This is a genomic window from Paraburkholderia sp. RCC_158 (assembly GCF_041355255.1).
Classification (GTDB): domain Bacteria; phylum Pseudomonadota; class Gammaproteobacteria; order Burkholderiales; family Burkholderiaceae; genus Paraburkholderia; species Paraburkholderia graminis.
On the sequence record NZ_JBFUPM010000007.1, the window covers coordinates 1 to 56,583 of the forward strand.

50 protein-coding genes and 1 tRNA gene (1 of these 51 only partly in view) are annotated in these 56,583 nt (G+C 62.9%); 22 read left to right on the forward strand and 29 right to left on the reverse strand.

Annotated elements, in window-relative coordinates; genetic code table 11:
- Positions 1–101: 101 nt before the first annotated feature.
- The 5 genes from AB6809_RS15485 to trxB form a co-directional block, all read right to left on the reverse strand.
- Complete coding sequence (locus tag AB6809_RS15485; RefSeq protein ID WP_029971881.1) at positions 102–1,019, reverse strand: LysR family transcriptional regulator; 918 nt, start codon at positions 1,017–1,019, stop codon at positions 102–104.
- Positions 1,020–1,159: 140 nt separating this feature from the next.
- A complete protein-coding gene (locus AB6809_RS15490; RefSeq protein ID WP_029971882.1) occupies positions 1,160–1,819 on the reverse strand; it encodes a glutathione S-transferase family protein in 660 nt (219 codons plus the stop codon).
- A 128-nt stretch (positions 1,820–1,947) separates the two neighbouring features.
- On the reverse strand, positions 1,948–2,568 hold the full coding sequence (locus tag AB6809_RS15495) for a trimeric intracellular cation channel family protein (protein WP_029971883.1): 621 nt from the start codon (positions 2,566–2,568) through the stop codon (positions 1,948–1,950).
- Positions 2,568–3,344, reverse strand: a complete 777-nt coding sequence (locus AB6809_RS15500) for a Smr/MutS family protein (protein WP_029971884.1) — start codon at positions 3,342–3,344, stop codon at positions 2,568–2,570. Before AB6809_RS15500 ends, AB6809_RS15495 begins: the two co-directional genes overlap by 1 nt.
- A gap of 171 nt (positions 3,345–3,515) precedes the next feature.
- Positions 3,516–4,517 (reverse strand): thioredoxin-disulfide reductase, encoded by a 1,002-nt coding sequence (gene trxB, locus AB6809_RS15505; protein ID WP_006048502.1) that lies wholly within the window; start codon positions 4,515–4,517, stop codon positions 3,516–3,518.
- Between the two features lie 375 nt (positions 4,518–4,892).
- On the opposite strand from trxB, the gene AB6809_RS15510 reads away from it, so the two are divergent.
- A complete protein-coding gene (locus AB6809_RS15510; protein WP_029971885.1) occupies positions 4,893–7,208 on the forward strand; it encodes a DNA translocase FtsK in 2,316 nt (771 codons plus the stop codon).
- A gap of 263 nt (positions 7,209–7,471) precedes the next feature.
- Complete coding sequence (lolA, locus tag AB6809_RS15515) at positions 7,472–8,212, forward strand: outer membrane lipoprotein chaperone LolA (RefSeq protein WP_029971886.1); 741 nt, start codon at positions 7,472–7,474, stop codon at positions 8,210–8,212.
- Positions 8,213–8,308: 96 nt separating this feature from the next.
- Here the strand turns inward: lolA and AB6809_RS15520 are convergent, their stop codons facing one another.
- Positions 8,309–9,220 (reverse strand): LysR family transcriptional regulator, encoded by a 912-nt coding sequence (locus AB6809_RS15520; protein WP_006048498.1) that lies wholly within the window; start codon positions 9,218–9,220, stop codon positions 8,309–8,311.
- A gap of 182 nt (positions 9,221–9,402) precedes the next feature.
- Here AB6809_RS15520 and speB point away from each other — a divergent pair, with 182 nt between their 5' ends.
- Positions 9,403–10,395, forward strand: a complete 993-nt coding sequence (gene speB, locus AB6809_RS15525) for an agmatinase (RefSeq protein WP_029971887.1) — start codon at positions 9,403–9,405, stop codon at positions 10,393–10,395.
- A 93-nt stretch (positions 10,396–10,488) separates the two neighbouring features.
- Here speB and cytX read toward each other — a convergent pair whose 3' ends face one another.
- A complete protein-coding gene (gene cytX / locus AB6809_RS15530; protein WP_029971888.1) occupies positions 10,489–11,805 on the reverse strand; it encodes a putative hydroxymethylpyrimidine transporter CytX in 1,317 nt (438 codons plus the stop codon).
- Positions 11,806–12,047: 242 nt separating this feature from the next.
- On the opposite strand from cytX, the gene AB6809_RS15535 reads away from it, so the two are divergent.
- The 9 genes from AB6809_RS15535 to minE all read left to right on the forward strand — a co-directional run bounded on the left by AB6809_RS15535 (position 12,048) and on the right by minE (position 19,362).
- A complete protein-coding gene (locus AB6809_RS15535) occupies positions 12,048–13,361 on the forward strand; it encodes a replication-associated recombination protein A (RefSeq protein WP_029971889.1) in 1,314 nt (437 codons plus the stop codon).
- 68 nt (positions 13,362–13,429) lie between these two features.
- Positions 13,430–14,725 (forward strand): serine--tRNA ligase, encoded by a 1,296-nt coding sequence (serS, locus tag AB6809_RS15540; RefSeq protein ID WP_029971890.1) that lies wholly within the window; start codon positions 13,430–13,432, stop codon positions 14,723–14,725.
- 161 nt (positions 14,726–14,886) lie between these two features.
- Positions 14,887–14,976: transfer RNA gene (locus AB6809_RS15545), tRNA-Ser, on the forward strand.
- A 79-nt stretch (positions 14,977–15,055) separates the two neighbouring features.
- On the forward strand, positions 15,056–15,235 hold the full coding sequence (locus tag AB6809_RS15550) for a hypothetical protein (protein WP_029971891.1): 180 nt from the start codon (positions 15,056–15,058) through the stop codon (positions 15,233–15,235).
- Positions 15,236–15,534: 299 nt separating this feature from the next.
- A complete protein-coding gene (gene map / locus AB6809_RS15555; protein WP_371026863.1) occupies positions 15,535–16,320 on the forward strand; it encodes a type I methionyl aminopeptidase in 786 nt (261 codons plus the stop codon).
- A 184-nt stretch (positions 16,321–16,504) separates the two neighbouring features.
- Entirely contained in the window at positions 16,505–17,038 is a 534-nt protein-coding gene (locus tag AB6809_RS15560) for a GNAT family N-acetyltransferase (protein WP_029971893.1), read from the forward strand.
- Between the two features lie 271 nt (positions 17,039–17,309).
- Entirely contained in the window at positions 17,310–18,164 is an 855-nt protein-coding gene (minC, locus tag AB6809_RS15565) for a septum site-determining protein MinC (RefSeq protein WP_006048491.1), read from the forward strand.
- Between the two features lie 113 nt (positions 18,165–18,277).
- On the forward strand, positions 18,278–19,093 hold the full coding sequence (gene minD / locus AB6809_RS15570) for a septum site-determining protein MinD (protein WP_006048490.1): 816 nt from the start codon (positions 18,278–18,280) through the stop codon (positions 19,091–19,093).
- 14 nt (positions 19,094–19,107) lie between these two features.
- Positions 19,108–19,362, forward strand: a complete 255-nt coding sequence (minE, locus tag AB6809_RS15575) for a cell division topological specificity factor MinE (RefSeq protein WP_006048489.1) — start codon at positions 19,108–19,110, stop codon at positions 19,360–19,362.
- Positions 19,363–19,430: 68 nt separating this feature from the next.
- Here minE and AB6809_RS15580 read toward each other — a convergent pair whose 3' ends face one another.
- The 6 genes from AB6809_RS15580 to AB6809_RS15605 form a co-directional block, all read right to left on the reverse strand.
- Entirely contained in the window at positions 19,431–19,967 is a 537-nt protein-coding gene (locus tag AB6809_RS15580; protein WP_310034691.1) for a fimbrial protein, read from the reverse strand.
- A 158-nt stretch (positions 19,968–20,125) separates the two neighbouring features.
- The gene (locus AB6809_RS15585; protein WP_207909681.1) at positions 20,126–21,157 is read right to left on the reverse strand and encodes a fimbrial protein; all 1,032 of its coding nucleotides are present in this window, start codon (positions 21,155–21,157) and stop codon (positions 20,126–20,128) included.
- A gap of 144 nt (positions 21,158–21,301) precedes the next feature.
- Positions 21,302–24,088: a fimbria/pilus outer membrane usher protein gene (locus tag AB6809_RS15590; protein ID WP_310034688.1), complete on the reverse strand. Its 2,787-nt coding sequence runs from the start codon at positions 24,086–24,088 to the stop codon at positions 21,302–21,304.
- A gap of 266 nt (positions 24,089–24,354) precedes the next feature.
- Positions 24,355–25,095 carry a fimbria/pilus periplasmic chaperone gene (locus tag AB6809_RS15595; protein WP_029971897.1) on the reverse strand — a complete coding sequence of 247 codons (741 nt, stop codon included), beginning with the start codon at positions 25,093–25,095 and terminating at the stop codon, positions 24,355–24,357.
- Positions 25,096–25,323: 228 nt separating this feature from the next.
- On the reverse strand, positions 25,324–25,872 hold the full coding sequence (locus AB6809_RS15600; protein WP_029971898.1) for a fimbrial protein: 549 nt from the start codon (positions 25,870–25,872) through the stop codon (positions 25,324–25,326).
- A gap of 532 nt (positions 25,873–26,404) precedes the next feature.
- Positions 26,405–27,877 (reverse strand): chloride channel protein, encoded by a 1,473-nt coding sequence (locus AB6809_RS15605; protein WP_029971899.1) that lies wholly within the window; start codon positions 27,875–27,877, stop codon positions 26,405–26,407.
- Between the two features lie 778 nt (positions 27,878–28,655).
- On the opposite strand from AB6809_RS15605, the gene AB6809_RS15610 reads away from it, so the two are divergent.
- Positions 28,656–28,805, forward strand: coding sequence for a hypothetical protein (locus tag AB6809_RS15610; protein WP_165919805.1), 150 nt, complete (start codon positions 28,656–28,658; stop codon positions 28,803–28,805).
- 66 nt (positions 28,806–28,871) lie between these two features.
- Here AB6809_RS15610 and AB6809_RS15615 read toward each other — a convergent pair whose 3' ends face one another.
- The 5 genes from AB6809_RS15615 to AB6809_RS15635 form a co-directional block, all read right to left on the reverse strand.
- Positions 28,872–29,051, reverse strand: coding sequence for a hypothetical protein (locus AB6809_RS15615; protein ID WP_006048481.1), 180 nt, complete (start codon positions 29,049–29,051; stop codon positions 28,872–28,874).
- A 162-nt stretch (positions 29,052–29,213) separates the two neighbouring features.
- Positions 29,214–30,521, reverse strand: a complete 1,308-nt coding sequence (locus AB6809_RS15620) for an MFS transporter (RefSeq protein WP_029971900.1) — start codon at positions 30,519–30,521, stop codon at positions 29,214–29,216.
- 365 nt (positions 30,522–30,886) lie between these two features.
- Positions 30,887–31,423, reverse strand: a complete 537-nt coding sequence (locus AB6809_RS15625; RefSeq protein WP_006048479.1) for an energy transducer TonB — start codon at positions 31,421–31,423, stop codon at positions 30,887–30,889.
- 177 nt (positions 31,424–31,600) lie between these two features.
- On the reverse strand, positions 31,601–33,007 hold the full coding sequence (gene argH, locus AB6809_RS15630) for an argininosuccinate lyase (RefSeq protein WP_006048478.1): 1,407 nt from the start codon (positions 33,005–33,007) through the stop codon (positions 31,601–31,603).
- Positions 33,008–33,251: 244 nt separating this feature from the next.
- Positions 33,252–34,064, reverse strand: a complete 813-nt coding sequence (locus tag AB6809_RS15635; protein WP_029971901.1) for a helix-turn-helix transcriptional regulator — start codon at positions 34,062–34,064, stop codon at positions 33,252–33,254.
- A 190-nt stretch (positions 34,065–34,254) separates the two neighbouring features.
- Here AB6809_RS15635 and AB6809_RS15640 point away from each other — a divergent pair, with 190 nt between their 5' ends.
- Positions 34,255–35,007: a class I SAM-dependent methyltransferase gene (locus AB6809_RS15640; protein ID WP_029971902.1), complete on the forward strand. Its 753-nt coding sequence runs from the start codon at positions 34,255–34,257 to the stop codon at positions 35,005–35,007.
- A gap of 121 nt (positions 35,008–35,128) precedes the next feature.
- Here AB6809_RS15640 and ppc read toward each other — a convergent pair whose 3' ends face one another.
- On the reverse strand, positions 35,129–38,356 hold the full coding sequence (ppc, locus tag AB6809_RS15645; protein WP_029971903.1) for a phosphoenolpyruvate carboxylase: 3,228 nt from the start codon (positions 38,354–38,356) through the stop codon (positions 35,129–35,131).
- A gap of 471 nt (positions 38,357–38,827) precedes the next feature.
- On the opposite strand from ppc, the gene hemC reads away from it, so the two are divergent.
- Genes hemC through AB6809_RS15660 form a run of 3 tightly spaced genes read left to right on the forward strand, consistent with a single transcriptional unit; the run spans position 38,828 to position 43,079 of the window.
- The gene (hemC, locus tag AB6809_RS15650; protein WP_029971904.1) at positions 38,828–39,853 is read left to right on the forward strand and encodes a hydroxymethylbilane synthase; all 1,026 of its coding nucleotides are present in this window, start codon (positions 38,828–38,830) and stop codon (positions 39,851–39,853) included.
- Entirely contained in the window at positions 39,853–41,886 is a 2,034-nt protein-coding gene (gene hemDX / locus AB6809_RS15655) for a fused uroporphyrinogen-III synthase HemD/membrane protein HemX (protein WP_029971905.1), read from the forward strand. Before hemC ends, hemDX begins: the two co-directional genes overlap by 1 nt.
- A gap of 2 nt (positions 41,887–41,888) precedes the next feature.
- The gene (locus tag AB6809_RS15660) at positions 41,889–43,079 is read left to right on the forward strand and encodes a heme biosynthesis protein HemY (protein ID WP_371026864.1); all 1,191 of its coding nucleotides are present in this window, start codon (positions 41,889–41,891) and stop codon (positions 43,077–43,079) included.
- Between the two features lie 118 nt (positions 43,080–43,197).
- Here the strand turns inward: AB6809_RS15660 and AB6809_RS15665 are convergent, their stop codons facing one another.
- Positions 43,198–43,668: a hypothetical protein gene (locus AB6809_RS15665; protein WP_029971906.1), complete on the reverse strand. Its 471-nt coding sequence runs from the start codon at positions 43,666–43,668 to the stop codon at positions 43,198–43,200.
- An 867-nt stretch (positions 43,669–44,535) separates the two neighbouring features.
- On the opposite strand from AB6809_RS15665, the gene AB6809_RS15670 reads away from it, so the two are divergent.
- Positions 44,536–45,411, forward strand: a complete 876-nt coding sequence (locus AB6809_RS15670) for a hypothetical protein (RefSeq protein WP_029971907.1) — start codon at positions 44,536–44,538, stop codon at positions 45,409–45,411.
- 361 nt (positions 45,412–45,772) lie between these two features.
- Here the strand turns inward: AB6809_RS15670 and AB6809_RS15675 are convergent, their stop codons facing one another.
- The 4 genes from AB6809_RS15675 to AB6809_RS15690 form a co-directional block, all read right to left on the reverse strand.
- On the reverse strand, positions 45,773–46,516 hold the full coding sequence (locus tag AB6809_RS15675) for a hypothetical protein (RefSeq protein ID WP_029971909.1): 744 nt from the start codon (positions 46,514–46,516) through the stop codon (positions 45,773–45,775).
- Positions 46,517–46,681: 165 nt separating this feature from the next.
- Entirely contained in the window at positions 46,682–48,043 is a 1,362-nt protein-coding gene (locus AB6809_RS15680; protein WP_029971910.1) for an adenylate/guanylate cyclase domain-containing protein, read from the reverse strand.
- Positions 48,044–48,068: 25 nt separating this feature from the next.
- Entirely contained in the window at positions 48,069–48,623 is a 555-nt protein-coding gene (locus tag AB6809_RS15685) for a Pycsar system effector family protein (protein WP_310034674.1), read from the reverse strand.
- Positions 48,624–48,699: 76 nt separating this feature from the next.
- Positions 48,700–49,692 (reverse strand): hypothetical protein, encoded by a 993-nt coding sequence (locus tag AB6809_RS15690; protein WP_029971911.1) that lies wholly within the window; start codon positions 49,690–49,692, stop codon positions 48,700–48,702.
- A gap of 114 nt (positions 49,693–49,806) precedes the next feature.
- On the opposite strand from AB6809_RS15690, the gene AB6809_RS15695 reads away from it, so the two are divergent.
- The 3 genes from AB6809_RS15695 to AB6809_RS15705 are packed head-to-tail and all read left to right on the forward strand — an operon-like array spanning position 49,807 to position 51,619.
- On the forward strand, positions 49,807–50,397 hold the full coding sequence (locus AB6809_RS15695) for a hypothetical protein (protein WP_029971912.1): 591 nt from the start codon (positions 49,807–49,809) through the stop codon (positions 50,395–50,397).
- Entirely contained in the window at positions 50,394–50,789 is a 396-nt protein-coding gene (locus AB6809_RS15700) for a hypothetical protein (protein ID WP_029971913.1), read from the forward strand. Before AB6809_RS15695 ends, AB6809_RS15700 begins: the two co-directional genes overlap by 4 nt.
- Complete coding sequence (locus tag AB6809_RS15705; RefSeq protein WP_029971914.1) at positions 50,786–51,619, forward strand: ImmA/IrrE family metallo-endopeptidase; 834 nt, start codon at positions 50,786–50,788, stop codon at positions 51,617–51,619. Before AB6809_RS15700 ends, AB6809_RS15705 begins: the two co-directional genes overlap by 4 nt.
- Before the next feature lie 303 nt (positions 51,620–51,922).
- On the opposite strand, the gene AB6809_RS15710 is transcribed toward AB6809_RS15705, so the two are convergent.
- From AB6809_RS15710 to AB6809_RS15730, 5 genes are all read right to left on the reverse strand, one after another.
- Positions 51,923–52,069, reverse strand: coding sequence for a hypothetical protein (locus AB6809_RS15710; protein WP_371026865.1), 147 nt, complete (start codon positions 52,067–52,069; stop codon positions 51,923–51,925).
- 141 nt (positions 52,070–52,210) lie between these two features.
- The gene (locus AB6809_RS15715; protein ID WP_310034669.1) at positions 52,211–52,894 is read right to left on the reverse strand and encodes a hypothetical protein; all 684 of its coding nucleotides are present in this window, start codon (positions 52,892–52,894) and stop codon (positions 52,211–52,213) included.
- Entirely contained in the window at positions 52,894–53,376 is a 483-nt protein-coding gene (locus tag AB6809_RS15720) for a glycoside hydrolase family 108 protein (RefSeq protein WP_029970061.1), read from the reverse strand. Before AB6809_RS15720 ends, AB6809_RS15715 begins: the two co-directional genes overlap by 1 nt.
- Positions 53,377–53,427: 51 nt before the next feature.
- Positions 53,428–54,828, reverse strand: coding sequence for a tetratricopeptide repeat protein (locus AB6809_RS15725; protein WP_029970060.1), 1,401 nt, complete (start codon positions 54,826–54,828; stop codon positions 53,428–53,430).
- Between the two features lie 416 nt (positions 54,829–55,244).
- The gene (locus AB6809_RS15730) at positions 55,245–55,529 is read right to left on the reverse strand and encodes a DUF3303 domain-containing protein (protein ID WP_006048460.1); all 285 of its coding nucleotides are present in this window, start codon (positions 55,527–55,529) and stop codon (positions 55,245–55,247) included.
- A 182-nt stretch (positions 55,530–55,711) separates the two neighbouring features.
- Here AB6809_RS15730 and AB6809_RS15735 point away from each other — a divergent pair, with 182 nt between their 5' ends.
- Positions 55,712–56,583, forward strand: the 5' portion of a protein-coding gene (locus AB6809_RS15735) for an efflux RND transporter periplasmic adaptor subunit (protein WP_244230966.1). 493 nt of this gene lie beyond the right edge of the window; 872 of the gene's 1,365 nt are visible here — the first part of the coding sequence; the start codon lies at positions 55,712–55,714; the stop codon falls past the right edge of the window.

The following is a 56,583-nucleotide window of genomic DNA, read 5'->3' on the forward strand; positions in this document are numbered from 1 at the left end:
CCGAACCGCCCGGTGCGGACCCGCATGCCGGGTGGTGTGGCAGGGGTACGGCCTCATGGCCGTCCCCTATGCCGATTCTTCGCCTGGCCCGGCGGCGCCAGTCAGGCTTCCGGAATGCGCAGGTCCGGATTGTTGCGTACGACTTCCGTTACCCACTCGGTGAACGCGCGCAGCCGCGAGCTCAGATTGCGGCGATGCGCGTACAGGATCGACAGCGGCGTGCCGGGGCTCGTGTAGTCAGTGAGAATTTCCTTCAGCACGCCGCGCTCGATCAGATGCGCGACCATGAAGCGCGACGGCTGAATGATGCCGTGGCCGAGTTCGCCCGCGCGAATGTAGACCGAGCCGTCGTTGACCGCGAGCACGCTTTTCATCGCGACTTTCACGGTCTCGCCGTTGACTTCGTATTCGAACGGAAAGGTCTTGCCCGTACGCGCCGACACGTAGTTGACCGCGCGGTGCTCGCTCAATTGATCGAGCGTGCTCGGCGTGCCGTACTTCTCCAAATATGCGGGCGAAGCGCAGGTGACGATACGCGCATGGCCGATGCGCCTTGCGACGAGGCTCGATTCTTCCGGCGTGCCCATGCGGATCACGCAATCCACGGCGTCCTGAATCAGGTCGATGTTGCGGTCGGCGAGACCCAGACGCACGTCGATTTCAGGGTAGCGCCGGTAGAAGTCGTCGAGCGCGGGCAGCAGCAGCGCGCGAGCGAGCGTGCCCGACGTGTCGACGCGGATCGTGCCCACCGGATTCTCACGCTTGTTCGACAGCGACGATTCCGCGTCGGCGACTTCCGCGAGGATGCGCACGCAGCGATCGTAAAAGAGCGCGCCGTCTTCGGTGACGCTGACCTGGCGCGTCGAGCGGTTCAGGAGGCGCACGCCGACATGCTCTTCCAGCGCCTGAATCGTGCGGCTCACTTTCGCGCGCGGCAAGTCGAGCGATTCGGATACTTTCGTGAAGCTGTTCGCCTCGACCACACGCGTAAAGATCTCCATCGCTTCAAAACGGTCCATGTTTGGCCTTCTTATGTGTAATGAGCGGAAATTGGTTTCGACGTGAAGTGTATAGGCTCGGAATAATGTTGTCGCAAGGGGTTGGCGCGCGACTCCGCTGATCCGGCTCAGTCTCCGCTCGTTCCGCGCTCAGCCGTCGCTCAGTCCCGATCCGGTGCGCCGAGCGGGAACAGCGGGCGGTAGGGCCGCGCTTCGTGGACTGCGCGAGCGAAAGACGGACGCGCCAGCAAGCGCTCGCGGTAAGCTCGCACATGGGCGAACGCCGGGTCGATCGCGTGGCTCCAGTCGGCGTAGAAAAGCGCCGGCGCCGCCGCGCAATCGGCGAGGCTGAAGGTGTCGCCCGCGGCCCATTCGCGCGCCGCCATTGTTTTGTCGAGCCACGCGTAGGCCGTATCGAGCATCGCGCGCGCTTCCGTCACGCCGCGCACGTCGCGCTCGGCGTCAGGACGCAGGCTGTCGAACACGATCTTCTGTTGCGGCGTCGAAATATAGTTGTCGAAGAAGCGGTCCATGCTGCGCACGTCGAGCGCCGCGCGGGCGTCGGCGGGCACGAGCGCCACCGGCCCCGGATAGTGCAGGCCGAGATATTCGATGATGATGCTCGCCTCCGTCACCGTGCGCTCGCCGTCGACCAGCACGGGAAATCGCCTGATCGGCCACAGTTCGGCGAATTCGGCCATGATTTGCGGGTCGTCGTGCGCGAGCAGGCGGAATTCGAACGGCGTGCTGTTCTCGTACAGCGCGATGAGCGCCTTCTGGCAGTACGAGGAGAAAGGGTGTGCGTAGAGCTTGAGCTTCATCGTGATCACCTTCGACGGTTGGACGGCTGCCGCGGCCGGGCAAGGCCGTTCACATCACGACGAGCGAGCGCGGCGCAAATCGACAAACGGCCCCCGTTCCAGTCGTGCCGACGCCGCGCCAGAAACCGCTAATGCGGCAGGCGCACGTTGAAGCGGAACGTCGCGAGCCGCGCCAGCAGAATGAACCCCGTGGCGAACAGCACGCTATACACGGTGTCGAAATTCACGTAGTCCAGCAGCACATACAGCCAGCAGCCGACGAAAGCGCACGTCGCGTAAGGCCGCGAATCGCGCAGGATCAGCGGCACCTCGTTGCAGAGCACGTCGCGGATCACGCCGCCGAACACGCCCGTCGCCACGCCCATCATCACGGACGTGAACCAGGGCATTTGCGCGTCGTGCGCAATCGAGGTCCCCGCGATGCTGAAGAGGCCAAGGCCGATCGCATCGGCGACCAGCAGCACGCGCTCGGACAGCAGGCGCGAGGTCATTTTCAGCAAGGTCGGCGCGAACAGCGACATCACGAAGATCGCGATCAGATAGCCCTGATGCTCGACCCAGTAGAACGGCCGGCGCTCGAGCAGCACGTCGCGCAACGTGCCGCCGCCGAAGGCCGTGGCAATGGCGACGAGGAACGTGCCGACCGCGTCGAGCCGGCGCGTCCTCGCCTCGATAAAACCGGAAATCGCGTACGCAAAGATGGCCAGCGCCTCCATGAGGGAGAGCGCGAGTGTGAGTCTCGGATGGATCACTGCGGCTCCGTCAGCGGCCTGGCGTGAGCCGGCGCGGCGCCCGGCTGAAGCAGCACGACGACCGCGCCCGCGCCGCCGTCGTGCGGCCGCGCCTGGCAGAACGCGATCACTTCGTTCTTCTGCACGAGCCATGCGCGCACTTTGCCCTTGAGCACCGGTTCCTTGCCGATCGATCCCAGGCCTTTGCCGTGAATCACGCGCAGGCAGCGCAAGCCGCGCTTGACCGACTCGCGGATGAACTCAGCCAGCGCCTCGCGGGCTTCCTCGCGCCGCATGCCGTGCAGATCGATTTGCGCCTGCACGATCCAGTCGCCGCGCCGCAGTTTTCGCACGACTTCCTGGCTCACGCCGGGGCGGCAATAGGAGAGCGTCTCGTCGGTTTCGAGCAGCACCTCGGGATCGAATTCGTCGGAGATTGCTTCGTGCAGCACGGCTTCTTCATCGAGCAGGGTTTGCACGGGCAGCGGCGGCGGAGGATTGCGCGGCAACGATGCGCGCGGCGGCACGGCAAGCGGCGCGACTTCGCCGATCTCGCGGCGAAACAGATCGGCGTCCGCCGAGGCTTCGCGCCGTGCAGCCGTCGCGGCGGCGCGTTCGCGCTCGCGCTTTTGCGCGTCGACCTTCAACGCGTCGCGCAATGCGCCGAGGCCGGCGAGGCCCGCGGCCGGTTCGATCTTCGGCGTCGCGGCGGGCGCAGCCGGTTCGCGCGCGGGCGTTGCAGCCGGGGCGCGGACGCGCTTCGGCTCGTTCGGATGAGGGTGGTTCTTCGGCATGGCGGTAGTAGACGCGGATAACGATTCGGTCGCGCGGCGCCTCGCGCGATCCTGGTGCGGCTTCGAATAAAAAAGGCCGCCGGCTCATGAGCCGCGGCCTTTGATCCAGCGAGCGGCCGGGCAACGCCCAGCCGCTATTTTACCGTTGCGTTCGCACGAAGGCGCTGCCGATCAACGCTCGGCTTCCTGGCTCATCGCGTGCTCGCCGGCCATCTCGTTGATGGTTTCCAGATAGCGCTGCGCGTCGAGCGCGGCCATACAGCCGGTGCCTGCGCTCGTGATTGCCTGACGGTACACGTGGTCCTGCACGTCGCCGGCCGCGAACACGCCCGGCACGCTGGTGGCGGTGGCAAAGCCGTTCAGGCCGCCCTTCGTGATGATGTAGCCGTTCTTCATCTCCAGTTGGCCTTCGAAGATGTCCGTGTTCGGCTTGTGACCGATCGCGACGAACAGGCCCTGCAGCGCGATGTCCGTCGTCTCGCCGGTTTGCGTGTGCTTGATGCGCACGCCGGTCACGCCGGACTGGTCTCCCGTCACTTCGTCGAGCGTATGGTTCCACTTGATCTCGACCACGCCTTCCTTCTCTTTCGCGAGCAGGCGGTCGATCAGGATCGGCTCGGCGCGGAACTTGTCGCGGCGATGGATCACCGTGACCTTCTTCGCGATGCCCGACAGATAGAGCGCTTCTTCGACCGCGGTATTGCCGCCGCCGACCACGGCCACATGCTGCTGCTTGTAGAAGAAGCCGTCGCAGGTTGCGCAGGCCGACACGCCCTTGCCCATGAACGCTTCTTCCGACGGCAGGCCGAGATATTGCGCCGACGCGCCCGTCGAGATGATCAGCGAATCGCACGTGTATTCGCCCGAATCGCCGATCAGGCGGATCGGCTTTTCGTCGAGCTTCGCCGTGTGAATGTGGTCGAAGATGATTTCGGTGTTGAAGCGCTCAGCGTGCTCCAGGAAGCGCGCCATCAGTTCCGGGCCTTGCACGCCGTTGGCGTCGGCGGGCCAGTTTTCGACGTCGGTCGTGGTCATCAACTGGCCGCCTTGCGCGAGGCCCGTGACGAGCACCGGCGCGAGGTTGGCGCGCGCCGCGTAGACCGCTGCCGTGTAGCCGGCAGGGCCGGAACCGAGAATCAGAACCTTGGCGTGTTTCGTGGAAGTTGCGGGCATGATCGAATCCTTTTACGGCGCGCTGCCCGCCCATGCGGGCAACGCGACTTGGCTGAAACTGTAGATGGGTATCAGTCGGGCATTATAAAGGGCGGGGCCGCGGCCTGCTCCATGAAGCTTTCCGATCGCGGCGATAGCCCGGCGCGGGGCCTAAGCGATCAGCGCGCGTGGCCGATCGGCCAGGTTACCGTCATTTACAGCCTCATGCGGGGCACTGCGTTTACAATAGGCCGGATCGAAGTTTCGGGTCTTTCGGGTCGACGGCGCCGGGCTCTCTGCCGCGGCGAACGGCTTCACCCGAGGCCCGGCAATAGAATTGGCAACACGCATCGGCCACGCATCGGCGACGCATCGGCCACACAAGCAACAGGATCAATGGCAAAAGCTCCTTATTCCGCGAGCGCGCAGGCATTACCGCACCGCATGTCGCGCCTCTTCACCGAAATCCGCTGGATTCTGCAGGTCGCGCTCGGCGTGTTCCTGCTGATGGCGCTCGTCAGCTACAGCCGCCGCGATCCGAGCTGGACGCACGCCGCGCAGGTCGATCACATCGCCAACTGGGCGGGCCGCGTGGGCGCGTGGACTTCGGACATTCTGCTGCTGCTGTTCGGCCTCTCCGCGTACTGGTGGATCGTGCTGCTCGGCCGGCACATTTCCGCGAACTACAAGCGCATTACCCGTCAGGACGAACCGGACGAAGACGCGCCGCGCGACACGACCTGGCTCGCGGACGCCTTCGCGTTCATGCTCGTGCTGCTCGCCTGCGACGGCATCGAGGCGCTGCGCATGTGGTCGCTCAAGGTTCAACTGCCGCGCGCGCCGGGCGGCGTGATCGGCGAGGCGGTCGCGCGCGGTGTGTCGCACGCGCTGGGCTTCACGGGCGGCACGCTCGCGCTGCTGATCGTGCTGGGCATCGGCTTGTCGCTGTATTTCCGTTTCTCGTGGCTGTCGGTGTCGGAGAAAGTCGGCGAGTCGATCATCTCCGCCGTGACCTTTGCGAAGCTGCGCCGCGAGGCCGGGCGGGACCGCAAACTCGGCGAAGCCGCCGCGGTCAAGCGCGAGGGCAAGGTCGAGAAGGGGCGCGTGCGCATCGAGGAACATGAGCCGGTCGTGATCGTGCCGCCGGTCGTCACGCCGGCCAAGTCGGAGCGCGTCGAGAAGGAACGGCAGGTGCCGCTTTTCACCGATCTGCCGGGCGATTCCACGTTGCCGCCCATTTCGCTGCTCGATCCCGCGCCCGCCGCGCAGGAAACCATTTCGGCCGATACGCTCGAATTCACTTCGCGTCTGATCGAGAAAAAGCTCAAGGACTTCGGCGTTGAAGTGAGCGTGGTCGCCGCCTATCCGGGCCCGGTCGTCACGCGTTACGAGATCGAGCCGGCCACCGGCGTGAAGGGCAGCCAGATCGTGAATCTGGCGAAAGACCTCGCGCGTTCGCTGTCGCTCGTGTCAATTCGCGTCGTCGAAACGATTCCGGGCAAGAATTTCATGGCGCTCGAGTTGCCGAATCAACGCCGCCAGACCGTGAGCCTCTCTGAGATTCTCGGCTCGGCGGTTTATGCGGATGCCGCGTCGCCGCTCACCATGGGTCTCGGCAAGGACATCGGCGGCAAGCCCGTTTGCGCGGACCTCGCGAAAATGCCGCACTTGCTGGTGGCCGGCACGACCGGTTCGGGCAAGTCGGTCGGTATCAACGCGATGATTTTGTCGCTGCTCTACAAGGCGAGCGCCGACCAGGTCCGCATGATCCTGATCGATCCGAAGATGCTCGAAATGAGCGTCTACGAAGGCATTCCGCATCTGCTGTGTCCGGTCGTGACGGACATGCGCCAGGCCGGCCACGCGCTCAACTGGGCGGTCGCCGAAATGGAGCGGCGCTACAAGCTGATGAGCAAGCTCGGCGTGCGCAATCTCGCCGGCTACAACAACAAGATCGACGAAGCGGCGAAGCGTGACGAGAAGCTGCCGAACCCGTTCAGCCTCACGCCGGACGAGCCGGAACCGCTCACGCGTCTGCCCAACATCGTCGTCGTGATCGACGAACTCGCGGACCTGATGATGGTGGTCGGCAAGAAGGTCGAGGAGCTGATCGCGCGAATCGCGCAGAAGGCGCGCGCGGCCGGCATCCATCTGATTCTCGCCACGCAGCGTCCGTCGGTCGACGTGATCACCGGCCTGATCAAGGCCAACGTGCCGACGCGCATGGCGTTCCAGGTGTCGTCGAAAATCGACTCGCGCACGATTCTCGACCAGCAGGGCGCGGAATCGCTGCTCGGCATGGGCGACATGCTTTATCTGCCGCCCGGCAGCGGCTTGCCGGTACGGGTGCACGGCGCGTTCGTGTCGGACGAGGAAGTCCATCGCGTTGTCGACAAGCTCAAGGAGCAGGGCGAGCCGAACTATATCGAGGGCATTCTCGAAGGCGGCGTGACGGGCGAGGGCGACGAAGGCTCGGCGGGCGCCGGAGGAAGCGGATCGGGCGACGGCGAGTCGGACCCGCTTTACGATCAGGCGGTGGACGTCGTGCTGAAGAACAAGCGCGCGTCGATCTCGCTGGTGCAGCGGCATTTGCGCATCGGCTATAACCGCGCGGCGCGCCTGCTCGAGCAGATGGAAAACTCCGGCGTGGTGTCGGCGATGTCGTCGAACGGCAATCGCGAGATTCTCGCGCCGGCGCGCGAGGCGGAGTGAGGCCAAGTGAAGCTGATTAAGGCATGCTGCGGTGAGGCGTTGGGTTTTTGTCGGCTGCCTTTACCGCTCTGTCTTTTTCGCTTTCTTCGCCGCTTGTTCACCGCTTGTAACGTTCGTTTCCAAAGGTTCGCTCCTAAGACTCGCTTAAGGCTGCCTGCCTAAGCTTCGCGCAAAACCGCAGTCTTGCGCGGCAACACCGCTCATGACGATGCGCCGCCAACATCGCGGCCGCTCAACGAATTCAGATCAAGGGAGAAAAACATATGCAGCTATTCGCACAGCAGCATGCACAATCCGGCCGCGTCGGCCGCTTTGCGCATTTGGCTCGCGCGCTTGCGCGCACTGCGGGCACGGTGGCGATCGGCGCATCCGTGCTGGTCGCTTCGCAGGCGTTCGCGAGCGGCACCGAACAGTTGAAGACGTTCGTCTCGCAAGTTCACTCGGCGCGCGGCACCTTCGTCCAGCAGGAAGTGCGCGCGCCGGGCAAGGCGCAAGGGGCGAGCGGCGCAAGCGGCGTGCTCTCCACCACGGGCGGCAGCAAGAACAGCACGTCGAGTGGAACATTCACGTTCGCGCGTCCGGGCAAGTTCATCTGGCAATACGAAAAGCCCTACGCACAACTGCTGCAAGCGGACGGCGACAAGCTTTACGTCTACGACAAAGACCTGAACCAGGTGACAGTGCGGAGCCTGGGCGGCGCGCTCGGCGCGAGCCCGGCGGCGATCCTGTTCGGCAGCAACGATCTCGACAAGAACTTCACGCTGCGCGATGCGGGCGTGAAGGCCGGCATCGACTGGCTCGAACTCACGCCGAAAGCGAAGGACACGCAATTCCAGCGCGTGGGCATCGGCTTCAAGGACGGCAATCTGCAAGCCATGGAATTGCACGACGTGTTCGGCAACGTGACCTTGCTGACGTTCTCGAACATCCAGAAGAATCCGCCGCTGCCTGCTGACGCGTTCAAGTTCACCGTGCCGAAGGGCGCGGACGTGATCAACGGCTAAATTGCCGCTGCACGTTCAAGCTGCACGTTCAATGTTGACGAAGAAAGCCGCGCTGAATGCGCGGTTTTTTTTATCGCCGATGCAAAACGGGCCGCGCTATTTTTCGGCTTCGATTGCATGCGCGGCCTTCATGTCCTCGAGAAACGCTTCGACAATATCCGTTCGATGCTGCCGTGCGCGCGTGACCATATGAAACGCGACGCGATAGCGCATGACGGCCGGATTCAGCGCGGCGAGCAGTCCTTGCTCGACGAACGGCGCCGCGAAATGTCCCGGTAAATAGCCGAGGTGATGCCCTGAAAGCACGAGCATCGCGACCGCTTCCATGTTGTCGGCGACGGCAGTGACGTTGCGCCCGGCCGTCGAACTTTCAGCCTCCGGCAACGGATAGCTGCGCCACGCCCATTCATGCGCGGCGGCCTGCGCGGGCGTGACTTCACCGGCGCGAGCAAAGAGCGGATGCTCTTTTGCGCAGTAGGCGAACTGGTCTTCAGCGAACACTTCGGTGTATTCGAGCGACGGCACGCGATGCCAGAAATAGCCGATGCCGATCTGAATTCGCCCGTTGAGCAGCAACTCTTCGAGCTCGCCAGGCGAGCGCACGAGAATCGAAAACCGCACCGACTGATCGCGCGAGCGAAAGCGCCCAATCGCCTCGCTGATGCGCGCGCTCGCCGATACCGGCGTGTGCCCGATCATGCCGATGTCGAGCGTGCCGACCAGCTTGCGGCCGACGTTGCGCGCCTGCATGCCGAAGCTGTCGACGGCATCGAGCAGCGCGCGAGCGGCATCGACGAATTGCGCGCCGCGCGCGCTCAGGCGAAAGCCGCTGCGGCCGCGTTCGCATAGCCGGTAGCCGAGGCGCGTTTCGAGCGTGGCCAGTTGCGTGCTGATGGTCGACTGACCGACGTTGAGCGTGGCTTGCGCCGGCGAGACGCCGCCCGCATCGACGATCGCCAGAAAGACGCGGATGAGCCGCAGGTCGAGGTCGGTGAGTTGGGAGAACATGCGTCAGGATACATCGCTCGGGATCAATGCGAAGGTTTTTGAGCAGCTATTGGACGTTCACCCGAACTGCTCAAGAATGTAAGTTCGCCCGGCTTGAATAGCTTCTGGCCGCTTGCCAGACACCTGTTCCGTGCCGGTTTCGCCGATTCCCGCCCGCCGGGACTTTTCATTGCCGAGCCACGATGAATACTTCCTCCTTCATTTCTCCCGAAGCCGGCGAGCGGCCGCAGCCGCTGTCCGGCAATGCGATGCCGCGCTGCGGCGGAATCGCGACAATGATGCGCCTGCCGAACGTCGGCTCGGCGGCGGGATTCGACGCCTGCTTCGTCGGCGTGCCGTTCGATCTCGGCACGTCCAACCGCACGGGCGCGCGTTTCGGGCCGCGCCAGATCCGCAGCGAATCCGTGCTGCTGCGCCCGTACAACATGGCGACGCGCGCCGCGCCGTTCGATTCGCTGCGAGTCGCCGATCTCGGCGACGTCGCGATCAATCCGTACAACCTGCACGACTCGATCGCGCGGATCGAAACCGCCTACGACGAGATCCTTCAGCACGATTGCAAGCCGATCACGCTCGGCGGCGATCACACGATCGCGTTGCCGATCCTGCGCGCGATCCATCGCAAGCACGGCAAGGTCGGGCTGATTCACGTCGATGCTCACGCCGACGTCAACGACACGATGATGGGCGAGAAAATCGCGCACGGCACGCCGTTTCGCCGCGCGGTCGAAGAGGGCCTGCTCGATTGCGAGCGTGTCGTGCAGATCGGTCTGCGCGGCACCGGTTACGCGGCGGAAGATTTCGACTGGTGCCGCGATCAGGGCTTCGAGGTCGTGCAGGCGGAAGCGTGCTGGAACCAGTCGCTTGCGCCGCTGATGGCGCGCGTGCGCGAACGCATGGGCGATGGTCCGGTGTACATCACGTTCGACATCGACGGGATCGATCCGGCCTTTGCACCCGGCACCGGCACGCCTGAAATCGCGGGGCTGACGGTGCCGCAGGCGCTCGAAATCATTCGCGGCGCACACGGCCTGAATATCGTCGGTTGCGATCTTGTGGAGGTGGCGCCGCCGTATGATCCGTTCGGCACCACGGCGCTGCTCGGCGCGAACCTCGCGTTCGAGTTGCTGTGCGTGCTGCCGGGCGTCGAATACCGGACTGCCGCGGCTCGGTGAATCCATTCGCCACGTAGCTCTTGCGGCGCGCCGTCAGCAACGAAAAGGCCTGCATTTGCGGGCCTTTTCTGCATTTAGAAGTGCAGCGAGCGCTTACGCGTAAGCAGTCTTGCGCGTCGACACGAACGCGAGATAACACGCCGCGCCGATCACCAGCGAGGGCAACGTCGCGCCAAGGTTCGGCAGCCACTGGTTGATCGCCTGATAGGAGGCAATGCCGATCGCCCACGCGATGAACGCGCTCAGATGCCAGCCGCCCGAAAAGCCGTAGCGGCCGCGCACGTCGGCGAGCACGGCGGCTTCAATGCGGCGCTTGCGCACGATGAAGTGATCGACCAGCACCACGCCGAAGAGCGGCGCGAACACCGAGCCGATCAGCAACAGGAAGTTCTGGTATTTCGCCATCGGCACGAGCAGCGCGATCAACGTGCAGAGCGCGCCGAACGCAGCCGACAGCAGCGGCACGCTGCCGCGCGCCCAGAACGTGCCGGTCGACACGGCTGCCGAATGAATGTCGGCGAATGCGTTGTCCACTTCGTCGATCAGGATCAGCAAGAGCGCGAGGCCGCCGCCGGCTTGCGCGAGTGCGCTCGTGAGGAGCGCGTCGCCGCCGCCCGCGGCGAGACCGTAGATCGCGCCCAGCGCATAGAACCATATGTTCGCGATGCCGTAGCCGAGCAGCGTGCCGCGGAACGTGTCGCCGGCGCGGCGGCCAAAGCGCGTGTAATCGGCGATCAGCGGCAGCCATGAGAGCGGCATCGCGACCACCAGATCGATGGCGCCGCCGAACGGCATTTCGCCCGTGCCGGGGCGGCGCATCATCGCGCTCAAGTCGTGCTGAGCGAGCAGATTCCATGTGAGCCACGCCGCGCCCGCGAGCAGCAGCCAGATGCCCCACGTGCGCAAAAAGCGCCGCACGAACGACAGCGGTCCGCTGATCGCAAGCAGCGTCGCGAGCAAGCCGAACACGACGGTCCAGACGAGCGGCATCGAGAAACCGAACGCCTGCTTCGCGAGGGCGTCGGCGGAATCGCGCATCACGATCACTTCGAACGCGCCCCAGCCGACCAGTTGCACCGCGTTCAGCACTGCGGGCACCGACGCGCCGCGCACACCGAGCGTCGGACGCAGCGACGACATCGCGGCGAGCCCCGTGTCGGTGCCGATCACGCCCGCGAGCGCGAGGAGCACCACGCCGATCGCGCTGCCGATCACAATCGCCAGGAGCGCGTGCGGCAGCGACAAGCCCGGCACGAGCAGCGCGCCGGCTTGCGCGACCAGCAGGCCGATGCCGAGCGAGAACCAGAGCGCGAAGGCGTCGCCGGTGCGGAATGCGCGGCGCGCGTCGGGCACCGGCGTAAGCGGTGCGTAGGTGGAACCGGCGTCGCCGGTGAGCGGGTCTTGTGCCATCGGGTGTTGTCCGTGAGTGTGTGTCTGTTGCTTTGGTTTGCCTGCGCGTTCGCGCTCGTGTTCGCATTCGGTAGACGACACGCCGCGCTCGCCGACGCTCCGTCACTGTCATAATGCAGGACGTTGCCCGCGCGTTTCTCGTGCAGGCTTTGCGCTTGTCCGGCAGCACGCCGCCTTCCGACCATCGCAGATACCGTCGCGCGAACCGCGTCCGGAAAAGCCGAGATTATCCCCAAAACGTCATGTTCGAAGAAACCCGTGCCAATGTCCCGCTCGCCGAACGCCTGCGGCCTCGCAATATCGACGAAGTGATCGGCCAGAAGCATCTGCTCGGTCCGAACAAGCCGCTGCGGGTCGCATTCGAATCCGGCGAGGCGCATTCGATGATCCTCTGGGGCCCGCCGGGCGTCGGCAAGACCACGCTCGCGCGGCTCATGGCGGACGCGTTTCACGCGCAGTTCATCGCGCTGTCGGCGGTGCTCTCGGGCGTGAAGGACATTCGCGAGGCCGTCGAGACGGCGCAGATTCATCGCGCGAACGGGCATCAGACGCTGGTGTTCGTCGACGAGGTGCATCGCTTTAACAAGAGTCAGCAAGACGCGTTCTTGCCGCATGTCGAGTCGGGGCTGTTCGTGTTTGTGGGCGCGACGACCGAGAATCCGTCGTTCGAGGTGAACAGCGCGTTGCTGTCGCGCGCCGCGGTCTATGTGCTCAAGAGTCTCGACGAGGACGAGTTGCGCGAACTGCTCGAGCGGGCGCAGCGCGAACTCGGCGGCCTCACGTTCACCGACGAAGCGCGCGACGCGTTGATCGGTTCCGCCGACGGCGACGGCCGCAAGCTGTTGAACAACCTGGAAATCGTCGCGCGCGCCGCTGCGCAGCAGAAGACGACGGAGATTGACGGCGCGTTGCTCGGCAGCGCGCTCGCCGAAAATTTGCGCCGCTTCGACAAGGGCGGCGACGCGTTTTACGACCAGATCAGCGCGCTGCATAAGTCGGTGCGCGGCAGCAGTCCGGACGGCGCGCTCTACTGGTTCTGCCGGATGCTCGACGGCGGCGCGGACCCGCGTTATCTGGCGCGGCGCATCGTGCGCATGGCGTGGGAGGACATCGGTCTGGCCGACCCGCGCGCCGCGCGCATCGCGCTCGACGCCGCCGAAACCTACGAGCGCCTGGGCACGCCCGAGGGCGAGCTTGCGCTTGCGCAGGCCATCATCTATCTGGCGGTCGCGCCGAAGTCGAATGCGGGCTACAACGCGTATAACGAGGCGCGGCGCTTCGTCAGCAAGGACAAGTCGCGCGGCGTGCCCGTGCATCTGCGCAATGCGCCGACCAAGCTGATGAAGGAACTCGGCTACGGCCACGAGTATCGCTACGCGCACGACGAGCCGGATGCCTATGCGGCCGGCGAGACCTACCTGCCCGAGAACATGCGCGATCCGCACTGGTACACGCCGACGCCGCGCGGTCTCGAAGGCAAGATCGGCGACAAGATGGCGCGTCTTGCCGAGCTCGACGCGCAATGGCGCAGCGAGAACAAGCCGAAGAAGGGCTGAGAGTCTCCGGCGCGGCGCGCCGGTGCGCTAAAATCCCACCTTCATACAACGAATACCCGCCCCATCCCATGCTCGACATCCAGTTGCTGCGCAAAGACCTCGACGGCGTCGCGAAACGCCTCGCCGACCGCGGCTATAGCCTCGACGTCGCGGCGTTCACCGCGCTCGAAGCGGAACGCCGCGATACCCAGACCCGCACCGAAGAAATGCAGGCGCGCCGCAACAGCCTGTCCAAGCAGATCGGCGCGATGAAAGGGCGGGGCGAGGACACGTCGGCGGTGATGGCGGAAGTCGGCGGCATCGGCGACGAGATGAAGGCGTCGGCGGCAAAGCTGGACGATATTCAGAAGCGGCTGTCGGATCTTCTGCTCGGCGTGCCGAATCTTCCGCATGAGAGCGTGCCCGTTGGCCGCGACGAGGCGGAGAACGTCGAAGTGCGCCGCTGGGGCACGCCGCGTCAGTTCGATTTCGAAGTGAAGGATCACGTGGATGTGGGCGCGCCGCTCGGCCTCGATTTCGAGACCGGCGCGAAGCTCTCGGGCGCGCGCTTCACGATGCTGCGTGGGCAGATAGCGCGGCTGCATCGCGCGCTTGCGCAGTTCATGATCGACACGCATACGCAGCAGCACGGTTATACGGAGATTTACACGCCGTACATCGTGAATCCGGAGATTCTGTACGGCACCGGCCAATTGCCCAAATTCGCGGACGACATGTTCCGCGTCGAGAAGGGCGGCGGCGAAAACACGGTCACGCAATATCTGATTTCGACGTCGGAAATTTCGCTGACGAACACGGTGCGCGACAGCATCGTCGAAGGTAATGCGCTGCCGATCAAGCTGACCGCGCATTCGCCGTGCTTCCGTTCGGAAGCGGGCTCGTATGGGCGCGATACGCGCGGCATGATTCGTCAGCATCAGTTCGACAAGGTGGAGATGGTGCAGATCGTGGCGCCGGAAACGTCTTATGACGCGCTGGAACAGATGGTCGGGCACGCTGAGACGATTCTGCAGAAGCTCGAGCTGCCGTATCGCGTGATCACGTTGTGCACCGGCGACATGGGCTTTTCGGCCACCAAGACTTACGACCTCGAGGTGTGGTTGCCGGCGCAAAATACGTATCGCGAGATCTCGAGCTGCTCGAACACCGAGTCGTTCCAGGCTCGCCGGATGCAGGCGCGTTATCGGAACGCGCAGGGCAAGCCGGAACTCGTGCATACGTTGAACGGCTCGGGGCTCGCGGTCGGCCGCACGCTCGTGGCGGTGCTGGAGAATTTCCAGAACGCCGACGGCTCGGTGACGGTGCCGGCTGCACTGCGGCCGTACCTGGGCGGCGTGGAGCGGCTGGAAGTGCCGGCCGCTTGAGTCGTGTTGTACGATTCGCGTACGTCCCTCTGAAATTTTTTCGGCGAGGGACTTGGAAATCCAGATTCACTGTTCTATAATCTTTCTCTCCCAAGCAGCGACCCGCTTGGATCTGACAAAACCGCGCCAGCGTCATACGGCAGCGGCTAGTTGGAAAACCCGGAAAGGTGGCAGAGTGGTCGAATGCGCCGGACTCGAAATCCGGTGTACCTTTAGGGGTACCGTGAGTTCGAATCTCACCCTTTCCGCCAGATTTAGAAAACAGGCCCTTCGGGGCCTGTTTTCGTTTGTATTGCCCAAGTGCTAAGTCTCTTGATTGAGTTGCATCTCATGGCCGAGAAAAAACGTATTACAGAGCTGTATGGCGTTCAGTTGGCGCCGCGAGTGATGGTGCGTCCGAAGGCTTCGGTGAGCGTGGCCACAGAAAGAGAGAAGTCGGACGTACTGCGTTCCGCACGCCTGGTAATCTCCGAGCACCGTGAGGTCTTGATAGCGCTAAAGGATCGGTGAGTGCTCCATGTTGACTACGAAATCTTCGCTTCGTATCTAAGCACAGTGTGGAGCCTGTCCCATCCTTCTTCTGAGTACATCGAACGATAGCGCGGCGATCACGTCCGCGCGCTACGCAACAAGCGAGCGAAGAGTTTCTCGGCAATCTTCGAGTGCTCACCAAGCGTTGCCCGTTTAATCCCCCACGCTCGCGATACAAACGCCCGCTACCCCCCATTCCCCCGACCCCTCCGCGATCCTCTGTACAATTGGCCGTTCGATTGAATATCGACCTACCTTCGAACCCATCGACCGAATTCATGGCCATTACCTACAAGACTCCCGAAGACATCGCCAGGCTGCGTATTTCAGGCCGCCTCGCGGCCGACGTGCTGGCCATGATCGGCGAGCACGTGAAGGCCGGTGTCTCCACCGACGAGCTGGACGCACTGTGCAACGACTACATCGTCAATACGCAAAAGTCGATTCCGGCGAACGTCGGCTATCTGGGTTTTCCGAAGACGGTATGCACGTCCGTGAATCAGGTGGTCTGCCATGGCATTCCGAGCCGCAACGAAGTGCTCAAGGACGGCGACATCATCAACATCGACGTCGCGATCATCAAGGACGGCTATTTCGGCGACACGAGCCGCATGTATTGCGTCGGCGAGCCGAGCACGGTCGCGCGTCAACTGATCGACACGACGTATGAAGCGATGCTCGCGGGCATCCGCGAAGTGAAGCCGGGCGCGACGCTCGGCGACATCGGCCATGCGATTCAGAAGGTCGCGCAGCGCGACGGCTTTTCGATCGTGCGCGACTATTGCGGCCACGGCATCGGCAACGTCTATCACGAGGACCCGCAGGTTCTGCATTACGGTCAGCCGGGGCAGGGCGTGCGTCTGAAGCCCGGCATGGTCTTCACCATCGAGCCGATGATCAACGCAGGCCGCGCCGGCACCACCGTCTTGCGCGATGGCTGGACCGTGGTCACGAAAGACCGCTCGCTGTCGGCGCAATGGGAACACATGATCGCCGTCACCGACGACGGCTACGAACTCCTCACACCCTGGCCGGACGGCACCGGCAGCTACGAGGCGCCTTAGCCCGAAACGCTTCCATCGCGAGTGGGCCGAGCTCAGAGACACCGGGCGCGGCAAATGCTGAGAACTCGATGCGCGCTTTGCCAGAACCGGCTCACGCGATAAGATCCCCCGGCAAAGAATGATTTGACTCGCGCGCCGGTTCGGTTAAAGCTACGCCTTAAGGCTTCAAGGGGTTTTCGTCTGCATGAGTCCGTCATTGACCGTTCGCCGTATCGCCGCTGATCAGGGCGCTGTTTTTCGCGAACTCCGTACTGCGTCGCTGCGAGAGGCGCCTTATGCCTTCGGCGCGACGCTAGAGGACGCCTTGTCCGCGGACGCCGCCAGCTTTGACGTCATCGCCGCGAAGCACGCGGTTTCTCTTACCGTCAGCACTTTTATTCTCTATACCGAGGGTCATCCGGCGGGACTCATCGAGGCGCATTTCGAAGAGACTCCCGAGCGCCGCGCATTCGTTTGCGAGTTGTGGGTGGCGCCGGCGGTTCGTCATCTGCGTGGCGGAGAGTTGCTGGTCGACACCGCTAGCGGCTGGCTCGCCAACGAAGGCGCCGCCGAAATTTACGCATGGGTCGCCGACTCGAATCGCACCGCCATGCGCTTTTACGAAGCGCTCGGTTTCGGACCGACCGGCGAACATCGGCGCGTCACGCGCGCGCCGGAACAGGTCGAAAGTCTGCTGGTTCGCCACGTGCCGTCCACGTCCACCGCAGTTGACTCGTGATCCGCCGAGCGGCGCAGCAGTTTGCCGCCCGTGCCGGATCTCTTGCGCGCTTCTGTTGTGCGTTTCCGTTGCGCGGTTCTGTTGCTTCCCTGCTCGCATCCGCAGCCGTATCCCCACAGATGTCCTGCCTCGCCCGTTCTTGCGCGGCGCGGCGTGATCGTTCCTGTCCGCACAACACGCACAACACGCGCATATCGCCGCGCGCGCGGGCAAAAAATCTCGCCGCACGCGTGGACGCCTGTAAAATACGCAAAATTTTTTGCCGAACGCTATGTCGCCCAAGAAATCGCCCTTTTTCGAACTTCGCAGCGGTTCCGTCGACACGCTCCTCTTTGTGGTCAAGACAACCGACCTCGATGCCATGCGTGCCGAGCTGACCCGGCGCTTCGAGGCGACCCCCGAATTTTTCGCTAACGACGTCGTCGCGATCGACGTGCGCCGTCTCGCGGAGAACGAGCGCGTGCCGCTCGCCGAGATTGCGCAACTGCTCGACAGCGTGCGCATGCGTCCGGTCGGTGTGGTCGCTGACACGCAGCAGTCGTGGGCGACGGAATCGGCGTTGCCGCTCCTCGAAGCGCGCGACCGCCGCGGCGCGGCCGCGAAGCCCGCTGACGAAGAATCGGCGAGCACGTCCACAGCGGATTCGGGCGAAGCCGCGAACGGCGCAGCAAGCACGGTAAACGCAGCAAGCGCAGCAAGCACGGCAGCCACGAACGCAGCATCGGGCGCGACGGCAAGCGCATCGCTCGAACCTGCGCCCGCCGCCGAGCCGGTGCGTCTTGCCACGTCTTCGCAAACGATGGTGGTCGAAAAGCCGCTGCGTTCCGGCCAGCGCATCTACGCAAAGGGCGATCTCGTCGTGCTCGGGCTGGTCAGCTACGGCGCGGAAGTCATCGCGGAAGGCAATATCCATATCTATGCGCCGTTGCGCGGCCGCGCGCTCGCCGGCGTGCAGGGCAACCACGACGCGCGCATTTTCTGTACGTGTCTCGAACCGGAACTGATCTCGATCGCGGGCATCTATCGAACGACCGAGAACCCGCTGCCGGCCGATGTACTCGGCAAACCGGTGCAGATCTGGCTCGAAGAAGAAAAGTTGATGATCGAACCATTGCGGCTCACTTGAACGCGGAAAGCACGCTGTGAATCGCGCCGTCCTGGAGCTTTGCGGCGCGCGGCGTTCTGCTCGAAATATGGCCGCACATAATTGACGAATTTGACGAACACAAGGTAAGGGTAATGGCAAAAATCATTGTGGTGACATCGGGCAAGGGTGGCGTGGGCAAGACGACCACGAGCGCGAGTTTTGCATCGGCCCTCGCGTTGCGGGGCAGCAAGACCGCCGTGATCGACTTCGACGTCGGCCTGCGCAATCTCGATCTCATCATGGGCTGCGAGCGCCGCGTCGTGTACGACCTGATCAACGTGATTCAGGGCGAAGCGAATCTGAACCAGGCGCTGATCAAGGACAAGAAGTGCGAGAACCTGTTCATCCTGCCGGCTTCGCAGACGCGTGACAAAGACGCGCTGACCATGGAAGGCGTCGAGAAGGTCATCAACGATCTGATCGCGATGGACTTCGAGTTCATCGTGTGCGACTCGCCGGCCGGTATCGAATCGGGCGCGCTGCTCGCGATGCATTTCGCCGACGAAGCGCTGATCGTGACGAACCCGGAAGTGTCGTCGGTGCGCGACTCGGACCGCATCCTCGGCATTCTGTCGTCGAAGACCAAGCGGGCAATTGAAGGCAAGGAGCCGATCAAGGAGCATCTCCTCATCACGCGCTACAACCCGAAGCGTGTGAGCGAAGGCGAGATGCTGTCGTTGACGGACATCCAGGAAATCTTGCGTATTGACCTGATCGGCGTGATTCCGGAATCGGAAGCGGTGCTGCACGCGTCGAACCAGGGCCTGCCGGCCGTGCACCTCGACGGCACCGACGTGGCGGAAGCCTACAAAGACGTCGTATCGCGTTTTCTCGGCGAGCAGAAATCGCTTCGCTTTACCGATTACCAGAAGCCCGGGCTGCTGCAGCGCCTCTTCGGCACCAAGTAAGGGGAGCGCACGTTATGTCGATTCTTTCGTTTTTGCTGGGCGAGAAGAAGAAATCCGCGTCGGTAGCGAAGGAACGCCTGCAGTTGATCATCGCGCACGAGCGCGCCGGCGGTCATGCTCCCGCCGATTATCTGCCTGCGTTGCAACGCGAACTGGTGGCCGTGATTTCGAAGTACGTGAGGATCTCGGATGACGACATCCGCGTGAGCCTCGAGCGTCAGGACGACCTCGAGGTGCTCGAGGTCAAGATCGAGATCCCGCAGACCTGACGGGTTTGCAGGAACTGGCGCGCGGCTCGCGCGCCTGCTGATCCTTCTGATTGACCTGACGCAGCCGATCAGTTGTACGTGAAGTTGACCGTTGCGGTTGTCGTCACCGAGCCGGCCGTCAAGGTACCGAGCCGGTAGAACTGCGCGACGAACGGAACGGTCATCGTGTTCGTGTTGTCGACCGTGCCGAGCGAACTCGTACTGTTGAGCGTGACGGGCGTACCCGTCGTCGCGCCCACGCTGGCCGCCTTCAGAATCTGCACGCCCACCTGCGTGGCAGTACCGGTGTTCTGCAACACGCTCGCAGCCGTATCTATCGTTCCCGCCACCGACATCGTCACCGCCGTGCCCGGCGAGCAATTCAGCAGGTTCAGACTGAATGCGGTCGGGTTGCCGGTGCTTCCGATCGCCGGAAAATTCATGATCGGCGCGCTGCCCAGACTGATGGTCTGATTGGCCGTCGAGCTATCCACGGTGCAGGACGGCTGCGTGATCAGACCGGTGAACTTCAGGTTCGCGTCCGCCGCGAGGGCGGACCCGGCGGACCCCGCGCCCATCGCGGCGATCACGGCGGAAGCGGCCAGGAGCATCAAAATCTTTCGCATGGTCGGGTTGTTCAATTTGAGGGTGGAAGGGGCCGCTGCGTCGTTTGGCAAATGCGGCCCTGCGGGGCGTCGAGTCGCTGCAAAACGTGCAATGAGCCGGACCGTTGCATAGGTCCGGTTCGTTGCGTCGGCGTTGCCGCGCCTGTCTGCCTGCGGAATCACTGATATTGCATGGTCACGGTCATTGACGTATTGGCCGGACCAGGCGTAACCGTGGCGCTCGTCTGGTAGTAACGTGCGGCCAGCGGAATCGTATAGCTGCCGCCCGTGCTCGAGCTATAGCCGCTGAACGTCTGCAGACTGCTGAGCGGGAACGCGGCCGAGCCGGCGCTGTTGAGCAGTTGCACGCCGACGCCTGTGGCCGACGAAGTGCTGTCGAGCGCCACCACCGACTGCGAACTGTTCAGCACGGTCGTCGTCGGATCGATCCGGTATTTGATCGAATTCATGCCGGCGGGGCAGTTGTTCAGACTGATGCTGAAGTTGGCGGTAGTGGTCGTTCGGCCGATCGCAGTGAAGCCTGTCGTGGGAAACGTGCCGAGCGGTATGGAGACGTCCGGGGTGGTGCACGAGGCGTTCACCACGTTAAGCGTCGGGAATACGGCCGTGTCAGACTGAGAGTACATAACCGACACATTAGTCGGAGGCGTCGTCACGTAGGACCACGTACCCGGTGTCAGTTGCCCGACCGATTGCCCGGCGAGCGTTCCCCCGCTGATCGGGCCGGTCTTGACGAAGGCGGCGTATATCAGGCCTCGCACCGATGTACTGCCGTTGTAGCCATAGCCGTTATTTACGCTTGGGTTGATGGGCCCGTCGTTGGTTACAACGGATCCTCCCTGCATGTCCTGCCAACCGACCGCAATGCCAATGCCCGGATAGTTGGTGGCGTACACCGGAAATGTGTAACCAGAGTACGACACGGAATAACCGGTGTTCGACGACATCAGCAACGACGCCGTAATAAAGGTAGCGGCCTGGATCTTCGTCGAACTGCACGAGAAGGTTTGCCACGGCGTGGACACCCACGGCGAGATGACGGCGCCGACCACGGCATCCCTGGGTGCGGTCAGAGTGGACGGGAATGGCAGGGTGATAGTCTGCCCGCCTCCTGAACAACTATCGGCGTGGGCCAGCGGCGTTACTGCGCCGCATAGAAGTCCCATCAGACACGACATCGTCAGATGCAAGCGTCTGGATCGGGAAAGGAATCTCTTAAAAGCGTTCATACAATACCTTGTCTATGGTCGCTCAATGGCAAGCCGCGTCGGTCGCGATGACACTGTCATCGCTCCGAGCGGGCTTTCGCCAGGCCGTCGATTGTTCGCGTTCGTTCAATTGCAGCTCGCGTCCGAGAACACCGTTGCCGCCGGCTTGTCTTTCTGCGCGACGGGCAGTCCGTAGCTGATCTTGCACGACTGCCCAACGCCCTGGCCCCACTTGACGAGCAACTCGCCTGTCACTGCCTTGGTGTAGAACATCGCGCGGCTACCCTGCGTAACGGTGCCGACGTTGCTGCCCTTGTCGTCAAGCACGTCGGCGCCGAACGGCACCGGATCGCCATTCGGGCGGCTCAGGCGCAGCAACGTCGCCTGGCCGCGATTCTCGGTGTCGAACTTCACGCGCACGACGGCACCCGCTGTCGGCGCGAAGTGCTGTTCGGTGCTCTTCAGATCGACGCCCATCGGCAGGCCCTTGGTGTCGATCTCGACCGTGTTCAGCGAGTACGGCTGCATGCCGGCCACGACAGCGAGTCCGTTGTCATCGACACGTACGCCTGGCGCGGTCGCGACGCGTGCGCCCACGGCGTCCTTCGCTTCGATGACCGCGAGTGTGTCGCCCGTCTGCGGCGAGAGCACCACGCCGCCCGGATAGGCGACGATCGTGCCGGAGAGTCCTGCGCCGGCCTGGGTGTAGCCGCCTGAATAGCCGGCGTTGCCGCGCACCTGCGTGTACCGGCTCAGATAGCCCGCATTCGCGTTGATGCTGCCGCCGTTGCCGCTCGCCGAGTCGTAGCCCGTCGAGACGCCGTAATTGAACTCGTTGTCGACGCCGGCTGCGCCCGTGAACGCTTCCTGAATCTGATTGCTGTTGTCGCGCGAGTCGTGGGCGAAGCTCGTCGTCGTGTTGGCGACTTTCGAACCGATGTCGAGCGGAATGTTGAGGTTCAGCATCACGCGGTTGTTCCAGCGCGTGGTGTTGATGTCGAGTTCCCGCGACGCCGACACGCCCACGCCCACCCGCCCGACGTTCGTGTTGTAGCCAACCTGGAACGACGTATCGCGATTCGGCTTGTTCCAGTAGTTCTGCGTGAAGCCGGAAGCGTAGATGGAGCCCCAGGACTTCAGGTTCTGGTTCAGCGTGAGCTGAAGCCGTCCTTTCTGGATGCCGCCGTTCGTATTGGGGATGCCGCGCAGCGCCAGGTCGCGCAGATTCATCGCGTCCTGCACGCTCAGGAAGCCGCTGGTCGAGTAGCGATAAGCGGCGAGCGTGACGCTCGTGTCCGTAGGCGCGATGACGCGCGAATACGAAATCCGCAAACTTTGTCCGTTGCGGCCCGGAATGTTCCTGAAGTTCGAGTTGGCCTGCGTCAGGTCGGCCGCGAACGCGCCGATCGGCGTATCCAGTGCCGCACCAATCGCGCCGGAGACGTAATTCTCCGCGACGATCGTCCCGCCATACAACGTGACGAAATTGTTCAGGCCATGCTGCACACCGGCCTCGAACACAACCGGATGGTTCCGCAGACTCGTGTTGCGGTACTGTCCGAGCGCCGTGCTATAGCGCCAGCGACCCTCGCGCAGCGCGTTCACCGGCGCCGCATACGGAACTGCCGACGCATGCTGGCTGCCATCGGCTTCCGTCACGACGACCTGGAGGTCGCCGCCATAGCCAGTGGGATAAAGATCGTTGATCTCGAACGGCCCCGGCGCGACCGTGGTCGTGTAGATGATGTTGCCGTTCTGCTTGACCTCGACCTTCGCATTGCTGTTCGCGATGCCGCGCACAGTCGGCGCATAGCCGCGCTGCGACTCGGGATACATGCGGTCGTCGGTGGTGAGCTGGACGCCGCGCACACCGAAGCTGTCGAAGATCGTACCGTCGGTGTACGAATCGCCGATCGTCAACTGGCTCTTGATGGGTTCGAACGAGCGTTGCAGGTACGTCTGCATGCTTTGCAGATGCGTGCCCGACATGTTACCGCTCGTGACGTTGCCGTTATAGCGGAAGCGCCACGCGCCGACGTTCACGCCCGCGTTGATGCCGAGATAGCCCTGCGTGGTCGACAGGCCGCTGCCGTTCGTGTGATACAGGTTGGCGTTGTACTGAAGCGTCGCGGCCGGCACGCCGTCGTCCCAGAACTTGGGGTCGACCCAGCCGCGTGCGTTGCGGCTCATCATGGCCTGCGGAATGGTCACGTCGAGGCGCTGCTCGCCCGCGTCGAAACTCGCCGTCGCTTGCGGGATGAGGTCCGGCAGCAGCGCCGCGGCGCCTTGATTCGCTGCGCTGTCGAGCTTCGCGCGTGCAGCGTCGGTGAGACGCGTCAGGTCCACGCCCGCGCGCGTAAGCAGGTCGCGGTCGAACGTCGGCTGGACGTTGCGTTTCTGGCCGTTCAGTTCACGCAGGTTAACATCCGCTACGCCAATCCAGACGCCGTTCACATAGAGCGCCGCCCGGTAGTGTCCCGGCAACGCGACGTTGCCCTGGTCGAACCGCGAAATATCGACGTTGGCCGCGCCGCTGCCGGTCAGGAACTGCGAGTTGAACTCGACGGCCTGGGGCGCGGCGGCGGAAGTGGAAGTGGAAGTAGAAGCGGTGATCTCGCTGGGCGGGAGCCGCGAGGCCCTCGCCGGATGCGCGGTGTTGACGGCTCCGCTATCGGGCGAAGCAGGGCGACGGCCCGCCTGCATGTCCGACGATGCCCCGGCTTGCGCCACGTCGACGGCGCGTGGGGCGGCATCCGCGGAGTCCGGCGCGGGAGTCATCGTGGGGTCGGGCAGCGATTGCGGCGTGCGCCCGGCTTCCGCGGGAAGCAGGGACGCCAGCGACGGAGGGGTCTTTCCGATTGACAGGCCATCGGCATGCGCGCGTGCGGCGGTAAATGCCAGCAGAACGGCCATGCTAGCCCGGCTCAAGGATAACGGCTCGGCCTGAGCGCGCCGGGAACTGGATTTCGAATTGCTATTGTTCATGGTGGTGCCGGAATCGCGGGCAACAGGGCGCCCGGCCGACTGTCAACACATCGGCACGCACCCGCTGACCGCGACAATTGATCCTGTTTGCGCGCCAGGGTCATTTCGACCCGACGCACCCCGTCCGGCTGACGAAAGTTCGGATTCCTTCGCAGCGTCGATCCGTTTCACCCGCGCTCTGGCAGGCCACGGCTTTATTGCAGCGTCGCCTCGTGTTTCATGGGACCGCCGTAGTCGTTGAGCGTCGTGAATGAGACCTTGCCGGCAGCAGGCGTAGCCGACAGCGGCAGTGCAAGCTCGCCCCCAGGATCAACCATGCCGCCTTCGTCGAACTTCGCCGGATTCGGGCCTTCGCCGACGAGGGCCTCGATGATCGTGACGTGAAACGGCGTGGGATTCGAGACCAGCAGGGCCGGCTTGCCGTCATGCGTGCCGAGGCGCCATACGAGCTTGGCCGGTGCGTCGTCGGCCTTGCCTTGCAGGCCGGCCGGACGGAAGAAGAATTTCAGGCGCGAACGGAACGCGAGCTGCACATAGTTCGCTCCAACCTCTGCCGCTGCGGGCTTGGGTGGGACTTCCAGCAAGTTGAACCACAAAAGGGTTTCGCGGTCGCTGGGCATCGCTTCACCGGTATAGGCAATGCGGATGGTCTGCGACTTGTCCGGATCGATGCGAGCAAGCGGCGGCGTCAGCACGAAAGGGAGGTCGAGCTTGCTCGGGTCGACTTTCGGGTCGCCCTTGTCGAGCCACACCTGCGCGAGGGCGGGGGACTTACCGACATTCGAGAGCTTCAGCGTGACTTCGCTGTCCGTCGCGTTATAGACGACACGCGTACCGGCAATGACGACAGAAGCATGCGCCGAGAAGGGCAGCAGTGCGCCCAGTGCGAGCACGCTAGCGGTCATTGCGCTGCCAAGGAGTTTGCGGATATTCATAACGCTCAACCTGAAAAACGGACTTCGGTGAAATGGCGCCGCGAAGATTGCGCGGCGCCGCGCGCCAGGACATCGGCGCTCCCACAGCGAGTCAATGCCTGAAAGGACAGATAAGCAATCGCATACAGGCCTCATCGGCTGTAGCGACACGCGGCGCGGATAACGCCGCATGTGCTTAGTCATACTAAAAAACGACGTAACGCGAAGTTGTCGTTCAGAGCATGTTGATTACTGATAGATCATCGAGTACGTGACATTGGTCGTCACGCTGCCGGCGGTGGCGCCGCCGGCCGGGGATACGTATTGCGCCGCATATTGCAGGTTTGCGCTGCCGCCCGTGATCGTGGCGGTTTGTGCGTTCTGCGCGCCGTCGGCCTTGCTGACGTCGAGGACCTTTTGCGTGCCGTTGTAGTCGACCAGTTGCACTTCCACGTTGGCGGCGGTGCCGTTGTTGCGCAGGTTGCCGTCGGCCAGCGTGTTCGCGCCGTATTCCCAGAACGTGTGGACGGTGCCCGTCGACGGCGTGCAGGCGCTCAGAGCGATGTTAAAACCCGTCGAGCCTGCCGTCGAACCCGCGGCGGACAGCGTCGCGGCAGACAGCGTCGGCAGCGTGACCGCGAAGTTGTTGCCCTGACCATTGCCGCTCACCGTGCAGGTGTTCGCCGTCAACTGGCCGGTGATGGTCAGGACGCCGCCGTTGCTGGCAGGTGCAGCGTGCGCTGCTGAAGCAACGAGACCCATTGCCGCGACGATCAGGGGGAATGCGATTTTTTTCATTGAGATGTACTCCAGGGTGTTGACCGAGGTAGGTTGATGAACGACACATAGCGCACCGAACCGGAACACGCGCCGGCGCCGGCGATTTTTCGGTCTTGGCTGCCGAATCCCGAGGTTGAGTCGCTAAGCTTCCCGTAAGGGCGGACAGATTATTAAGTAATTAGGTAGACTGATTTATCGGACCAGTCCTAAAAGTCAGTGCATAGTTTGCAAACTTGCAAGCGGGCGTCTAAGGGGTCGTGTTTCTGACGAGCGGACGTGACGACGCGACGTCAGCTTGTTAGCTGGCGACAGACTTTGGTTGCTCTAGATCAAGATGGAGATTGCGCGAAGGTGGTAGGGCGCGGCGGTGGCGTCAATCTCGGGATCGCTGAATTCCTGGCGGCAGACGCGTGGTGCGGGGGGGGGGGCGATCGGGTCGTCGGTCTTTGCGTGGCGTGACAGGATTTTCTGGCAGCGCGCATGTCGACGCGCGTCGCGAATGAAGCGACGCGCGAACGCCGCTTACCGACGATTCGTGGTCGAGCCGTCTTTAGTCGGTGTGTTTGCCGGGCGCCTCACCGGCCGCATTAATCGACGCATCAGCCGACACATCGGCCGAAGCATCCCCCGACGCCTCACCAGAAGCCTCAGCTCCGCTCGCCGCCGCCGCCTCCGGCGCATCTACTTCCGGCACTTCCGGCACCGGAGCGGGTGCCGGACGCGGCAGCGGCGCCAGATAGCGCTCCGAAAGCGCCTCGTAAAGCGCTGGGGCGAACATGCGCGACACGCGGCTCGCGATCAGCGCGGTGGCCATCAGCGAAATCACGAGCGCGTGACCGTTGATCATCTCCATCACGATGACAAACGACGTGATCGGCGATTGCGTGACGGCCGCGAGATAGCCGACCATCGCGAGCGCGATCAGCATCGGCAGTTGCATCGAGCCGAACACCATGTGCAGCAGATTGCCGAAGCCCGCGCCGATCGACAGCGACGGCGCGAAGATGCCGCCCGGAATGCCGGGCAGGTACGAGCCGACCATCGAGATCATCTTGAGAAACGGATAGAACACGGAGAGCTGTTCGTGTCCGTCGAGCAGGCCGCGCGCTTCCGCGTAGCCGCTGCCGAACGTGGTGCCGCCCGACACGATGCCGACCACCGCTATCACCAGGCCGCACAACGCCGCAAACACGACGGGCCGCTCGCCGTGCAGCCGGCGCAGCGGCGCGGGAATCCAGCGCGCGGTGTTCAGCAGCAGCCAGCCGAACACGCCGCCCGCAATGCCGGTGACGATGGCCGTCAGCAGCACCGCGAGCGCGAGCAGATTCGGAAAGTGCGCGCCGATCTGAATCGTGCCGAAGTACGTGTAGTTGCCGTTCAGGCCGAGCGCGATCACGCCGGCGATGATGATCGCCGTAATCAGCACGCCGCTCGCGCGCGCTTCGAAACTGCGCGTCAGTTCCTCGATGGCGAACACGATGCCCGCAAGCGGCGTGTTGAAAGCCGCCGACAAACCCGCTGCCGCGCCGGCCAGCACGAGTTGCCGCTCGATCAGCGCATTCGAGCGCGGATAAAGCCTGCGCAGATTGAACATGAGCGCCGCGCCCACTTGCACCGTCGGACCTTCGCGGCCGATCGTGAAGCCGCCGAGAATCGCCAGAAACGACACGGCGATCTTGCCGAGCAGGATGCGAAACGACAGCAGCCGCGCGCCATATTCGCCGGGCTTCGCATGAAGCGTGGCGATCACCTGCGGGATGCCGCTACCCTCGGCGCCGCGGAAAAACTTGCGCGTCAGCCACACGGCGAGCGCGGCCACGGCGGGCGTGATGATGAGCGGCGCCCACACATGCTCGCGCTGCACCGCGCGGAATTCGTCATAACCCCAGTCGATCAGCCGCGCGTAAAGCACCGCGACGAGTCCGACCGCGATCGCGCCGAGCCAGAAAATGCCGTATTGACGCCAAAGGCGCTTGCCTCGACGCAGAATCCCGGAAGAAAGAAAAGGTTGCGCTCGTGGCATGAGTATCTGGGAAGCAAAGGGGAAAGTATAAAGCCCGCGGATGGCTCTAAAACGTATGAAAGCCTGCTGAAATAGAGTGAAAAGGCATGTTGTAAGGCGAGCGCTGCAGGACGCCGTTGTTAATCCGCTGGACGGCCTTTCCCCGGTTCAGCAAAGACTATTCCATTCGCGGCCAACGCAGACTCTCGCCGCACAGCAGGGCTCGGCGGCGGCTTGAGCGCGGTTGGCTTTGGCCGCGCAATCGTTTGCTCAAAAGAAAAGGGCGTCACGCGCAGAGTGCCTATGCGAACCGGCCCTGTCACGTGACGCCCTGAAACGCCCGCGTCGGGGAACGTCGGGCGAAGAGGATGCGGATTACACGCCGTGTTGCCGCATTACACGGTTGTTAAATCTGTCGCTTTTCGTTGGCCGTCACGCCGGTTGCGCGTGGGGCTCGCGCCGGTTCGTGCCGGTTTGTGCCACCAATGCGCCCACATGGGCCGGTTGCCAGCCGTGTGGCGGCGGGCTCGCTCTCATCTTTGCCACGCCGCGGCGCAACGCCTGCAAGGCGGCGTCGGCGCTTGGCACATGCAAGTCAGTATAGGCGGTGTTTTCGTCGGTTGTTTCGAGAATGTCGGCGCTTGGTGGAAAGCGCTTCGCAAAGCCCGCCGGCGTCGGCGAACCTGTAACACCGGCGTGATCTTCCCTTACAACTGGCAACGTTCAGGCAGGCGCGCGTCGTGTTCAATCGAGTCATTCGGGGCTTGAGCTCGAATAATCTGATTCGACGGAGAACGACATGAAACGCTTGATCCTCACCCTGATCGCCGGCACCGTGCTCGCAAGCATGCTGGGCGGCTGCATCGTCGCTCCTGCGCCGGGCTATTACTACGGCGGTGGTGGTGGCGGTGGCGGCTATTACCATCATCACGGCTATTACTACCGCTAAGACGGCTGAGCCGACTCAACGGGCGGCCCGTCGCGAAGCACCCTCAGGCAAGAGCGCGGCGGACCGTCAGGCGATCAGCATTTCGAACGCGAGCACGGCCGTAATGGCAGCCGCGTTCGCCGCCAGCGCCTCGACGACAATGCCTTTCCAGCTGGCCGGCTTGAAGCGCAGCGCGAGCAGCAACGAACACAGAAGCGCGAGCGCGATGATCATCACGACATCCGCATTGTGAAGATGGAAATTCATGCGGGCCTCCCTGCTTGCGATGGGGTTATTTGAATTCGAGTATAGGCAAGTCAAAAAGACGCGCAAGACAGAGGATTCACCCAGCGAAGCAAAGCAAAGCGCCGCGAGGCAGCCGCCTGAGCGATCAGCCGCTCAAGCGCGCCGCTTCGCGGACCGCTCGCGTCACATCATCCGGGAGTCGCGCGTTTCGCGCATGCACAGCACGCCGATCATGCTGACGGCCGCGGCAATCGACACATACGCGCCGACCCACGGCAAGCCGCCGCGCGCGGCCAGCATTTGCGCGATATACGGCGCCACCGACGCGCCCAGAATCCCGCCGAGGTTATACGACACGCCCGCGCCGGTATAACGCACGTTGGTCGGGAAAAGCTCGGGCAGGAGCGCGCCCATCGGCGCGAAGGTCACGCCCATCAGGAACAGTTCGATCACGAGGAACAGCAGCACGAGCGACGTTTGCCCGCTGCCGAGAAGCGGCGCCATCGTAAAGCCCGACAACACAGCCGCGACGATGCCGACGATCAGCACCGGCTTGCGGCCATAGCGGTCGCTTGCCCATGCCGACAGCGGCGTGGCGAGCGCCATGAACACGACGGCGACGCACAGCAGCCCGAGGAACGTCTGCCGCGGAATGTGCAGCACCGACACGCCATACGACAGCGAGAACGTCGTCGCGTTGTAGAACAGCGTGTAGCAGACCACCATCGCGAGCGCGCCGAGCAAGGTGGGCAGCCAATGCCGCGACAGCAGCGTGGCGATCGGCACCTTCACGCGCTCCTGCCGCTCGATGGCGGCCTGGAAGGCCGGCGTCTCGGCGATCTTCAGTCGCACGTAAAGGCCGAGCGCCACCAGCACTGCGCTGACGAGGAACGGCACGCGCCAGCCCCAGCTACGGAACTGCTCGTCGGTGAGCGACATCGCGAGCGCGAAGAAGAGGCCGTTCGACGCGAGAAAGCCGATCGACGGCCCGAGTTGCGGGAACATGCCGAACCAGCCGCGCTTGCCGGCCGGCGCGTTTTCGGTGGCGAGCAGCGCCGCGCCGCCCCATTCTCCGCCGAGGCCGATGCCCTGGCCGAAGCGCAAGATGCACAGCAGGATCGGCGCAAGGCTGCCGATCGAGTCGTAGCCCGGCACGAAGCCGATCAGCGTGGTCGACACGCCCATCACGAGCAGCGAGGCGACGAGCGTCGACTTGCGGCCGATGCGGTCGCCGAAATGCCCGAACAGGAACGAGCCGATTGGCCGCGCGACGAAGGCAATGCCGAACGTGACGAAGGCGGACAACGCCTGCGCCGTCGCCGAGCCGTGCGGGAAAAACACCGGGCCGATGACGAGCGCCGCGGCGGTCGCATAGACGTAGAAATCGTAGAACTCGATCGCGGTGCCGATGAAGCTCGCGAAGATGATCCGCGCGCTGTTGGTCTGCCCGGCCGCATTGGGCTTGGCCGCGGAAATCGGCGATGTGGACATGCAGGGTCTCCATGTTTCTTGATGCCGGTTGCCTGCGCCTGGCTGTGGCGCGGTCGACCGCCGTCAGTCGCGGACAGCGGCAAGATCAGTCGGCATCTTTGTTGAGGTGGTGGCGCGCTCGTGTCGATGATAGAGGCTCGCGCCGCGCCGCGTGCAACACACGCCACAGCACGCCACGACATCAAGCACAAAGCGCTTGCACGGCGCGCGCGGATGGCGCGGCGCCGCCAGGATCGGCTGCTAGCACGCCCGCGGATGAGCAGGCGGCCTGAGCCGTGCCGGAGTGCTCCGGCGCGGGAATCGGAAAATTATAGCGAGCGCGGCGCTTGCGCAGCAAGGCGGCTGGCCGATCGGCCAGGCCGCGTTCAGTCGATGGTCAGCGCCTGCGGCGAGGCGAGCTCGCGCAACTGGAACTTGCCGTCGTCGTTGAAAAGCCAGTCTTCGAACAGTTCGAGCTGGCCGCGGCCGTTCAGCAGCTTGCCCGGCGGCAAGGGCAGCGGCGACGCGCGCCGCAAGCTGGCGAGCGCGGTGCCTTCGGCTTCGTCGTCGCCATTCGTGCGATACACCGACGAGTCCACCACATGTCCATTGCGGTCGACCGTGAACGACACCACGACGAGCGAGCGCAGCATCGCCTGAGGCTTGCCGCGCAGCACATACGAAGGATTGCGCTCGACGATGCGCCGCGCGACGGCCTCGCGGTATTGATCGAGCGTCGCGCTGTTGACCGCGGCGGGCGGCGTCGGGACGACCGCGCGGGGCGGCGGCGTGATCGTGCAGCCGGCGGCGGCGAGCGCGAGCAACGCCGCGAGCGCCGTGCCGCGCCGCGTCGGCCATGATGACGAACCGCGGCAAGCGCCGCATTCAGTCAGAAGATGAAGGAAGCGCGTGCGGGTAAGCATGATGAACCACGAAAGAGAGCGGAACCTGTTTCGATGGTAGTCAAAAACCGCGCGGTTTCAATCCGCGTTCGCCCTTGCTGAGCACGCACGCGCGCATAAAAAAGGCGAACTCGCTAACGAGTTCGCCTTCGCGATCTGCCATGCATTTGCACGCCGCAGAACGGCGCGCTCCGCGTTTTACTTCAACGCTTGCCGTGCCGCCTGGACCGCCGCCAGCACCTGCTCCGGCGCCGTGCCGCCCGGATGATTGCGGCTCGCGACCGAGCCTTCGAGCGTGAGATACGAGAACACGTCGTCGCCGATCAGATGCGCGACGTTCGGCAACTCGGCGCGCATTTCCTCGAGCGTCAGGTCTGCGAGGTCGATGCCGCGATCCGCGCAGATCCGCACGGCGAGCGCAACGGCTTCGTGCGCGTCGCGAAACGCCAGGCCGCGCTTGACCAGATAGTCGGCCAGATCGGTTGCCGTCGAGAAGCCTTGCAACGCGGCGTCGCGCATCGCTTGCGGCTTCACCGAAATGCCCGCGACCATTTCAGCGAAGATACGCAGCGTGTCGGCCACTGTGTCGACGGTATCGAACAGCGGTTCCTTGTCTTCCTGATTGTCCTTGTTGTACGCGAGCGGCTGGCCTTTCATCAGCGTGAGCAGCGCCATCAGATGGCCGTTCACGCGGCCGGTCTTGCCGCGCGCGAGTTCGGGGACGTCCGGGTTCTTCTTCTGCGGCATGATCGACGAACCGGTGCAGAAGCGGTCGGCCAGATCGATGAAGCCGACGCGCGGGCTCATCCACAAGACGAGTTCTTCGGAGAAGCGCGAGATGTGCGTCATCACGAGCGCCGACGCCGCCGTGAATTCGATCGCGAAGTCGCGGTCGGAGACGGCATCCAGCGAGTTCGCGCAGATGCCGTCGAAGCCGAGCGTTTTCGCGACCGCGTGACGGTCGATCGGATAGCTCGTGCCGGCGAGTGCCGCCGCGCCGAGCGGCAGACGGTTCACGCGTTTGCGGCAGTCGAGCATGCGCTCGGCGTCGCGCGAAAACATTTCGACGTAGGCGAGCAGATGATGGCCGAACGTGACCGGCTGCGCGACCTGCAAGTGCGTGAAGCCGGGCATGATGGTCGACGCGTTCTTCTCCGCCATGTCGAGCAGCGCGGTGCGCAGTTCCGTCAGCAATCCGCCGATGCGGTCGATCTCGCCGCGCAGCCACAGGCGGATGTCGGTCGCGACCTGGTCGTTACGCGAGCGGCCCGTGTGCAGGCGCTTGCCGGCGTCGCCGATGAGAGCGGTCAGACGCGCCTCGATGTTCAGGTGGACGTCTTCCAGGTCGAGTTGCCACTCGAACTCGCCGCGCTCGATTTCACCCTTGATCTGCGCCATGCCGCGTTGGATCGCGGCGAGGTCGTCGGCGGCGATGATCTTTTGCGCGGCCAGCATCGAGGCGTGCGCAAGCGACCCTTCGATGTCGACGAGCGCCAGACGCTTGTCGAAGAAAACCGACGACGTGTAGCGTTTGACGAGCTCCGACATCGGCTCCGAGAAGCGAGCCGACCAGGCTTCGCCTTTTTTGTGCAGTTGGGACGTCATGGTGTTGGGCAGTTATGCGGCGGTTAAAGTGGCGCTTAGTCGGTGCTTACCTGGCGGTTGAGCGAGCGGCGATAAGGCTGACGGCACAGTGCGCGCGGCATGACCATGCGCAGCGTCGCCGAAGCGAAGAAAGACAGCGATTTTAACACTGGCGCGAGGCGTGGCCGACGATTGAACGGCCAGGCGCTTGCCATTTCATACGAGCGGAAGCTCCCGCAACGCAACGCGACGCAACCACAACCGCTCACTCCCGCACCAGCACCACCAGCTTCAAATCCTCACGATGCGCAGGCTTGAACGTGATCTGATCGTAGACGAGCCGCCCGTCGCGCGGATGGTTGAATTCGCGCCGTCCACCTTCGCGGCCGCCGACATCCTGCGACGCCCAGAAGCGCGCGAACGCGTCGCTCGCGGCGGTCAGCGAATCGATCAGCGCGCGCGTGGGCGCATCGTTCAGATGACGGATCGAGTCCGCGCGAAACTCAGCCGCAAGCCGCCGCGCGCGCGTTTCCCAATCGACGATCAGTTCGCGCGCCGCCGCTTCCGTGAACGTATAGCGCAGCAGATTGCGGTCGTGCGCGCCGTCGAGCCAGCCGACGAAAAGCGCCGCCGCGCGCTCGTTCCAGGCCAGCGCATTCCATTGACGGTCCAGCACGTAGGCCGGCGCGTTCACCAGTTGCACGGTTTCGAGCAGCGTGGCGGGCGCGTCGGCGGCGGCCGGATCGGGTTCGGCCGGATCGCGCTGCGCCGCCAGCTCGAACAGATACGCGCGCTCGGCGCGCGACAGTTGCAACGCGACGGCGATGCGCGCGAGCGCATCGGCGGAAGCGGAAACCGGACGGCCTTGCTCGATCCATGTGTACCAGGTCGGGCTCACGCCGCACAGTTGCGCGACTTCCTCGCGGCGCAAGCCCGGCGTGCGGCGGCGCGGGCCGGGCGGCAGGCCGACCGCTTGCGGCGACAGCCGTTCGCGATGCGCGCGGATAAAGTCGCCGAGCGCGCGGGCGGGCGTGGCGTCGAGCGGCGGCGGCTGGTCGGCGGAAGAGGGCGGGGTCATTCGGTTCTTGCTGAGCGTGAGGAGGGTGGCGGGGTGGTGTTATAGATACCAGAATAATTGCTTAACTTGTACCGGTACACGGCGGGCTCTATTGTAGCGGCGTAGCGACTCGAACGGCAGGCCGCGCTGCCCGCGCGCTACACGCGGATTCACACGACACGACATCCCACGCTGACAACCGGAGCTATCCATGAAGCATCACGATCAGGTCGCCGACGCCTTTGGCTCGACCGCCGCCGCTTATTTGACGAGTCCGACGCATGCCACCGGCGCCGATCTGCGCACGCTGGCCGAAGCGGTCGCCGCGACGCCGGGCGCGACGGTGCTGGACATGGGTTGCGGCGCGGGCCACGCGAGCTTCGCCGTCGCGCCGCATGCGCAAGAGGTGGTCGCCTACGACATCGCCGCGCCGATGCTCGCGATCGTCGAAAGCGCGGCGAAGGAGCGCGGTCTCGCGAATATCCGCACGCAGCAAGGCGCCGCCGAAAAGCTGCCGTTCGGCGATCACACCTTCGACTGGGTCGTGAGCCGCATGAGCGCGCATCACTGGCACGACGTGGCGCCCGCGCTTGCCGAAGTGCGGCGCGTGCTGAAGCCGGGCGGCAGGGTGCTGTTCATCGACATTGCGGGCATCGATCATCCGCTGCTCGATACGCACATTCAGGCAATCGAACTCTTGCGCGACGGTTCGCATATTCGCGATTACCGTGCCGACGAATGGATCGCGATGTTCGAAGCCGCGGGCTTCAAGGCGTCGATTCGCGAGCGCTGGCGTATCGACCTCGAATTCAGTTCGTGGATCGCGCGTATGCGCACGCCGGAGCCGCGTGTCGCGGCGATTCAGTCGCTGTGGCGTGGTTCGCCGGATGAGGTGCGGCAGTATTTCGACGTAAAGGAAGATGGCTCGTTCAAGCTCGACGCGTTGATGATCGACGCGAGTTAAACGCGGCACGACCGCTTGCTGAAAAAACTAAAGCCGGACGCGACCGCAATCGGTCGACGCCCGGCTTTATTTCAATCGCACGGCAGCAACGTTCTCAATTCTCAAACGCCGCCGCACACCTTCAGCCCGTATTCCGCAAGCCCGCCGCAATCCCGTTGATCGTCAAATGAATCCCGCGCCGCACGCGCGCGTTGGTATCGCCCGAGCGATGGCGCTTGAGCAATTCCACCTGCAAGTGATTGAGCGGATCGAGATACGGGAAGCGGTTCTTGATCGAGCGCGCGAGCAGCGGATTTTCCGCGAGCCGCTCGCTCTTACCGGTGATCTCCGACAACACCTTCGACGTGCGCTCCCATTCCGCGACGATCCGCTCGAACACGTGCTTGCGCAGCTTCTTGTCGGACACGAGCGCCGCGTAGCGCGAGGCCACCGCGAGATCGGTCTTGGCGAGCACCATGTCCATGTTCGACAGCAGCGTCGAGAAAAACGGCCAGCTCTTGTGCATCTTCTTGAGCAGCGCAAGACGGCGCCCACGTTCGGCGTCGCTCGGCGCGCCGTCGAGAAAGGCGGCGACCGCGCTGCCGAAGCCGTACCAGCCCGTCAGCAGCAGCCGGCATTGGCCCCACGAAAACCCCCACGGAATCGCGCGCAAATCTTCGATCTTGCGTTGCTTCGGGTCTTGCAATTTGCGCGACGCCGGACGGCTGCCGATGTTCAGCTCCGCGATCTCCGAGATCGGCGTCGACTCGAAGAAATACTCCTTGAAGCCGGGCGTTTCGTACACGAGCGCGCGATACGACGCCATCGCCGCGTCGGACAACTGCTGCATCGTTTGCTCGAATGCAGGCAGTTCGGCGGGCGCATTGCCGTGCGGCAGCAGCGACGCTTCGAGCGTCGCGGCCACTACCGTTTCCAGATTGCGCCGGCCGATGTCCGGGTTGCCGAACTTGCTCGCGATCACTTCGCCTTGCTCCGTCAAACGGATCTGGCCGTCGACGGTGCCAGGCGGCTGCGACAGAATCGCCTGATAGGTCGGGCCGCCGCCACGGCCGACGGTGCCGCCGCGTCCGTGGAAAAGGCGCAGCGTGATGGCGCGTTCGTTAAAGAGCGACACGAGCGCGAGTTCGGCGCGGTACAACTCCCAGTTCGACGTGAGGAAGCCGCCGTCCTTGTTGCTGTCCGAATAGCCGAGCATCACTTCCTGCTCGTTGCCCTGATGTTCGATGATCGAATCGACGCCCGGCAGCGCAAGCAGATCGCGCATGATGTGCGGCGCGTTGCGCAAGTCGGGAATCGTCTCGAAGAGCGGAATCACCATCAGCGCCGCTTTGGCCGGATCGTTCGCGTCGCCGAGCCGCCCTTGCAGCAGGCCGGTTTCTTTTTGCAGCAGCATCACTTCGACGAGATCGCTGACCGTCTCCGTGTGCGAAATGATGTAGTTGCGCACCGCGCGCGCGCCGAATTTCTCGCGCGTGACGCGGGCTTGCTCCAGCACGCCGAGTTCGCTTTTCACGAGGTCCGAGTAGTCGGCATACGGCAGGCGCAACGGACGCGGCTGCGCGAGTTCGGTGAGCAGCACGTCGAGCTTCTCGTTTTCTTCGAGCGCCGCGTAGTCGTCGTGGACGCCCGCGCGCTTCAACAGCTCGGCAATCACTGCTTCGTGGATGTCCGAACTCTGACGCAAGTCGATGCTCGCAAGGTGGAAGCCGAACACTTCGGCCGCGCGCGCCAGCGGCGCGAGACGCGGCGCGGCGAGCGGCGCACCGTGATGCTCGGCGAGCGAATCGATCAGCACATGCAGGTCGCGCGCGAATTCGGCGGCGTCGTCATAAGGCGTGGCGCGAATCGGCGCCGCGCCGCGTCCCGCGCTGCGCAGCGGCACGCTGCCTTCGCCGAGACGCACGCGCGCGCTTGCCGCGAGCCGCGTGTACATGCCGATCAGCGCGCGCCGATACGGCTCGTCCGTGCGATGCGGCGAACGGTCCGGCGAGTTTTCCGCAAGCGCTTTGAGTTCATCGCTTGCGCCGGCCAGCAGATTCGACACCGACAATTCCGCGCCTAGCTTGTGCACCTGCTCCAGATAGTGTTCGAAGATGACCTCGGCCTGGCGCGAGATCGCGTGCTCGAGCGTTTCGGCGGTGACGTTCGGATTGCCGTCGCGGTCGCCGCCGATCCAGCTACCCATCTGGAAGAACGGCGGCAGGCGCGCTTCGAGACCGTGCTCCTTCAGCGCTTCTTCGACATCGGCGTAGAGCGCGGGAATTTCCTCGAGGAAGGTCGCGCGGTAGTACGACAGCGCGTTCTCGATTTCGTCCGCGACGGTCAGCCGCGAGTCGCGCAGCATGCGCGTTTGCCACAGCGACGTGACGCGCGCGCGCAACATCGTTTCGTTCTGCGCGCGTTCGCGGTCGGTCAACTGCTGGTCGCGTTCGGCGAGCAGGCGCGCGACGTCGTGCTCCGCATCGAGAATGCTCTTGCGCTGCACTTCAGTCGGGTGCGCGGTGAGCACGGGCACGATCAGCGCGTTGTTGAAAAACTGCTGCAACACCGGCGTTGCTGCGGCGCCCGCTTCGACGAGCCGCTCCAGCGCATAGGCGATGCTGCCCGGCTGCGGAGCCGAGCCCGCCAGCGCGTGAATACGATGGCGGCGGTTGCGGTGACGGTCCTCGGCGATATTCGCGAGGTGCGAGAAGTAGCTGAACGCGCGCACCACGCTCACCGTTTGCTCAGGGCTCAGCGAGCGCAGTTTCTTGTCGAGCGTTTGCGCGGCGGCGTTGTCGTCCTCGCGACGAAAACGCACGGCCGTCTGCCGGATCGTTTCGACGACGTCGAACACCGCGTCGCCTTCCTGTTCGCGCAGCACGTCGCCGAGCAGGCGGCCGAGATAGCGGATGTCCTGGAAGAGCGGATGATCCTTGTCGTCGCGCGTGCGGCCGTTCGTTTTGGGCGCGGCGATGACGATGCTTTCCGAGGACACGGCTTGCAGGTTCGCCGCGTTGTCTTCGGCTTTGCTCTTCGTCTTCGCCTTCGCGTTCGCTTTGCCGTTCTTCATCGCGGAGGCGGCCTCGCTCGCTTTGCCCGCCTTCGATGTCTTCACGGTCTTTTCCGCTTTGACGGGCACGGAGGTTTTCTCGGCCTTGATGGCTTTGGCGGCGTTCGCGGCGGTGGCGGCCTTCGCGGCTTTCGCAGGCTTCGCGCCAGCCGTCGCGCGTTTGGCTTTGGCCGGCTGCGTGGCGTGTGCGTCCGCGGCGGACGAGGCGGAAGCCGTCGACGCGTCGACGTCGGCAGTGGAAGCGTTGGGCGATGCAGTGTTGCGGCGGGCGGAGCGCGCCGATCCGGAAGACGTCACGATGGGTTTCCTCAGGGAAGCCAGGGTCTGTTAAGTGATGAACTGCTACTGCGGAACTCGAACTGCACTGAAACGGCAACGTGAACTGCATGAAGCGGTATGCACCGATGGCGATACGCCGGAGAGGATGGCCGCGCGTGACGAGGTCCGCATACGGCGCATGTTGCGCCGCATTGAATCATCGCGCATGCGGCGCCGCGATGCGCGAACGACCGTGCGTGAAGAGCTTGCTGCAAAGTCAAACGCACCACAGCCGCAAGTCGCCCGTATTTCGCACGCACAACGTCCTGGGCAGCCGCGCATGGCGCGACGCCCGTCTCCTCCATCGATACCGCGTCGGCACGGCGCCCCTTCCACCTCTACTCGAGCCTTGATCCGTAAGGGCGGCAGGCGGGCGAACCGAGGGGGAGAACGCAAGAGCGCGTGCTAACATTCCTTGTTATTCCATCCCGTCATTCAATCGACAAGCTAATGAACACCGAGACGTTTGCCGCGCCACCCCACACGCTTGTGATTGCTTCGCGAGAGAGCCGCCTTGCGATGTGGCAGGCGGAGCATGTGCGATGTGCGCTGCACAAATTATATCCATCTTGCGACGTAAAAATCCTCGGAATGACGACACGTGGCGATCAGATTCTCGATCGTACGCTGTCGAAGGTGGGTGGTAAGGGTCTCTTCGTCAAGGAACTGGAAGCCGCGCTCGCCGATGGCCGCGCCGACCTCGCCGTGCATTCGCTGAAAGACGTGCCGATGGAATTGCCCGCGGGCTTTGCACTATCCACGATCATGGAGCGTGAAGACCCGCGCGATGCGCTCGTCTCGAACGATTACGACTCGCTCGCCGCGCTGCCGGCCGGCGCCGTGGTCGGCACATCGAGCCTGCGCCGCGAAGCGATGTTGCGCATGCGCTATCCGCATCTCGAAGTGCGGCCGCTGCGCGGCAATCTGGACACGCGTCTCGCCAAGCTCGACCGCGGCGATTACGCGGCGATCATTCTCGCGGCGGCGGGGCTGAAGCGTCTCGGTCTCGAAGGCCGCATCCGCGCGCTGCTCGATCCGGAAGACAGCTTGCCCGCCGCCGGGCAGGGCGCACTCGGCATCGAGATTCGCGCCGACCGCGCGGAACTCGCGGCGTGGCTCGCGCCGCTGCATCACGAACACACGGCTGCGGCCGTCGAGGCGGAGCGCATGGTGTCGCGCGTGCTCGGCGGCAGTTGCGAAGTGCCGCTCGCCGCGTACGCGACATGGCATGACGGCGCGCTGCATCTGCGCGGCATCGTCGCCACGCCCGACGGTCAACGCGTGCTGAGCGCGCAGGCGTCGGCACCCGCGCCGACCACGGAACGCGCCATCGCATTGGGCCGCGAAGTGGCGAGCGCGCTCGAACAGCAAGGCGCGATGGACATCGTCCGCGCGTTGAGCACGGCGAGCGCGGTGGATGGCGCCGCGGCATCGTCCGGCAACGGCGCCGCGGACAGCGCGGTATCCGGCGACTGATGGCCGCCCATACCGACACTTCGGGCAACGCGTCGGCATCATCGCCGGCTGCCGGCAAGGCGGCGTTCACGGTCGTCATTACGCGACCGGCCGGTCAGTCGAGCGAACTGATTGAGCGGCTTGCCGCGGCCGGTGCCGTCACGCTCGACTTTCCACTGATCGACATCGCCCCGGTCGAAGACGACGCGCCGTTGCGCGCCGCGCTCGGCTCGCTCGAACGTTATGCGCTCGTCGTATTCGTGTCGCCGAACGCAATCGATCACGCGTTCGCCCGAAGCGGCGCGATCTGGCCGCATGCATTGCCGGTCGGCGTGGTCGGGCCGGGCAGCGTGCGCGCGCTCGCGCGTCACGGCGTGAATGCGCCGGCGCACCAGGTCATCAGCCCGGCGTCGGACGCCGACGAAGACAACGGCCGCTTTGATTCCGAAGGCCTCTTCGCCGCGATCGACGCAGCGCTCGGCGAGGCGAATCTCGAAGGCAAGCGCGTGCTGATCGTGCGCGGCGACGGCGGCCGCGAGTGGCTCGCCGACCGCCTGCGCGAAGCCGGCGCCGAAGTCGAAACGGTCGCCGCGTATCGGCGCCTCGTGCCCGAGCCGTCTATCGCGGCTTGGGCGCGCGTGCATCGACTGCTGGCGGGCGAACCGCACGCATGGCTTCTGACCAGTTCCGAAGGCGTGCGCAACCTGCACGAACTCGCGCAAGAACATCTCACCGCCGACGAAATCGCGCAGCTCAAGCGCGCGACGATCGTCGCGCCGCATCCCCGTATCGCGCAGACCGCGCGGGCATTGGGTTTTGATAGGATTACGGTGTCCGGCGCGGGCGACGAGCGCATCGCCCAAGCCTTGCTCGCCGCCCTGCCGACCGTAGTTCAACCGGTATCGTCCAATCCGGCTCATTCACCGGCTCAATCACGCATGACTGAAACGAACGCATCCACGAACGCTTCACCCCAGCCGGCCGCGACCGCAAGCTTGCCGCCGAACCAACCCTTCACGCCCTACGAAGCGCAAAAGCGCCGCAGCGCGAGCGGACCGCTGTTGTGGTTTGTCGTCGTGGTTCTGGCTTGCGCCGCGGGCGTGGGCGGCTATGCGCTCAACCGCAAGCTGGAGCGCACCGAGCAGCAGCTTACGCAACGTCAGCAGGCGAACGACACGCAAGCCAACGAGTTGCGCATCAAGACCGAGCAGGCGCTCGCCACGGTGCGTCAGTCGGACTCGCAGGTCGCGCAACTGGAAGGCAAGCTCGCCGACGCGCAGGCCGGGCAGCAGGCGCTGCAACAGCAATACGCGGATCTCGCGCGCAATCGCGACGACTGGACGCTCGCCGAAGTGGGTCAGATGCTGTCGGCCGCGAGTCAGCAGTTGCAGTTGACCGGCAACACGCAGCTTGCGCTCTTCGCGCTGCAAAGCGCCGACACGCGGCTCGCCGCGTCGGACAGCACGCAGGCGGTTGCGGTGCGCAAGGCGATTGCGCAGGACATCGACAAGCTGAAGGCCGCGCCTTCCACCGACCTCACGGGTCTCGCGATCAAGCTCGACAACGCGGTCGATCAGATCGACAGTCTGCCGCTTTCCGGCGAGGCGCCGATCGCGCACGCGACGCCGCAAGCGGCGACGTGGGCCGACACGGCAAAGGTCGCGGCGGCCACTGGCGAGCCGCGCTGGAAAGTGTGGTGGCGCGAGGTGACGACCGGCATCGGCCAGCAGTTGACGAGCCTCGTGCAGGTGCGCCGCATCGACAATGCGGACGCGATGATGGTCGCGCCCGATCAGGGCTACTTCGTGCGTGAGAACGTGAAGCTGCGTCTGTTGTCCGCGCGGCTCGCGCTCCTGTCGCGCAACCAGACGACGCTCAAGTCCGACCTGCAGGCTGCGCAAACGGCGCTGACGCGCTACTTCGATGCGTCGTCGAAGAAAACGCAAAACGTGGCCGATCTCGTCAAGCAGGTGGAAGCCGGTTCGGCCGCCGTCGAATTGCCGAATCTGAATACGAGCCTGCAGGCGGTCAATCAATACCGGAGCCGAGGTTAATCATGGCGATCCGGGGACTTCTATGGCTCGCGTTGCTGTTCACCATCGCGGTCGTGCTGGCGGTGGTCGGGCGCTTCGACATGGGACAGGTGCTGCTGGTGTATCCGCCGTACCGCATCGACATGTCGCTGAATCTGTTCGTGGTCGGGCTCGTGGTGCTGTTCATTCTGCTGTATGCGTTGTTGCGCATCGTGCGCAATATCTGGCGCATGCCGCAGCGCGTGGCCGCGTATCGTGCGCGCTCGCGTGTCGCGAAGGCGCACGCCGCGCTGCGTGACGCGATCGGCAATCTGTACGCGGGGCGTTTTTCGCGCGCGGAAAAGGCCGCGAAAGACGCGCTCGCGAATGGCGACAACAAGGGCGCGGCTGGCCTGATCGCGGCGGCGGCGGCGCATCGCATGCATGAATATGCGCGGCGCGACGAATGGCTCGCGCAGATCGACGAGGCCGACTGGCAGGACGCGCGTCTGATGGCCACCGCCGACATGCGCGCCGACGGCCGCGACGCCGACGGCGCGTTGGCCGCGCTCAAGGAAATGCAATCGCAGGGCGGGCGGCGCATTCACGCGCAGCAGATCATGTTGCGCGCGCAACAGCAATTGAAGAACTGGGGCGAAGTGCTCAAGCTCGTCAAGACGCTGGAAAAGCGCGAGGCGATTCATCCGGCGGTGGCCGTCCGTTTGCGGCAACTCGCAGCGGAGAATTTGCTGCGCGATCGTCGGCATAACGCCGATGCGCTGCTCGAACTATGGAATTCGCTGGCGCCGACCGAGCGCCATTCGCCGCGTCTCGCCGATCTCGCCGCCGAACTGCTGGTGGCGCTGAATCGTCCGCAGGAAGCGCGCAAGATTGTCGAGGAAGCGCTCGCGCAGAATTGGGACGCGCGCTTGTTGCGTCGTTATCCGGATACGGCGGGCGGCGACGCGTTGCCGCTAATTCAGAAGGCCGAGGGCTGGCAGAAGGATCGTCCGGACGATGCGGACTTGTTGTTCGCGTTGGGGCGCTTGTGTCTGCATCAGCAGTTGTGGGGCAAGGCGCAGTCGTTCCTGGAGCGTGCGCTGAAGCTCGCCGATAACGAGACGCTGAAGATCCGGTCGCATCGCGCGTTGGCTCGCTTGCATGAGCAGCTTGGCGATGCGGAGAAGGCGAGCCTGCATTATCGCGAAAGTGCGTTGGCTATGAATATTGTTTGAGTTGGGTTTTGGGTTTTTGGATGATGGCCGCAGCGGGTGCTGCGGCCATTTTTTTTTGCGTTTTGTTTTTTGTTGCTTGTGCGGTTGGTTTGTGGTTTGCGCGGGTTGCGGCCGTTACTTAGTGTGGTGCGGCTGCGGGTGGTTGCGTGATGTTTGCGGTCACGGAGGCGGCGCGTTTCGTGGACGCGTTTTTGCCGCGCGATGTGCTTTCGTCCGCGGCAGTCGAAGAGGCGTTTGCTCTCTGCGATGCTTCGGCGAGCAGCTTCGTTGCATGATGCGCGGTGATGCGGCTGCGCGGGACGCCCTTCGCATCGAGTGCGATCACCTGGAACAACTCGCGGTCGCATTCGAGTTCCTGCTGATACTGCTCTGCTGTGTCGAGCAACAGTTCGATGAGCTTTTGACGGCGCTGTCTTTCGTCGCGCGAAACGGCAGGATTTCTAACTATCGACGACGCAAGTGTGATCAAGGTGTCCAGTTGAGCTACCTGCCGGTCGCAGAGGTCGAACGCGGATAGGGCGAGTTTTTCGTACTGGAGTGCGTCGACGGGTGGGCGCGAAGGTGTGTGGTTCTTGATGGGCTTGGTCATGGTGCGATCTCCCTGGTGCTGCTTTGGATCGCCCGGACACGCGCTTTTTTGAGGAAGGGTGAGCGGGCACGTGGCGGGGTTAGCAGACCGGCGTTGAAACCAAAACCGGCGAGCCTTGCGGCTCCCCCACCACGGCCCGCCCATTGAATTATAGACGTGCAGCAGTAGACGCACGGCCTGCCTAGGCAGGCGTGCGGGTTTCAACGTTCAGGCTGCTAAACCTGGTCGCAGGTTGTTTTCCGGCGACTTGGTGATTATAGGGGAGTGGGACTGTCTTGAATTTGGGGGAGTTGGGGGAATGCTTCGGAATGTTAAATGGGGGGTGAGGGAGGGGGGCTGGTTCTGCCGTTGGTTACCGTTTGCTGCAAAAGTAACCCGGCGGCGAGTAGGTCCGTTGTCGTTAGCCGAGGTTTGCATCCGGTCGCCGGTTAGCCAATAACAGGTCGAAGAGTTGTCAGGGGCAGAGATCGACTCGTTACCGTCATTCGCGTTGCTCCAACGGCAACGGCCGTTCCGAGAGTCCAACTGTCACGCTCTGCCGCATATCTGATCTGCTGGCATTTGCGCCTCGGCCGCAGCCGTGTCAGGTTTTCATGCCAGCGGGGCAAAATACTGCAGGAATCGACCTTGCAAGCCTCATAACTTAGGCTATGTGCGACTACGCAAAGGTTGTTGAGGCTATAAGCTGGGAGCGTTTTCCGCCGTGCGCATCAAAATCGAGAGTGACAGCACCTATTCTGTGTCCGATAGTACGAAAAGGTTGGGCGGACGAAGCAACGTCGCCTTCAGCAAGAGGCAATCGGCCGACAATAGAATGAACGTTAGTTTCTTATTCTAAACGAGAACTTGTAAATAAAAGGAACAGCAATGATGAAGTTGCCAGCTACGTTTTGGTCAGGCATCGTTACATTCATTGTGACGCTGATAATAAATGCGGGCATCAGCTACTATTCGGGTGATCAAGGTCTCGCAACGATGGGTCGACCAGTCATGCTCAATGGTAAGGTAGTTTTGCCATTGGCTCTGGAAAACTTCTCTGGCAAATCGATTAGCGGACTGTTGATGCAGGTTCCCGAGGACGTGGGCGTTGCAAGCATAGTTCGCGACGCTCCAGTGCAGATCACGAGCGCCAGCGATTCAGCCGGTAATTTAACGCGCTCGATTCGAATAGACGGCCTAGAACCCAGAGCGAGGACGAATCTGTTTGTAGTGCTCCGCGACGTCACGGAAGCGCCGTTGGTTCGAATAATCAACGCTGATGACATTGGTTTTTCGTCTGCAGATGGAGTGCCAGAATCAAAGCTGCACCGCTCCATAACGTATGGATTGATGGTGGCCGCTATTTATGCGGCCATTGCCGTCGCGCTGGGATATTATTTCAATAAAATGAACGAATCACTTCACAAGAAGTTGGATGAGGCAAATGAAAATTCGGTCAAATTGCGCGAGACTTCCAGTAAACTTCGTAAAGAATTGGATGATCTTAAAGGAATGCAGTCAAGGATAAGGGTGCTGTTATTGTCAAGAATATCCGATTATTCGGCTGAACTTGATTTCTGGAGAAATGCAGTAAAGGAATTGCTTTTGCGGCGAGGAGCACCGGCAAGCACTTCTGACGAGTTAATACAGTGTGTCACTCGCACACTCAAAACGTTTGGCACAAGGCGTGGATCTGACGACTTCGATGCAATCGTTTTCGCAGCGGCCGCTCTTAAAGATGCGGAAAACAGGGCTCGTCAATAGCAGAGGCTGACCGGTAGTCAATTCTGGCAAAGTGGATCGGGCCGCTAGCCCAGGCGGTTAGCCACGCCAAATCGTATCGCTTGTAGTCTGCGCGTTGCTCGACATCCACAGCGGCTGTAGCCGCATCAGGAAAGTCTGACCGACGCGACGGACGACGGACGACTGATGGCCCGGCCAAGAAATTAAGAAGTCGGCGCCACAAGGCGCGGTAGCCGACCGGTGCTGAATTTCCGTGATCGATCCTGAGCAGACCTCTGTGATCCATGGCGCGATGTCCGGTCGGTAACCCAAGCAGTCGCCGAATACAAATCGTCAGTGGTCAACTCTGTTAGATATTGTGAATTGAACAAGCGTGTTCAATTTATCCCGGGGTCGCTAGTGCTCGTTGTGCTAAGACATATAGACGGAAAGCTCCCATGCTCGCTGTTACAAAGTGCTCAACTTCACTTGTGCTTGCGGCCCGCGGATGTGAAAACTCCATTAAGAGGCCAACACGTTCGAGCTTCGGCGCAAACGGGCCGACATCGTTAAACAGATTTATCGGCGTGTCGCCGCTTGAAAAGACTCCTCTCGTCAATGATGACCTTACTCTAGCCACAGCGACAGCGCTCTGAATCGCAGGTATGGCTGGTAACGGAGGCCTTGGACTGCGCTTAATTTCGGACGCGCTCAGGAACCATTGCACAAAATCAGAAAAGTCGCGGTCATGCAACGTCTCGGATGCCAAGAATACTTGCTCGTCTTCGGCAGTTGCTTGTTTATCGTCAAGCAGGAGCGCTGCAGTTAGTATGCCGATGACCTTCGGGCCGACGTCTCGACTCGCACACAACGCGACCCGTCGATACGAGTCGTATAGCAATGCGCTCTGAGATTCGCCTTCCACAAGCATTTCCAGTACATCGTTCAGATCGGCTGATAGGCCTTTGATGTCTTGTTCTTTTCTCACCTCTTCGACCAACCGCTCCGTGAATCTTTGCGCTCGGTACTCGGTCCACCGGCCCAGAACCCTCGCTTTGATTTTCTCTTTGAAATGCTCGACGGCCGCTTCACCAGCCTTCGATGCCAACCAATGACTCGCTTTTGCGATGCCAATTTCGATAGACATATTTGATTTCCACTAGTCGTTAAGCTGAAGGCGCCCACAATTAGGGCCGCCGCTACGGAGACTTAATCACACGCGAAGTTGCGCTCTCCTCGCGGCGAGGCGCACTACAAAAAAGGCAGCACGTGCATATCGAAACACTACCCCTTATCCATCAATCACGATGGCTTATGCGATATGCACACCAATGACATCTGCGAAGGCCAGTTCGGCGCGCGCGTCGAGCAGTTCGACGGAAACGGTATGGAGACCACGGTACGCTGTGTCGCGGTCGATGTGTGCAACAGTGGGCCTCGGATTGCGGTATGCGTCCGTCGTGGGCTTCATGTCGAGTTGAATAGTTTCAGGGGTGGTCTGCACCGCGTGAGTGGCCTCGACACCGTGATTCTGCTTCACGAACTTAACGGTCAACGGCAGTCTCATACCATCTAGCGCACCAGGTTCGGCTCGCAATTCGAAGCGCAGCGACCGCCCTTTTTGGAGGCATGCGGAAATCGACGGATAGCGGACTGACGCGGCGCCATCGTTCAGCAAATAAGCAGAGAACGTGATTCCGCCGTGCGACTTCACACCGCCTACGACCAGTTCTTTTAGCTCGGTAGGCAACGGAAGCAGTTTCGCGAATTTTCCGAAATTCAGTTCGCGGATGCGATAGTTGTTCGGGGTGCCGTCCGGACGGATGTAGTTGGGCGACAGATATTCCACTGCTTCCTGCTTCCCTGCACGCGTCTTGTACTTAATCGCGGTCATCACTTCGGGGACGTCCAGAAACTTAAGCAGGTTGTGGCCGAGCATGGCGCTGTCTTTCGACGCCATGCCCTGTAGCTTTGCAGATGCGTCAACAAAGAACGAAGTCGCCGTGACTTCGTTGACGACCGAGTAGCCGTACGAGGACCAGAGGACCTCTTTATCACCACCGAAGTCGACCCCGACACGAAAGCCGATGTCGCTCGCGTCGATGCCGTGTCGCAGAAGGTCAGGAACGACAGACTGCGTCATCAGCACTTGCAGCATCGCCGCACAGGACAGCGCAGCCATCGCGGAGGACTCTTTCGTCTGCAGCCGATCACCGAAGTACGCCATCAGTGCATCACCCATGAAGCGGTGCACGTGCCCGTCCATTGAGCGCACGACCTCGGACGCTGCACGAAGAATTGAATTCTTGATGTGCCGAACCATCTCTAGGTCGTAGCGGAGCGAAAGACGCGTCGAGTTTGCGATGTCGACGAACATCGTGGTGATGTGATGCAACTCAGTCTCATCCGTACCTTGAAGGTGAGCAAATTCCGGGTGTGGTCCAATAGTGCCATTGTTGACCGCAGGCGACTTCCCGAACCATTCCCGAATCGGCCGTTGAACTGCGTATTCTTCTTGGATAGCAGGAAGCATGGCAGCATCCGCGTACGCTTCAAACACCGGCCGATCTACGCTGTCCATCACGAGTGAAGACTGCTTGGTTAATGTCTTCGATTTGCTGCCCTCATACAGGCGGCCGAAGCTGCCGCGAAACTGCTCAACATCTTTGCGCATAATGTAGCCTCAAAATGAGAAGGATTCAGCCCGCCTTCGAAAGCGCGGTAATCAACATGACCAGCACGACGCCGAACGACGGCAACTGGACGCGAACGAGCCACGTGATGCCACTACTAAGCAGGCGAAACTTCGATGTCGCAATTGTCGCTAGGACGTGTGCCTGTGACGAGAGGTCTGTCACGATCTCCTCCGTCGCAAGCGATGCGAGATACGCGCCGTACCCATCGCGGCCGCCTGCGTGAGACGCGACGTCACCAAAAAATAAGACCGATGGCTTCTCGTGAAGTGCGCGGCCTGCGGGGGTTTGAGGCTTGAGTGCTCGATACGCAAACTGTGCAGCCACGAGAGTGGCAATTACCGACAGTCCCGATACAAGGAGCAGCAACCACCACGCACAGTCATGGTCATGTTTGTCCGAAACGTCGACTAGCTTGAACCCCAACCCACCGATGTAGGCCATGCAATACGACAACACAACGGCGATTTTCGAATTTGTCGCGTTGATGTACCCGTCGAAGCGCTTGATGATTTCGAGCAACAACTTCTGCTGCTCGTCTGGAGACCTTTTATCCGTCATCGTGTTCTCAATGTTCTCGATTAGTTCTGGCTGGTTCGGTCCAACTTGCCTCGCCAGGCGCCGCAGCGCCACCCTATTACGCCGCGTTTGCCGAAGGGCGCGCCAACAACGCTGCCAGAGCGTCAAACCAGTTGCGGTCGTGAATCAGCCGGTCTTGGTGCGCCGACTCGGATAAAATCTGCGCCTTCGTCATTTGCGAGATAACTTCCCAGTCTGCATGCGCGAGAACGTAGGTGGCGTTGTTAGTGAAGCGACTTTCCAGGACGCAAATGCCCATGCTCTGGAATCCGAACACGACGTAGTCGTCGAATCCGCCCAAGCCGATAGCGATGAATTCGGGGTGGTATTTGCCTACCTCCTTAAAGCGCGCCGCGACAACCTCTCGACTCTTACCGCGCCCCTTTTCGATGACGGTCTCGAGCGACGGCCACGCCGACTTCCACGGGTTCTTACCGGGCGGCAAGAGCTTCCAGTTGAGGCGGCGCACCGGCGCATTGACCGACGGGCTCATCGACGTGTCGAGCACCTCGAACGAGCCGAAGTGCTCAAACAACATGTTGGCGGTGTTCGTGGCAGCAGTGGCCTGCGCATTCGTGCGTTCGAACGGGCCGGCAACAATGCAGTGCGCCCCACCGGGGTCAGCCGAGACAACTAACTCGACGGAATACGGCGGAACCTTGGTGCGCGGGTAGCGGTAGTACGCAACATCTTTGACTTCCGTCACATCCACCTCGCGGTTGCCGTGCCGCTGCGTATAAGTCCAGCTAATCTGACGGTACGCAGTCTCCATCGGCTGGTCGCGATGCACGATGTCGAAGCCGCTGGCGTTTCGGCGGCTTGCTGCGCCGCGCGCCGGGGGTAGCAGACGCTCGCCGACGACCAGCGGGCTTGCAAACCCCAAAGCTTCCAGACGGCGAGCGTGCTCGGGGCGCATGCGCACGCCGAGGTAGTATTTTTTGCCTTCCGGCAGATGCGACAGGTAACGATTGATGTCGCGCGTCTTGCGTTCTACTATCATCGGATTGTCCTCGCTCATCTGGAGCGGCGAAGCGCGGATTACTTCGCCCATAATCGGTAAGACTCTCCAGAACGGTCGTGCGGACGTCTCAACAAAAATTTTTCTTCGGCGGCGTCCGTAGAACGCGCCCGGAGAGTCTTCACCGTTAAGGGGAGTTCGGGTGCTATGAGAGAAGCTCTCGACGCTGACGACCGGCTGAGTCCGGCGGAAGTCAAGCAGGAACTGGAAAAAATGTCGGCGGCCGATTGCGTCCGCGTGGAACGGATCGCCAAGCGGGCGTTCGCTGGAATCGGTGCCGCGTCGCATGAGGATCTGCTTCACGAGGCTTATGCAAAGCTGCTCGGCGGGGAGCGAGTCTGGCACCGTGGATATACGGCGGTTCCGGCTATCGCATCCGTGCTGGACAGCTTGGCCAGTAACGCCCGCAAGCGCGAAACGAACGGTCCAATCGACGGAAATACCGTCGTCGAGAGTAGCGACGTCATGGAAGCGACCGAACTGCTAGTCGGCAACGTCGAGCCGATTCAGACTCTTACCCCCGAGGTCGCGACGTCCGACGCTGAGCAAGCGGCTCGGGTCGAGATGCTGCTCGCGGATGATGCGGAGGCTGCACTGGTCGCGTGGGAATGGGCCGCGGGTAGGCGCGGCAAAGAAGCTGCCGAAGCACTTCAAATGGACAAGAATCAATACGAGGCCGCCCGTAAGCGGCTAATCAGGAAGCTTGAAACGATGGAAGACGAAAGGAGGAACGGATGAGCGCATCGCGCAAGCCCCAGTTCTCATCGGGCTTTCTCGAGTCGTACATGTATGAGCTGATGTCGATGTCCGACGAGGAAGTGCTCGAAGGCCAGGATATAGACGCGGTGAAGCAGCGTGCCGCCGACCGAGTAGCGGCCGCGAATCGAGATGCCGGGCGCAAACGATTGGCCGCCGCCAAAGCACGCCTCCAGAGCCAACACGGCTCGGTAGCCTCAGAGCCGTCAGCGTCGCTAGATGAGATGAAGGCCTACATACGCGAGGCAGCCACAGCGAACGATGGTCGATTCACTCTCGCCGCCAGACAACTCAGCGAGATGTCCGATGCGGACACTCGACGACTCTACGCGCAGCTTAAGCAGCTTCAAGATGGACAAGGAGACGCTAATTGACCCCCGGCCAGCGCGCCGAGGCACTCGTCTCCGAGTTTGGCATTTCCTCACCATCGGAGCTTGACGTCGAAGCCATCGCCTGCGACGCGGGCATGGACGTTCGGTATGAACAGCTTGATGGTTGTGAGGCAACGCTCGTGGGGGTCAAGAACCAGGCAATCGCGACCATCCGGCCGTCAGGAAATCGCGGACGCGAGCGATTTTCCGTTGCGCACGAACTCGGGCATTGGAATATGCACCGCGGGACGTCGTTCCGCTGCCGTGTCGATGACCAAAGCGCAAACCTAGCGTCGGATGCGCCACTGGAGAAGGAAGCTGATAGCTATGCCGCACATTTGCTGATGCCGCGCTATCTGTTCGACCCTGCTATCCGGTCGGGAGAGAAAATCCCGACATTCAGGCACATCGGAGAAGTCGCTCAGGCTTTCGACGTAAGCGTCGCGGCCGCTATTGTCCGGATGGCTGAAGTCGACTCTCTTCCAGTAATAGTCGCGTGCTATGACACGCGGGGTTTTCGTTGGTGCGCTTTTGCCCCCCATGTTCCACGGCGCTGGCGCCTTGTACAGACGCTTGACGACGACAGCTTTGCTTACGACATCCTAAATGGCGTCACGTCAAGGCAATGCTCTGGAAAGCAGGAGGCAGCGGCATGGTTCGCAAATGACGATACAGAGAACTTCGAGGTGTACGAGAGCACGATGCCGGGTCGCCTAGGCGAAGTTTTGGTTATGTTATATCTGAGCGACACGGAGATGTTTGAGTCGCCCTTCGAGCGCATGTCCGGAGGCCGCAGTCAAGATATCCCGAGCTTCAGTAGGCAGTCGCGCTAAGTCGGGTCGAAGGAATCTCACGGCGCGGTTCGCAGCGCCTCCTCATATACTGCCTCGTCAAACGTCGAGCGTACCCGGTTGAGTTGATACCAGTGCACAGGCGGGTCACAGTCGAGGGACGGCTGGCGGTACCAACCGCGACCGTCGACAACCGCCCGCTCTCCGTTCGTGCGGTTGTCTGTTTCTGCAGCAAAGCTAACGTCAGGACGTCCAACCGTCGAGGCATGTGAACGGCAGGTGATGGCCGGCCTCCCTCCGACGCGCTCTCCTCCATGCGCCCCTCAACCTACGTTCGCTCCGGCATCACCTCAACGGCGGTTTCCGAACTTCAACTGCCATCCATGAACCCACGGCCGCCGGCACCATTTTTGCCTTTGCCTTTGCCTTTGCCTTTGCCTTTGCCTTTGCCTTTGCCTTTGCCTTTGCCTTTGCCTTTGCCTTGCCCGACATTCGGGCATTATCGTCGGCCCGCCGCCCGCACATTGCCCGCTATTCCCACATCGATAACCGCGAATATCAGGCTTCCTCTCACCGCACGCGCCAGCGCAACTCCTAACCGCACACACCAACCATCGCACCTTCGCCTCACGCTCAACCAGTAAAAACCGGCCCCTGTCCCCCCGGCACAAACGCCGGAAACATCTCGACATGCGGCGCACTCCCCCCAGCATGCGGATGAGGCGCCGCCGCCGGTTCCCTCAACATAACAGCACTATCCGCAGTGATCGGCACACTCGGCTTCGCGAGCAGTTCCGTCTTTCTCATCGAACCCGCCGACGTACCGAAGTAATAGCCGATGATGCTGATCCACGCCGTGCCGAGCGCGCCGATCACCACGTTCACCAGATCGCGGTTCTCGTGAGGCAATTCCTTCAGGGCCATCAGCAGCAGGATGCCGAAGAAGCCGCCGGTCACCACCATCGCGAGCGCCTTGGGCACCCAATCCTTGTTGGCAATTCCCGTCGCGCGCGCGTCGGCCCGATCGCCAGCCTGGATGCGTGCCATGTCGGTCTCATGCGCGAGATGGGCCTGCGCCGCAGTCACCATCAACTGCTGCAACTGCACCGCGTTGGCGCGCTCGGTCTGTCTGAGCTTGTCGAGTGCCGTCGGGTCGTTTAGCGCGGTTTCGATCGCGTGCGGATCGTTTGGTATGCCAAGCGTATGCGAGATGATGGCGGCGGCGGCAGTCACGCCCAACCCTCTCGGGCCGCCTATCAGGCCCGCAAGCAAAGGGGCCGTGCTGCCGATGCTCGACGCTACTTTTGACCAGTCCATCATGCAGCTCCAAGGAGAAGGTTGGTTGCCATACGGTCCGTCCATCCGCGGCTGAAAGTGGGCCACGTATGCAGGCTTCGCAGATACCGCAGCCGATACGCCACGAATCGCAGGACAAACCTCATCGGGTCCGCGCTCTTGACGGCGTCCAGCGTGTCCGGGCCGAACTTGCCGTCTTCCTGAGCGCCGGACGCCTTCTGCATCCACAACACGACGAGACCGCCGTTATAGTTCGCATCGAATATCTGGAAGGCGACCCGCGGATCGAGTTCATCCAGATGCAGCGGGTCCCAGTATTTTTCCTTGGCGATCTGCCTGGCGGTTTCAAGCGGCAGGTCCTTCATCGCGCCGGCATAACCGGAGCTACGCGCCACGCGTGCCGTCACGCCCCACATCGTTTCGCCGCCCGGGTCCGCGGGATGGAAGGAATATCCTCCTTCGCTTCCGATCAGAGCCCTGAACGCATCGTCGAAGCTGTTCATCTACTGTCTCCGTGCCTGCTACGTGATACTGCTGAAGAGGATGCCTTTGCACTAAGCCGTCAACATCGCGATCGGGTTTTGTGTTGCCTCAAGCTGACGTCTTGCGGGCTGATTTAAACGTGGGCGGCTCGTCGCATCCGGAGCCGGCGTGTCGGAACGCGTGACCGCCTGATACTCCTTGCTAAGCCGCGCGATACGGTCTTCGTGCGGCGAGAGCACATCCTTGTCGAGTTTCGATGCCTGCGCATACCGGCGCGCCGCTTCGCTCATCTCGCCACTTAGTTCGAGCGCACGGCCCCATCCCGCATACGACGGCGCGAGATCCGGGCGAAGCGATACGGCCTGAGAGAACTTCGCAATCGCATCGTTGTGACGCCCGACCGCGATAAGCGCCTCACCCCAGTCGTGCAACGTGTTGACCGAGTCCGGCTGCATACGATCGGCTTCCCTGAAAGCCTTCAGTGCTTCCGGATAACGATGCGCGTGCAACATGACGTCGCCCAAGAGACGCAGGTTCTCGGCGGTGCGCGATGATTTTTTTGCGCCGGCCTGGAGTTGTTCCAGCGCGTCGTCGATTCGGTGCTGCTGCTCGAGCGCAATCCCAAGACTGGCCCGCAGAATCGCCGAGCCCTCATAGCGGCGCAGCGCCTCGCGGCTCTGCGCTTCGGCGTCTTTCGCGAGGCCCTGGCTCACGAGCAGCCACGCCTTGCCGGCCTCAGCCCATTCGCTCTGCTTCGAAGCGGGCAGCGCAAGCACTTCATCGTAGATGCCGACGATCTCGCTGTAATTGCATTGCGCAAGCGAGCATTTCGTTTTCTGCACTTCGGTGAACAGATGGCTGGCCAGTATGTTCGGCTCGGCAAGCCGCATCGCCTGCGAGGCAATGTCGCGCACGAATCTGTCGATGTCGCGTCCCGCGAACGTCACCTCGGCCTGGCGCGACTGAAACACACCGCCTTCGATCTGCACGTGAGCCATGTAGGAGTCGGCGGCATCGCCGAGCTTTGTGATGCCGATATGAACGACCACATCCTTCCGGTCGACGACCTCTTTTAGAAAGCGCACGGTCGTCGCATAGGACAGGTCCTGACCGGGAATCTGGATGTCGGGCTGCGCTTCGCTCACGGTCAGCGCGTCGTGGGGAATGGAACCGGCATCGCGCCCGATCACCCGCATCTCAGACATGATCTTTTCGGCGAGGAAACTGGATGTGTAGCCGCGCTCGGCCAGAGACGGCGGCGTGGCCACGGGCGGCACCAGCAGTTGTTGCCTGAGCACGCCTTGCACGACGAGATAGCAGAACGCGACAGTGAGACTTCCCAGCAGCCACGGAAGCACGTAAGGCAAATACGCTTTGGGCGCGCCGAAAATCAACCTTAAGGCGCGCAGCCAGGAGAAGACGCGCAAGCCGTGGTGGGTTCCGCGACTGGCTTGTTGCTGAGCACTGGACATGACGCACCTCGTACGGCCCGATGTTGGTCAATAGACGACTCTTGACGGCGTCGTTGATGCATCGACCGTGCCATGGAACGGTGTGCCTTTACTGGCGGCTGGGTGGGGTTGTATGCCAGTGCGGAGAGCGGGGAAGTGTCGTTCGGTAGCCGACGGTTAGCGATGGAAGTTTGGTTGGGGGAGACATTGCACGGGGTGACTGGTCACTGTCGATGCGTGCTGGATTGAGCAGCGGCTTTGCGTGACTGCGTCAAGCTTGACCCAAATCAGCGCGTTGCACCCCTCGCTGCGGGGGCTAAGCAATTCTACGGCCGAGTGGAGTGGAGGGCACGACGATCGGCAGCGCCCGACCCTAGCCTGGAACACAAAAACAGAAGCGCATCGGTATTCCGATTAACGCCCCTGTTCCGCCAGCCTTACCTCCCCGCCTGAAACGCCGCCAACGCCTTCCCGAGTTCGTCGTCGGTGACAGCGGGCGAAATGGTGAACGTAAAGATATCGCCAAACTGCAGCACCCACGCCGCCAGGGGGGCCGTGCTGTCGGCCTCGACGATCGCGCACCCGCTCAACTCGCCGATTGCGTGCCAACGGCCGAGCATCGTGATGCCATCGGGCGGCAGCGCGCCTCCCGTCTTCATGAAACGTTCGATCGCCGATTGCTGTGCCGTCGGTAGCCCCTTCCACTGCACAATGAATTTCATTGCGGACCTCCACTTGACTCGCGACGATGCCGGCCAGTGGCAAGCCGTCATCGCAGCAGGCGCCGCAGGATGCGGCGCGTGAGAGCCTGCATCGGGCGCAGATTCTTCCTACGTTATCCGCGAGTCAATGCCGCCACTTCGGCCTTCTAAAGAATGATAGGCAGCGGCCATCCGAAGGGGAAATGCGGCGCGTAGTCTTTCTCCGCCGCGCAGCGCATCGTCGTTTTGAGCCGCCGTCCCCCACCCGCAGGCTGCCACACCAGACGCAGCGCTATACTGACTCCCCGTCCATAGCGCGAGTAGCCGGGGCAGCACGAGCGCTGCCCGGCGAACCGATAAAAAAATTGGCTGAACACGATCTCAAACGACTCAAAATCGACCGCGCGCCGGTGACCGCACGCCGTCGGCGCAACTGGACCGGCTACGGGGTGGCCGCGCTGATCGTCGTGGGCGCGCTCGTCGTGGGCTTGCGCTTCGCCAGCCCGCGCACCGTGCAAACCACGTCGGTCGTCTCCGCTTATCCGTCGCAGAGCTACACCTTGCTGAACGCGACGGGCTACGTCGTGCCGCAACGCAAGGCGGCCCTGGCGTCGAAGGCGCAAGGGCGGCTCGAATGGCTCGGGGTGCTCGAAGGCACGCATGTGAAAAAGGATGAAGTCATCGCCAGGCTGGAAAGTGCGGACGTCGAGGCGTCGCTGGCGCAGGCAAGGGCGCAGGTGAAGGTCGCACAAGCGAACCTCGCGCTGCAGGTCGCCGAACTGAAAAACGCTGAACTCAACCTGCGCCGCTCTAAGATTCTGGTGCCGAGCGGCGCGATGCCCGCGACGCAGTACGACGCCGACCTCGCGCGCTACGACAAGGCGCAGGCGTCGATCGACAACAGCCGCGCGGCCATCGTGTCGGCGCAGGCGAACGCGCAGGCCGCACAGGTCGCTGTCGATCAGACGGTGATTCGCGCGCCGTTCAACGGCGTGGTGATCGAGAAGCATGCGAACGTCGGCGACAACATCACGCCGTTTTCTCAGGCGTCCGACAGCAAAGGGGCCGTCGTCAC

What these genes read in the sequence shown, in the direction of transcription:
- AB6809_RS15485 (WP_029971881.1), bottom strand. Translation starts at nt 1,019, where the DNA reads ATGGACCGTTTTGAAGCGATGGAGATCTTTACGCGTGTGGTCGAGGCG.
- AB6809_RS15490 (WP_029971882.1), bottom strand. Translation starts at nt 1,819, where the DNA reads ATGAAGCTCAAGCTCTACGCACACCCTTTCTCCTCGTACTGCCAGAAG.
- AB6809_RS15500 (WP_029971884.1), bottom strand. Translation starts at nt 3,344, where the DNA reads ATGCCGAAGAACCACCCTCATCCGAACGAGCCGAAGCGCGTCCGCGCC.
- trxB (WP_006048502.1), bottom strand. Translation starts at nt 4,517, where the DNA reads ATGCCCGCAACTTCCACGAAACACGCCAAGGTTCTGATTCTCGGTTCC.
- AB6809_RS15510 (WP_029971885.1), top strand. Translation starts at nt 4,893, where the DNA reads ATGGCAAAAGCTCCTTATTCCGCGAGCGCGCAGGCATTACCGCACCGC.
- lolA (WP_029971886.1), top strand. Translation starts at nt 7,472, where the DNA reads ATGCAGCTATTCGCACAGCAGCATGCACAATCCGGCCGCGTCGGCCGC.
- AB6809_RS15520 (WP_006048498.1), bottom strand. Translation starts at nt 9,220, where the DNA reads ATGTTCTCCCAACTCACCGACCTCGACCTGCGGCTCATCCGCGTCTTT.
- speB (WP_029971887.1), top strand. Translation starts at nt 9,403, where the DNA reads ATGAATACTTCCTCCTTCATTTCTCCCGAAGCCGGCGAGCGGCCGCAG.
- cytX (WP_029971888.1), bottom strand. Translation starts at nt 11,805, where the DNA reads ATGGCACAAGACCCGCTCACCGGCGACGCCGGTTCCACCTACGCACCG.
- AB6809_RS15535 (WP_029971889.1), top strand. Translation starts at nt 12,048, where the DNA reads ATGTTCGAAGAAACCCGTGCCAATGTCCCGCTCGCCGAACGCCTGCGG.
- serS (WP_029971890.1), top strand. Translation starts at nt 13,430, where the DNA reads ATGCTCGACATCCAGTTGCTGCGCAAAGACCTCGACGGCGTCGCGAAA.
- AB6809_RS15550 (WP_029971891.1), top strand. Translation starts at nt 15,056, where the DNA reads ATGGCCGAGAAAAAACGTATTACAGAGCTGTATGGCGTTCAGTTGGCG.
- map (WP_371026863.1), top strand. Translation starts at nt 15,535, where the DNA reads ATGGCCATTACCTACAAGACTCCCGAAGACATCGCCAGGCTGCGTATT.
- AB6809_RS15560 (WP_029971893.1), top strand. Translation starts at nt 16,505, where the DNA reads ATGAGTCCGTCATTGACCGTTCGCCGTATCGCCGCTGATCAGGGCGCT.
- minC (WP_006048491.1), top strand. Translation starts at nt 17,310, where the DNA reads ATGTCGCCCAAGAAATCGCCCTTTTTCGAACTTCGCAGCGGTTCCGTC.
- minD (WP_006048490.1), top strand. Translation starts at nt 18,278, where the DNA reads ATGGCAAAAATCATTGTGGTGACATCGGGCAAGGGTGGCGTGGGCAAG.
- minE (WP_006048489.1), top strand. Translation starts at nt 19,108, where the DNA reads ATGTCGATTCTTTCGTTTTTGCTGGGCGAGAAGAAGAAATCCGCGTCG.
- AB6809_RS15580 (WP_310034691.1), bottom strand. Translation starts at nt 19,967, where the DNA reads ATGCGAAAGATTTTGATGCTCCTGGCCGCTTCCGCCGTGATCGCCGCG.
- AB6809_RS15590 (WP_310034688.1), bottom strand. Translation starts at nt 24,088, where the DNA reads ATGGCCGTTCTGCTGGCATTTACCGCCGCACGCGCGCATGCCGATGGC.
- AB6809_RS15595 (WP_029971897.1), bottom strand. Translation starts at nt 25,095, where the DNA reads ATGAATATCCGCAAACTCCTTGGCAGCGCAATGACCGCTAGCGTGCTC.
- AB6809_RS15600 (WP_029971898.1), bottom strand. Translation starts at nt 25,872, where the DNA reads ATGAAAAAAATCGCATTCCCCCTGATCGTCGCGGCAATGGGTCTCGTT.
- AB6809_RS15605 (WP_029971899.1), bottom strand. Translation starts at nt 27,877, where the DNA reads ATGCCACGAGCGCAACCTTTTCTTTCTTCCGGGATTCTGCGTCGAGGC.
- AB6809_RS15610 (WP_165919805.1), top strand. Translation starts at nt 28,656, where the DNA reads ATGAAACGCTTGATCCTCACCCTGATCGCCGGCACCGTGCTCGCAAGC.
- AB6809_RS15615 (WP_006048481.1), bottom strand. Translation starts at nt 29,051, where the DNA reads ATGAATTTCCATCTTCACAATGCGGATGTCGTGATGATCATCGCGCTC.
- AB6809_RS15620 (WP_029971900.1), bottom strand. Translation starts at nt 30,521, where the DNA reads ATGTCCACATCGCCGATTTCCGCGGCCAAGCCCAATGCGGCCGGGCAG.
- AB6809_RS15625 (WP_006048479.1), bottom strand. Translation starts at nt 31,423, where the DNA reads ATGCTTACCCGCACGCGCTTCCTTCATCTTCTGACTGAATGCGGCGCT.
- argH (WP_006048478.1), bottom strand. Translation starts at nt 33,007, where the DNA reads ATGACGTCCCAACTGCACAAAAAAGGCGAAGCCTGGTCGGCTCGCTTC.
- AB6809_RS15635 (WP_029971901.1), bottom strand. Translation starts at nt 34,064, where the DNA reads ATGACCCCGCCCTCTTCCGCCGACCAGCCGCCGCCGCTCGACGCCACG.
- AB6809_RS15640 (WP_029971902.1), top strand. Translation starts at nt 34,255, where the DNA reads ATGAAGCATCACGATCAGGTCGCCGACGCCTTTGGCTCGACCGCCGCC.
- hemC (WP_029971904.1), top strand. Translation starts at nt 38,828, where the DNA reads ATGAACACCGAGACGTTTGCCGCGCCACCCCACACGCTTGTGATTGCT.
- hemDX (WP_029971905.1), top strand. Translation starts at nt 39,853, where the DNA reads ATGGCCGCCCATACCGACACTTCGGGCAACGCGTCGGCATCATCGCCG.
- AB6809_RS15660 (WP_371026864.1), top strand. Translation starts at nt 41,889, where the DNA reads ATGGCGATCCGGGGACTTCTATGGCTCGCGTTGCTGTTCACCATCGCG.
- AB6809_RS15665 (WP_029971906.1), bottom strand. Translation starts at nt 43,668, where the DNA reads ATGACCAAGCCCATCAAGAACCACACACCTTCGCGCCCACCCGTCGAC.
- AB6809_RS15670 (WP_029971907.1), top strand. Translation starts at nt 44,536, where the DNA reads ATGATGAAGTTGCCAGCTACGTTTTGGTCAGGCATCGTTACATTCATT.
- AB6809_RS15675 (WP_029971909.1), bottom strand. Translation starts at nt 46,516, where the DNA reads ATGTCTATCGAAATTGGCATCGCAAAAGCGAGTCATTGGTTGGCATCG.
- AB6809_RS15680 (WP_029971910.1), bottom strand. Translation starts at nt 48,043, where the DNA reads ATGCGCAAAGATGTTGAGCAGTTTCGCGGCAGCTTCGGCCGCCTGTAT.
- AB6809_RS15685 (WP_310034674.1), bottom strand. Translation starts at nt 48,623, where the DNA reads ATGACGGATAAAAGGTCTCCAGACGAGCAGCAGAAGTTGTTGCTCGAA.
- AB6809_RS15690 (WP_029971911.1), bottom strand. Translation starts at nt 49,692, where the DNA reads ATGGGCGAAGTAATCCGCGCTTCGCCGCTCCAGATGAGCGAGGACAAT.
- AB6809_RS15695 (WP_029971912.1), top strand. Translation starts at nt 49,807, where the DNA reads ATGAGAGAAGCTCTCGACGCTGACGACCGGCTGAGTCCGGCGGAAGTC.
- AB6809_RS15700 (WP_029971913.1), top strand. Translation starts at nt 50,394, where the DNA reads ATGAGCGCATCGCGCAAGCCCCAGTTCTCATCGGGCTTTCTCGAGTCG.
- AB6809_RS15710 (WP_371026865.1), bottom strand. Translation starts at nt 52,069, where the DNA reads ATGTCGGGCAAGGCAAAGGCAAAGGCAAAGGCAAAGGCAAAGGCAAAG.
- AB6809_RS15715 (WP_310034669.1), bottom strand. Translation starts at nt 52,894, where the DNA reads ATGGACTGGTCAAAAGTAGCGTCGAGCATCGGCAGCACGGCCCCTTTG.
- AB6809_RS15720 (WP_029970061.1), bottom strand. Translation starts at nt 53,376, where the DNA reads ATGAACAGCTTCGACGATGCGTTCAGGGCTCTGATCGGAAGCGAAGGA.
- AB6809_RS15725 (WP_029970060.1), bottom strand. Translation starts at nt 54,828, where the DNA reads ATGTCCAGTGCTCAGCAACAAGCCAGTCGCGGAACCCACCACGGCTTG.
- AB6809_RS15730 (WP_006048460.1), bottom strand. Translation starts at nt 55,529, where the DNA reads ATGAAATTCATTGTGCAGTGGAAGGGGCTACCGACGGCACAGCAATCG.